Annotated in this window: 61 protein-coding genes, 1 tRNA gene and 1 pseudogene (2 of these 63 running past the window's edge); 18 read left to right on the top strand and 45 right to left on the bottom strand. The window is 36.0% G+C overall.

The window, feature by feature from the left end:
* From proC to J3U54_RS03160, 3 genes are all read right to left on the bottom strand, one after another.
* Window positions 1-573 carry the 5' portion of a pyrroline-5-carboxylate reductase gene (gene proC, locus J3U54_RS03170; RefSeq protein ID WP_220235026.1) on the bottom strand. The gene continues 195 nt to the left of window position 1, outside the view, so 573 of the gene's 768 nt are visible here — the first part of the coding sequence; it begins with the start codon at window positions 571-573; its stop codon lies off the left edge, out of view.
* Window positions 574-596: 23 nt separating this feature from the next.
* The gene (locus tag J3U54_RS03165; protein WP_103752694.1) at window positions 597-1,460 is read right to left on the bottom strand and encodes an aldo/keto reductase; all 864 of its coding nucleotides are present in this window, start codon (window positions 1,458-1,460) and stop codon (window positions 597-599) included.
* Between the two features lie 73 nt (window positions 1,461-1,533).
* A complete protein-coding gene (locus J3U54_RS03160; RefSeq protein WP_103752693.1) occupies window positions 1,534-2,235 on the bottom strand; it encodes a YjjG family noncanonical pyrimidine nucleotidase in 702 nt (233 codons plus the stop codon).
* 631 nt (window positions 2,236-2,866) lie between these two features.
* Between J3U54_RS03160 and nrdJ the strand changes: the two genes are divergently transcribed.
* From nrdJ to J3U54_RS03140, 4 genes are read left to right on the top strand one after another with little or no spacing between them, the layout of a single operon-like run.
* Complete coding sequence (nrdJ, locus tag J3U54_RS03155; protein WP_267385032.1) at window positions 2,867-5,101, top strand: ribonucleoside-triphosphate reductase, adenosylcobalamin-dependent; 2,235 nt, start codon at window positions 2,867-2,869, stop codon at window positions 5,099-5,101.
* A gap of 53 nt (window positions 5,102-5,154) precedes the next feature.
* Window positions 5,155-5,544: a DUF4430 domain-containing protein gene (locus tag J3U54_RS03150; protein WP_103752690.1), complete on the top strand. Its 390-nt coding sequence runs from the start codon at window positions 5,155-5,157 to the stop codon at window positions 5,542-5,544.
* A gap of 6 nt (window positions 5,545-5,550) precedes the next feature.
* Window positions 5,551-6,066: an ECF transporter S component gene (locus J3U54_RS03145; protein WP_103752689.1), complete on the top strand. Its 516-nt coding sequence runs from the start codon at window positions 5,551-5,553 to the stop codon at window positions 6,064-6,066.
* Window positions 6,063-6,602, top strand: a complete 540-nt coding sequence (locus tag J3U54_RS03140; protein WP_267385030.1) for a cob(I)yrinic acid a,c-diamide adenosyltransferase — start codon at window positions 6,063-6,065, stop codon at window positions 6,600-6,602. The genes J3U54_RS03145 and J3U54_RS03140 overlap by 4 nt, the downstream gene beginning before the upstream one ends.
* Before the next feature lie 85 nt (window positions 6,603-6,687).
* Here the strand turns inward: J3U54_RS03140 and J3U54_RS03135 are convergent, their stop codons facing one another.
* Both J3U54_RS03135 and J3U54_RS03130 read right to left on the bottom strand, forming a co-directional pair.
* Window positions 6,688-7,551, bottom strand: a complete 864-nt coding sequence (locus J3U54_RS03135) for an NAD(P)-dependent oxidoreductase (RefSeq protein WP_267385028.1) — start codon at window positions 7,549-7,551, stop codon at window positions 6,688-6,690.
* Window positions 7,552-7,657: 106 nt separating this feature from the next.
* Window positions 7,658-8,509, bottom strand: coding sequence for a helix-turn-helix domain-containing protein (locus J3U54_RS03130; protein WP_267385027.1), 852 nt, complete (start codon window positions 8,507-8,509; stop codon window positions 7,658-7,660).
* Window positions 8,510-8,762: 253 nt separating this feature from the next.
* Between J3U54_RS03130 and J3U54_RS03125 the strand changes: the two genes are divergently transcribed.
* Together J3U54_RS03125 and J3U54_RS03120 are read left to right on the top strand one after the other, a co-directional pair.
* Window positions 8,763-10,508, top strand: a complete 1,746-nt coding sequence (locus J3U54_RS03125) for a 1-deoxy-D-xylulose-5-phosphate synthase (protein ID WP_267385026.1) — start codon at window positions 8,763-8,765, stop codon at window positions 10,506-10,508.
* A gap of 27 nt (window positions 10,509-10,535) precedes the next feature.
* Window positions 10,536-11,408, top strand: a complete 873-nt coding sequence (locus tag J3U54_RS03120) for an alpha/beta hydrolase (RefSeq protein WP_267385025.1) — start codon at window positions 10,536-10,538, stop codon at window positions 11,406-11,408.
* A gap of 11 nt (window positions 11,409-11,419) precedes the next feature.
* Here the strand turns inward: J3U54_RS03120 and J3U54_RS03115 are convergent, their stop codons facing one another.
* The 3 genes from J3U54_RS03115 to J3U54_RS03105 form a co-directional block, all read right to left on the bottom strand.
* A complete protein-coding gene (locus tag J3U54_RS03115) occupies window positions 11,420-11,773 on the bottom strand; it encodes a MerR family transcriptional regulator (RefSeq protein ID WP_267385024.1) in 354 nt (117 codons plus the stop codon).
* A 188-nt stretch (window positions 11,774-11,961) separates the two neighbouring features.
* Entirely contained in the window at window positions 11,962-12,336 is a 375-nt protein-coding gene (locus tag J3U54_RS03110; protein ID WP_103752682.1) for a hypothetical protein, read from the bottom strand.
* Window positions 12,337-13,266: 930 nt separating this feature from the next.
* On the bottom strand, window positions 13,267-13,650 hold the full coding sequence (locus J3U54_RS03105) for a DUF2255 family protein (protein ID WP_103752680.1): 384 nt from the start codon (window positions 13,648-13,650) through the stop codon (window positions 13,267-13,269).
* 169 nt (window positions 13,651-13,819) lie between these two features.
* Here J3U54_RS03105 and J3U54_RS03100 point away from each other — a divergent pair, with 169 nt between their 5' ends.
* Both J3U54_RS03100 and J3U54_RS03095 read left to right on the top strand, forming a co-directional pair.
* Window positions 13,820-14,695: a LysR family transcriptional regulator gene (locus tag J3U54_RS03100; RefSeq protein WP_267385023.1), complete on the top strand. Its 876-nt coding sequence runs from the start codon at window positions 13,820-13,822 to the stop codon at window positions 14,693-14,695.
* A gap of 99 nt (window positions 14,696-14,794) precedes the next feature.
* Window positions 14,795-15,490 (top strand): carboxymuconolactone decarboxylase family protein, encoded by a 696-nt coding sequence (locus J3U54_RS03095; RefSeq protein ID WP_267385022.1) that lies wholly within the window; start codon window positions 14,795-14,797, stop codon window positions 15,488-15,490.
* Window positions 15,491-15,538: 48 nt separating this feature from the next.
* On the opposite strand, the gene J3U54_RS03090 is transcribed toward J3U54_RS03095, so the two are convergent.
* The 5 genes from J3U54_RS03090 to J3U54_RS03070 form a co-directional block, all read right to left on the bottom strand.
* Window positions 15,539-16,315, bottom strand: a complete 777-nt coding sequence (locus J3U54_RS03090) for an ABC transporter permease (protein ID WP_220235012.1) — start codon at window positions 16,313-16,315, stop codon at window positions 15,539-15,541.
* A gap of 2 nt (window positions 16,316-16,317) precedes the next feature.
* Window positions 16,318-17,088, bottom strand: a complete 771-nt coding sequence (locus J3U54_RS03085; protein WP_220220482.1) for an ABC transporter permease — start codon at window positions 17,086-17,088, stop codon at window positions 16,318-16,320.
* A complete protein-coding gene (locus J3U54_RS03080) occupies window positions 17,078-18,028 on the bottom strand; it encodes an ABC transporter ATP-binding protein (protein WP_267385020.1) in 951 nt (316 codons plus the stop codon). Before J3U54_RS03080 ends, J3U54_RS03085 begins: the two co-directional genes overlap by 11 nt.
* Before the next feature lie 318 nt (window positions 18,029-18,346).
* A complete protein-coding gene (locus tag J3U54_RS03075) occupies window positions 18,347-18,646 on the bottom strand; it encodes a MazG-like family protein (protein WP_103752673.1) in 300 nt (99 codons plus the stop codon).
* A 27-nt stretch (window positions 18,647-18,673) separates the two neighbouring features.
* Window positions 18,674-19,297: an NAD(P)H-binding protein gene (locus J3U54_RS03070; protein ID WP_267385061.1), complete on the bottom strand. Its 624-nt coding sequence runs from the start codon at window positions 19,295-19,297 to the stop codon at window positions 18,674-18,676.
* A gap of 392 nt (window positions 19,298-19,689) precedes the next feature.
* On the opposite strand from J3U54_RS03070, the gene J3U54_RS03065 reads away from it, so the two are divergent.
* A complete protein-coding gene (locus J3U54_RS03065; RefSeq protein WP_267385019.1) occupies window positions 19,690-19,797 on the top strand; it encodes a putative holin-like toxin in 108 nt (35 codons plus the stop codon).
* 399 nt (window positions 19,798-20,196) lie between these two features.
* Here J3U54_RS03065 and J3U54_RS03060 read toward each other — a convergent pair.
* The 7 genes and pseudogenes from J3U54_RS03060 to J3U54_RS03030 all read right to left on the bottom strand — a co-directional run.
* Window positions 20,197-20,710 (bottom strand): annotated as a pseudogene (locus J3U54_RS03060) (ATP-binding cassette domain-containing protein); the annotation flags it as partial.
* Window positions 20,711-20,762: 52 nt separating this feature from the next.
* A complete protein-coding gene (locus tag J3U54_RS03055; RefSeq protein WP_267385018.1) occupies window positions 20,763-20,891 on the bottom strand; it encodes a hypothetical protein in 129 nt (42 codons plus the stop codon).
* Window positions 20,892-21,103: 212 nt separating this feature from the next.
* Window positions 21,104-21,415, bottom strand: a complete 312-nt coding sequence (locus J3U54_RS03050; RefSeq protein ID WP_267385017.1) for a hypothetical protein — start codon at window positions 21,413-21,415, stop codon at window positions 21,104-21,106.
* 75 nt (window positions 21,416-21,490) lie between these two features.
* Entirely contained in the window at window positions 21,491-21,856 is a 366-nt protein-coding gene (locus J3U54_RS03045; protein ID WP_267385015.1) for a hypothetical protein, read from the bottom strand.
* A gap of 159 nt (window positions 21,857-22,015) precedes the next feature.
* Window positions 22,016-22,792, bottom strand: a complete 777-nt coding sequence (locus tag J3U54_RS03040) for an alpha/beta hydrolase (protein WP_267385013.1) — start codon at window positions 22,790-22,792, stop codon at window positions 22,016-22,018.
* 9 nt (window positions 22,793-22,801) lie between these two features.
* The gene (locus J3U54_RS03035) at window positions 22,802-23,017 is read right to left on the bottom strand and encodes a hypothetical protein (protein WP_220220454.1); all 216 of its coding nucleotides are present in this window, start codon (window positions 23,015-23,017) and stop codon (window positions 22,802-22,804) included.
* A 163-nt stretch (window positions 23,018-23,180) separates the two neighbouring features.
* Entirely contained in the window at window positions 23,181-24,989 is a 1,809-nt protein-coding gene (locus J3U54_RS03030; protein ID WP_267385059.1) for a M13-type metalloendopeptidase, read from the bottom strand.
* Window positions 24,990-25,682: 693 nt separating this feature from the next.
* Between J3U54_RS03030 and J3U54_RS03025 the strand changes: the two genes are divergently transcribed.
* Together J3U54_RS03025 and J3U54_RS03020 are read left to right on the top strand one after the other, a co-directional pair.
* Entirely contained in the window at window positions 25,683-26,531 is an 849-nt protein-coding gene (locus tag J3U54_RS03025) for an Rgg/GadR/MutR family transcriptional regulator (RefSeq protein ID WP_267385011.1), read from the top strand.
* Window positions 26,532-26,683: 152 nt separating this feature from the next.
* Entirely contained in the window at window positions 26,684-26,935 is a 252-nt protein-coding gene (locus tag J3U54_RS03020) for a hypothetical protein (protein WP_267385010.1), read from the top strand.
* Window positions 26,936-27,115: 180 nt separating this feature from the next.
* Here J3U54_RS03020 and J3U54_RS03015 read toward each other — a convergent pair whose 3' ends face one another.
* Window positions 27,116-28,699, bottom strand: a complete 1,584-nt coding sequence (locus J3U54_RS03015) for an ATP-binding cassette domain-containing protein (RefSeq protein WP_267385009.1) — start codon at window positions 28,697-28,699, stop codon at window positions 27,116-27,118.
* Window positions 28,700-29,191: 492 nt separating this feature from the next.
* Here J3U54_RS03015 and J3U54_RS03010 point away from each other — a divergent pair, with 492 nt between their 5' ends.
* On the top strand, window positions 29,192-29,749 hold the full coding sequence (locus J3U54_RS03010) for a hypothetical protein (protein WP_267385007.1): 558 nt from the start codon (window positions 29,192-29,194) through the stop codon (window positions 29,747-29,749).
* Between the two features lie 169 nt (window positions 29,750-29,918).
* Here J3U54_RS03010 and J3U54_RS03005 read toward each other — a convergent pair whose 3' ends face one another.
* The gene (locus J3U54_RS03005) at window positions 29,919-31,499 is read right to left on the bottom strand and encodes an ATP-binding cassette domain-containing protein (RefSeq protein WP_267385006.1); all 1,581 of its coding nucleotides are present in this window, start codon (window positions 31,497-31,499) and stop codon (window positions 29,919-29,921) included.
* A gap of 113 nt (window positions 31,500-31,612) precedes the next feature.
* Here J3U54_RS03005 and J3U54_RS03000 point away from each other — a divergent pair, with 113 nt between their 5' ends.
* A complete protein-coding gene (locus J3U54_RS03000) occupies window positions 31,613-32,455 on the top strand; it encodes an Rgg/GadR/MutR family transcriptional regulator (RefSeq protein ID WP_267385005.1) in 843 nt (280 codons plus the stop codon).
* A 314-nt stretch (window positions 32,456-32,769) separates the two neighbouring features.
* Here the strand turns inward: J3U54_RS03000 and J3U54_RS02995 are convergent, their stop codons facing one another.
* The 7 genes from J3U54_RS02995 to J3U54_RS02965 form a co-directional block, all read right to left on the bottom strand.
* Window positions 32,770-33,258: a hypothetical protein gene (locus tag J3U54_RS02995; protein ID WP_267385004.1), complete on the bottom strand. Its 489-nt coding sequence runs from the start codon at window positions 33,256-33,258 to the stop codon at window positions 32,770-32,772.
* 145 nt (window positions 33,259-33,403) lie between these two features.
* A complete protein-coding gene (locus tag J3U54_RS02990) occupies window positions 33,404-34,057 on the bottom strand; it encodes a hypothetical protein (RefSeq protein ID WP_267385003.1) in 654 nt (217 codons plus the stop codon).
* A 359-nt stretch (window positions 34,058-34,416) separates the two neighbouring features.
* On the bottom strand, window positions 34,417-35,073 hold the full coding sequence (locus J3U54_RS02985; RefSeq protein WP_267385002.1) for a hypothetical protein: 657 nt from the start codon (window positions 35,071-35,073) through the stop codon (window positions 34,417-34,419).
* Between the two features lie 19 nt (window positions 35,074-35,092).
* Entirely contained in the window at window positions 35,093-35,719 is a 627-nt protein-coding gene (locus J3U54_RS02980; RefSeq protein WP_267385001.1) for a matrixin family metalloprotease, read from the bottom strand.
* A 268-nt stretch (window positions 35,720-35,987) separates the two neighbouring features.
* Complete coding sequence (locus J3U54_RS02975; protein ID WP_267385000.1) at window positions 35,988-36,566, bottom strand: hypothetical protein; 579 nt, start codon at window positions 36,564-36,566, stop codon at window positions 35,988-35,990.
* Window positions 36,563-37,168, bottom strand: a complete 606-nt coding sequence (locus tag J3U54_RS02970) for a hypothetical protein (protein WP_103752657.1) — start codon at window positions 37,166-37,168, stop codon at window positions 36,563-36,565. Before J3U54_RS02970 ends, J3U54_RS02975 begins: the two co-directional genes overlap by 4 nt.
* Window positions 37,169-37,698: 530 nt before the next feature.
* The gene (locus J3U54_RS02965) at window positions 37,699-38,955 is read right to left on the bottom strand and encodes an MFS transporter (protein WP_267384998.1); all 1,257 of its coding nucleotides are present in this window, start codon (window positions 38,953-38,955) and stop codon (window positions 37,699-37,701) included.
* Window positions 38,956-39,081: 126 nt separating this feature from the next.
* Between J3U54_RS02965 and J3U54_RS02960 the strand changes: the two genes are divergently transcribed.
* Entirely contained in the window at window positions 39,082-39,936 is an 855-nt protein-coding gene (locus J3U54_RS02960; RefSeq protein WP_267384997.1) for a helix-turn-helix domain-containing protein, read from the top strand.
* 55 nt (window positions 39,937-39,991) lie between these two features.
* On the opposite strand, the gene J3U54_RS09130 is transcribed toward J3U54_RS02960, so the two are convergent.
* The 4 genes from J3U54_RS09130 to J3U54_RS02945 all read right to left on the bottom strand — a co-directional run bounded on the left by J3U54_RS09130 (window position 39,992) and on the right by J3U54_RS02945 (window position 41,979).
* Window positions 39,992-40,075 (bottom strand): IS3 family transposase, encoded by an 84-nt coding sequence (locus J3U54_RS09130; protein ID WP_416381971.1) that lies wholly within the window; start codon window positions 40,073-40,075, stop codon window positions 39,992-39,994.
* A 93-nt stretch (window positions 40,076-40,168) separates the two neighbouring features.
* Entirely contained in the window at window positions 40,169-40,765 is a 597-nt protein-coding gene (locus J3U54_RS02955) for a hypothetical protein (protein WP_127326214.1), read from the bottom strand.
* 790 nt (window positions 40,766-41,555) lie between these two features.
* A tRNA-Thr gene (locus J3U54_RS02950) sits at window positions 41,556-41,628 on the bottom strand.
* A gap of 153 nt (window positions 41,629-41,781) precedes the next feature.
* Complete coding sequence (locus J3U54_RS02945; protein ID WP_103752653.1) at window positions 41,782-41,979, bottom strand: hypothetical protein; 198 nt, start codon at window positions 41,977-41,979, stop codon at window positions 41,782-41,784.
* Between the two features lie 417 nt (window positions 41,980-42,396).
* Here J3U54_RS02945 and J3U54_RS02940 point away from each other — a divergent pair, with 417 nt between their 5' ends.
* Entirely contained in the window at window positions 42,397-43,098 is a 702-nt protein-coding gene (locus tag J3U54_RS02940) for an MgtC/SapB family protein (RefSeq protein ID WP_103752652.1), read from the top strand.
* Between the two features lie 118 nt (window positions 43,099-43,216).
* Window positions 43,217-44,416, top strand: coding sequence for a DUF2974 domain-containing protein (locus J3U54_RS02935; RefSeq protein WP_267384995.1), 1,200 nt, complete (start codon window positions 43,217-43,219; stop codon window positions 44,414-44,416).
* Window positions 44,417-44,484: 68 nt separating this feature from the next.
* Here the strand turns inward: J3U54_RS02935 and J3U54_RS02930 are convergent, their stop codons facing one another.
* The 4 genes from J3U54_RS02930 to J3U54_RS02915 form a co-directional block, all read right to left on the bottom strand.
* Entirely contained in the window at window positions 44,485-44,643 is a 159-nt protein-coding gene (locus tag J3U54_RS02930) for a YtxH domain-containing protein (protein ID WP_127326213.1), read from the bottom strand.
* A 168-nt stretch (window positions 44,644-44,811) separates the two neighbouring features.
* Window positions 44,812-46,197: a replicative DNA helicase gene (gene dnaB / locus J3U54_RS02925; RefSeq protein ID WP_220220421.1), complete on the bottom strand. Its 1,386-nt coding sequence runs from the start codon at window positions 46,195-46,197 to the stop codon at window positions 44,812-44,814.
* A 30-nt stretch (window positions 46,198-46,227) separates the two neighbouring features.
* A complete protein-coding gene (gene rplI, locus J3U54_RS02920) occupies window positions 46,228-46,683 on the bottom strand; it encodes a 50S ribosomal protein L9 (protein WP_103752649.1) in 456 nt (151 codons plus the stop codon).
* Window positions 46,684-46,694: 11 nt separating this feature from the next.
* Window positions 46,695-48,716 carry a DHH family phosphoesterase gene (locus J3U54_RS02915; RefSeq protein WP_267384994.1) on the bottom strand — a complete coding sequence of 674 codons (2,022 nt, stop codon included), beginning with the start codon at window positions 48,714-48,716 and terminating at the stop codon, window positions 46,695-46,697.
* 341 nt (window positions 48,717-49,057) lie between these two features.
* Here J3U54_RS02915 and J3U54_RS02910 point away from each other — a divergent pair, with 341 nt between their 5' ends.
* Both J3U54_RS02910 and J3U54_RS02905 read left to right on the top strand, forming a co-directional pair.
* Entirely contained in the window at window positions 49,058-49,456 is a 399-nt protein-coding gene (locus J3U54_RS02910; protein WP_267384993.1) for a MerR family transcriptional regulator, read from the top strand.
* A gap of 15 nt (window positions 49,457-49,471) precedes the next feature.
* Window positions 49,472-49,795, top strand: a complete 324-nt coding sequence (locus tag J3U54_RS02905; RefSeq protein WP_267384992.1) for a DUF4260 family protein — start codon at window positions 49,472-49,474, stop codon at window positions 49,793-49,795.
* A 112-nt stretch (window positions 49,796-49,907) separates the two neighbouring features.
* Here the strand turns inward: J3U54_RS02905 and rpsR are convergent, their stop codons facing one another.
* From rpsR to dnaN, 8 genes are all read right to left on the bottom strand, one after another.
* Window positions 49,908-50,144, bottom strand: coding sequence for a 30S ribosomal protein S18 (gene rpsR, locus J3U54_RS02900; protein ID WP_090093298.1), 237 nt, complete (start codon window positions 50,142-50,144; stop codon window positions 49,908-49,910).
* A 22-nt stretch (window positions 50,145-50,166) separates the two neighbouring features.
* Window positions 50,167-50,694, bottom strand: a complete 528-nt coding sequence (ssb, locus tag J3U54_RS02895; RefSeq protein WP_103752645.1) for a single-stranded DNA-binding protein — start codon at window positions 50,692-50,694, stop codon at window positions 50,167-50,169.
* Between the two features lie 50 nt (window positions 50,695-50,744).
* On the bottom strand, window positions 50,745-51,041 hold the full coding sequence (gene rpsF / locus J3U54_RS02890) for a 30S ribosomal protein S6 (protein WP_220220418.1): 297 nt from the start codon (window positions 51,039-51,041) through the stop codon (window positions 50,745-50,747).
* A 198-nt stretch (window positions 51,042-51,239) separates the two neighbouring features.
* Window positions 51,240-53,729 carry a DNA gyrase subunit A gene (gene gyrA / locus J3U54_RS02885; protein ID WP_267384990.1) on the bottom strand — a complete coding sequence of 830 codons (2,490 nt, stop codon included), beginning with the start codon at window positions 53,727-53,729 and terminating at the stop codon, window positions 51,240-51,242.
* A 9-nt stretch (window positions 53,730-53,738) separates the two neighbouring features.
* Window positions 53,739-55,703 (bottom strand): DNA topoisomerase (ATP-hydrolyzing) subunit B, encoded by a 1,965-nt coding sequence (gene gyrB, locus J3U54_RS02880; RefSeq protein WP_267384989.1) that lies wholly within the window; start codon window positions 55,701-55,703, stop codon window positions 53,739-53,741.
* Window positions 55,696-56,832 carry a DNA replication/repair protein RecF gene (recF, locus tag J3U54_RS02875; RefSeq protein WP_267384988.1) on the bottom strand — a complete coding sequence of 379 codons (1,137 nt, stop codon included), beginning with the start codon at window positions 56,830-56,832 and terminating at the stop codon, window positions 55,696-55,698. The genes gyrB and recF overlap by 8 nt, the downstream gene beginning before the upstream one ends.
* 5 nt (window positions 56,833-56,837) lie before the next feature.
* A complete protein-coding gene (gene yaaA, locus J3U54_RS02870) occupies window positions 56,838-57,059 on the bottom strand; it encodes a S4 domain-containing protein YaaA (RefSeq protein ID WP_103752640.1) in 222 nt (73 codons plus the stop codon).
* 217 nt (window positions 57,060-57,276) lie between these two features.
* Window positions 57,277-57,671: the 3' end of a DNA polymerase III subunit beta gene (gene dnaN / locus J3U54_RS02865; protein WP_267384987.1), read on the bottom strand. The gene runs 736 nt beyond the window's last position; the window shows 395 of its 1,131 coding nt (coding positions 737-1,131); its start codon lies beyond the right edge, outside the window; it ends in the stop codon at window positions 57,277-57,279.

Raw genomic sequence — 57,671 nt, 5'->3', positions numbered from 1 at the left:
CCGCTTAACGCCATTTTGGACAGCAGCGTCGCTTAAAGCCTCAATCATCATATTAACATATGCTGGTGTGCAACCTGCAACAGTTCCATAAATTCCTAATAAATCCGCAGGAACGACATAAACACTGCCCATTTGCTCAAACAGAGCTTTAACAGTGTTAATTACCTGCTTCTTTTCTCCGGGAACAAAGCTCATCGCTGTAATCCCCTCACCAATTTGAACTGGCGTATTAGGAACAATTTTGACAAAAGAAGAATCATCCGGTAATTCTTGGTTGATTGTAGTAAGATCACCACCACCAGTTGACAAAATGATACCATGATACTTTTGCCCAAGTTCATGAAAAATTGATGTTATAACTGAGCCACCGACAGCCACAATCACTGCCTGGCAGTCGTTAAAAGCAGCATAGTCATCTACTAGGTGCAAATTCAGTTCAGCTGCAACCTTTTGCGCTGACCGGTGACCACCGTCAAAAACATAAATATCTTGACTGGCCGTCTTACCTTGTAATAAGCCCAAAATAATTGCCTTACCAATTTTGCCAGTTCCAATAAATCCTACTTTCATCATTTATCACCTTAAAATTTATCTTATTAAAAATCAGTGTTATCTGGATCAGTAGCCATTTCTGCTACACCATGTAAATGATCTAAAGCTTGCATATCTTCTTCACTAATTGCGAAATCGAAAATAGCGGCGTTTTCTTTCATTCGGTCACGGTGGACAGACTTAGGCAAAGGTACAAATTGATGTTGCAATGACCAGCGCAACAAAATTTGCGCAGGAGTCTTATCATAATGCTTAGCAACTTCGACAACAGTCTCATTGTTAAATAAGCCACCTCGTCCTAAAGGACTATATGCTTCACTAAGAATTCCCAATTCTTCATTATATGAAGTTACATTTTCTTGCATATCGCTTGGATTAAGATAAATTTGATTAACCACTGGACGAACAGATGACGTTTTTAGTATTTCATCGAGGTGTTCTCGCCTAAAGTTTGATACACCAATCGCACGAATTTTCCCAGCAATTTGAGCTTCTTCCATCGCACGCCAGCTTCCAGCATTCATTTCTGCCCAGTGGTCGCGAATTCCGACAGGATTAGGCCAATGGATTAAATACAGATCAATATAATCTACATCTAACTTTTCTAAGCTTTTATCAATTGCTTCATTGGTCTTTTTGTAGCCATGCATATCATTCCACAGCTTAGTAGTAATAAATAAGTCATAACGGTTAACACCGCTTTCTCTAATTCCTTTACCAATACTTACTTCATTATCATAAGCTGCAGCTGTATCAATTAATCGGTAGCCCAAATTAATAGCGTCTTTGACAGCACTTTTTGCAATATCGCCATCTGGCGTTTGCCATGTACCTAATCCAATAGCTGGAATCTTAACTCCGTTATTTAATTGGTAGGTGTCAGACATAGAATGAATATCAACAGTCATTATTTTCACCTCTCGACTCGTTATATTTTAGTAAATTAAATATTGATATCATTAATACATTAACAGATTTCGACTACTTTTGGAAATTGTTTTTAAGAAGTTTTACAAATTGTGGATAAGTTGTTACTTCAAACAGCGGATGCAAATTCATGTTATTTTTCCGATGACGATGATTATACCAAATACTGCTAAAACCATAATTCTCCGCACCTAAGATATCAGACTGCAGTCCATCACCAAAGAAGACCGTATCTTCTGGGCCAAACTTGGTCCGAGCAAAGAAATAATCAAAAATGCGACTATCTGGTTTAGAATAGCCAGCCTCTTCAGAAGTAACGATTAAATCAAAATAATCTTTAATTCCAGCCAGTTCAAGGCGATGTCTCTGCATAAAAGTCTCGCCATTAGTCAAAATTGTTAATTCCAGATTTTGTTTCTGAGCAAAACGCAAAGTGTCCTCGACACCCGGTAAAAGCTTATACGCACGAGAAAAATAAGAACGATATTCATCCATGACAGCAAGACCATTAACTTCAATATTAAAAGTATCTTTCAGAAAATTATGAAAAACCATTTCACTTAATTCTTGATAAGTAAGAGCGCCATTTTCTAGCTGACGCCAAAGCCCCTGATTATACGCATGATATTGCCGCTGGATTTCATCCGTAAGTTCCCATTGATGTGCATTAAAAAGGCTATGAAGAGCAAAATTCTCCGTATCGGCAAAATCAATCAATGTATCATCAACATCAAATATAATCTGTTTGAAGTGCAAGTAATTTCATCCTTTCTAGTTATTTCCTAGGAAATAACACATACTAACATGGAAAATTATTATACCAGTATTTTATTTATTATAATGAGAAAATTATCTTTTTCTTAAATTTATGCAAAAGACTACTTTATCTTAATAATGACACATATAATTCCCTAAAACTATGACTTGGAGGAATAATTAAACATGCTTACTCTTCTATTGATTATTTTTCTAATATGGGCTTTTGTTAAGCTAGGGATCGGGACGCTCAAAATCCTATTTTTCTTGCTGGCTTGCGGTTTTGTATTTGTTTTTTTCATTCACCTGTTAGTTCCGTTAATCATACTAGGAGCTATAATTTTTATTGCCGTTGCACTATTAGGTTCTTAAATAAAAATCCACTAAAGATTAGCTAAGCACGATAAGTATAAGCAATTTCTTATACTTATCGTGCTTTTTATGTACAGGTATTCCTATATGATTTTTTTATTTTCGCCGAGTCTTACTCCCACTTTAGTTAGAGTTTTTTGTTCGTGTTTTAGTGTAGCATATCGACTATCAAATACAAGATATTGTGGTATAGTTCTTTCTGTAGCCATACATAATGTATGTGTGAAACAATTGTTAGTTTTTAGGAGCTATTTTACACATGAAAAACACAACGATAAGCTTAGATCAGGCTTATATTGATCAAGTGAAACAAAATATTTCACCTCATTGGGGCGAATTAGGCTGGGTCACCTACAAGCGGACTTATGCCCGGTGGCTTCCACAAGAAAACCGGTCCGAAGAGTGGGACGAAACCGTCAAACGTGTGGTTGAAGGAAACATTAACCTTGACCCACGGCTTGCTGACTCACCTTCTGAGGAAGTCATTACCGAATTAACCAATGAGGCCCGCGAATTGTACCGGCTAGTTTATGGGCTTGCCGCCACTCCATCTGGACGTAATCTCTGGGTGTCTGGAACTGATTACCAAAAGCGCAACGGTGACTCACTAAACAATTGCTGGTTTATCGCAATTCGACCGCAAAAATACGGTGACAGTCATATTGTTCCTTCGTACTTATCTAAGGATGAACAAACTGTTTCAATGCCTTTTTCTTTTGTTTTTGATCAGCTCATGAAAGGCGGCGGTGTTGGTTTTTCTGTCGTAAAAGAAAATATTGCCAAAATTCCACCAGTTGATCAAAAAGTTGATTTAACTGTTGTAATTGATAAGAAGAGTGCTTCTTACCAAGACTCAGTTAAATTAGGTGCAACTGACAAAGCAACTTGGGAAGAGCAAAACGACGGCGCTACCGATTATGTTTACTATAAGCTGCCCGATACTCGCGAAGGCTGGGTTTTAGCTAATGCACGCCTAATTGATATGCACTTTAACCAAACCAATCCTGAAAACAAGCAAAAGCTAGTTTTGGATATCAGTGATATTCGGCCTTATGGCGCCAAGATTCATGGTTTTGGCGGAACAGCTTCAGGACCAATGCCACTAGTAGAAATGGTTTTTGAAATTAACCAAATTATTAACGATCGCGTTGGCGGTCACCTAACTTCCGTTGATGGCACCGATATCTGCAATTTAATCGGTAAAACCGTTGTTGCTGGCAATGTCAGAAGATCAGCAGAATTGGCACTTGGTTCAAATGATGACCAAGACTTCATCACAATGAAACAGGATAAAGATAAGCTTTATCATCATCGCTGGGCTTCTAATAATAGTGTCGCAATCGACGCTGAATTTAATGATTATGAGCCTATCGCCAATGGTATTCGGGAAAACGGTGAGCCGGGAATTGTTAACCTTGATTTATCGCGTAATTACGGTCGTATAATTGATGGCTATCAAAAAGACATTGATGGCGAAGTCGAGGGAACCAATCCGTGTGGTGAGATCTCGCTTGGAAATGGCGAGCCATGCAACCTATTTGAAGTTTTCCCTTATATCGCTGAAAAACAAGGCTGGAATCTTCAAGATGTCTTCAAGCTGGCCGCACGCTACACCAAGCGCGTAACCTTTAGTGCCTACGACTGGGAGATTTCTCGCCAGATTATTTATAAAAACCGGCGTATCGGTGTTTCCATGTCAGGAATTCAAGATTGGCTCTTAAATGATTTAGGCCACCGGGTTGTCACCGGCTTTAAGGATGAGGTCGATCAAGAAACTGGTGAAAAAATCAAGGTGCCGATCTACGATCCTAAAGGAATCAAAATGGTTACTTCTGCATATCAAGCCGTTGTTGATGCAGACAATGAGTATAGCAAGGCGCTGCACTGCGAGCCATCAATTAAGCATACTACTGTTAAGCCATCAGGAACTGTAGCTAAACTTGCAGGTGCATCTGAAGGAATGCACTTCCACTATGCTGGCTATTTAATTCAGCGAATTCGTTTCCAAGCTTCCGATCCATTATTAAAAGCATTAGCAGCTTGCGGCTATTATTCTGAACCCGATATTTATTCACCAAACACTACTTGTGTTGAATTTCCATTACGGGCAGCCCATGCGGATAGTGAAAACTTTGCTTCTGCCGGAACGGTTTCAATCGAAGAGCAATTTGCCACCCAAGCGTTTTTACAAACATATTGGTCCGACAACGCTGTTAGTTGTACCGTCACCTTCCAAAAAGAGGAAGGCGATAAGATTAATTCGCTGTTTAAGCAATACCGTCATGTAATTAAGTCAACTTCTTTATTGCCTTATTATGGTGGTTCATTAGAACAAGCACCAAAAGAGCCAATTGATAAGGAAACTTATGAAAAACGCAAAGCCCAGATTTCAGGCGATGTTGCCAGTGTCTTTGCCAAACAACACGACGATCAAAAAGACTTAGAACTTGTTGATCAAGAAGATTGTGAAAACGGCGCTTGCCCAGTTAAATAGTCAAAATTACAAATTATTACGTTATCAGAAAAATATTACGAGGAGTTTTTATCATGAAAAAAAATAAATTAGCAGTCATTACCGGTTTAGCAACAATTTTCACTTTTACCTTTGCAGGTTATGAAACTACGCAAACACCTACTACGGTTAGTGCAGCAAGCAAAATTCACGTTACCTACACTCTTAAAGTAAATAACAAGAATTATAAAAAGCGGACTGTTAAATTAGCTAAGCATTCAACGGTTATGCAAGGACTCAGAAAATTATGGCACGTAAAGAGTACTAACGGCTTTATTACTTCGATTGCTGGTAAGAGTCAAAATAAGGCAAAACACGTTTACTGGACATATACCATTAACGGTAAATTCGCTAACAAAGGCGCAACTGAGCAAAGAGTGGGTAATAAAGACAAGGTTAAATTCACTTTAGCTAAGATGAACTAATTAATTATGCACAACTCAACCAAAAAAATAGCACTACTTGCGATCTTAACCGCAATGTGCGTGGCGCTTAGAATTTTTAAGATTATTCCTGTACCTAATGTTCAACCAGTTACTGCAATTTTAATGATCGTTACGCTAAATTTGGGCTTTACTTTTGGTTTTGCTTTGGCCATTTTAACGATGGTCGTTTCTAACATCTATCTGGGCTTTGGCATTTGGACCGTTTCGCAGGTTCTTGCCTATGGCGGCTGTGTTCTAACCGTGGCGTTATTTGCAAAATTTACGCCATTAAAAAAGCACTTTATTTTGCAACTGATACTTGTCACGTTCTTAGGCTGGGAATATGGTTGTTTTGTTGATTTCGGGATGTCCATTTTTGGCGGCTTCCAGGCCTTCCTAGCTTATTGGGCCGGCAGCCTGACCTTTGATACTTACCATGCCATTGGTAATTTAGTTTTTTATCCTATTTTATACAAACCCCTTAACATCGCACTTGATCATTACCAAAAGAGGCTATCATGACTATCAAAATTTATACCAAAGTTGGCGATCATGGTTTTACCAAACAAGTTACTGGCAAAATGGTACCCAAATATGACCTCCAAATTGTTGCCGTAGGTGACATTGATGAACTTGATTCGTATCTCGGCGTTGTAGCCGCAAGTTTATCCGTTAATTGCCAAAAGTTATTGGCACCAGTGCAAAATTTGCAGCGTGATCTATACGAGCTTGAAAGTGACATTGTTGTCAAACGGCATGAGCAGATTACTGGCGCTAAAGTTACCGCGCTTGAAAAGCAAATCGATGAGCTTAACCAGCAAATTCCAAAAACAACCCACTTTATTTTACCCGGCGGATCGCTAACAGCATCACACTTACATTATGCTCGCACAATTGCCAGACGAGCTGAGCGAGCAATGGTTAAATTGGACGCTGAAGAGCAAAAATTGGCTCCTGCTTGCTTAAAATACATTAACCGATTATCTGACTATCTTTTTATTTTGGCTCGTTACGCGAACGTTTTGGACGGCGTAGCAGAAGTTAAAAGCAAACTATAAGTTAGTAGTCATTAAAAAAAACGACTGATACTGATAAGAACCCCCATTAGTATCGGTCGTTTTTTAGTTTGCAATTTTAACGCAGCTAATTCCACCAAAGTTTAATTAAGCCCTGCGTTCCTAAATCGCCTAGTCCTTTTTCATCAACCAGTTTAGCGTAAAGCTCAGCCGCTTTCTCGGTTGCTGGCAATTCAAGTTTCATTTCCTTAGCCGTATCTAGCGCAATTCTGAGATCCTTTAAAAAGTGCTTGCTAAAAAAGCCCGGAGTGTAATCACCCTTTAAAACTCGGGGACCATAATTACTTAAACTCCAGTTTGCTGCACTACCAGCACCCACAGTTTCTAGCACGGCATTAAGATCAAGTCCAGCCTTCTTGGCATAAACCAGCATCTCTGTCATTCCAGTCATTGTACCTGCAATCATAATTTGATTAGCCATCTTTGTATTTTGTCCTGAACCAGCTGGGCCAAAATAATGAACTGACTTGCCAAAGTCTTTAAAAAGATCTGCCAAATCATCATAGGCTGCCTTATCACCACCGACCATAATCGTCAGCGTACCATTTTTAGCACCCAAATCACCACCAGATACAGGTGCATCTAAAACTTTAGCGCCAAGCTTTTCACCTTCAGTAAAAATGCGCTGAGCAAGTGCCGGTTTTGATGTGGTCATGTCAACCAAGTACTTATCCTTAACGGTTGCTGTCAAAATCCCATTTTCACCAAAGTAAACTTGCTCGACATCTTTAGGAAAACCGACGATTGAAAAGATCACTTCGGCTTGCTCAACTACCGCTTTTGGACTTTCACACCAAGTCGCACCCTTAGCAACCAAATTATCCGTTTTACTTTTTGTTCGGTTGTAAACCCAGAGCTCATGACCAGCTTGCAATAAATTGAGGCAAATCGCATTTCCCATTACCCCGGTTCCAATAAAACCAACTTTCATTAAGAATCACTCCTTTATAACTAATGGTTTTCATATATAAACCTATCATAGCACCAGTTTTTTTATTTGCTAGCAAGCCAATAGATTTTTATATTAGCCAGCGCTCCTAATCGCAGTATTGGCGGAAAAAAGAATCCACTTCATTGCCATACTCAGGCATCCCTATTAAGGTAAAGTTTTTAATTGCCCATTCACACTTTTTCAGATATTTATCTTGATGGTCAAAATGATACTTCACCATATTTTCAAGCAACACTAAAATATTTTTATAGAAAAACAGCTCTGGCCTTGTTGCCACCTTAGCTGCTGCTTCAATCAACCAGCCGGTATACTCATATCGCTTGGCTTTAATTAAATCAATCAACAAATTGCCAATTATGCCTAATAATTCTGTTTGATGCCGCGACTTATCCGACTTTTGCAATTTAGCAATAACTTTTTTGCTAAAGAGCAGGTTGCTGTCAAGGTCATAAAATGGCATCAAATTGATATAAACTCGTAATTTCGTTTCGTCAAAATCAGTAAAATCAAACAGCCATTCTTGTAATCGTGCACGTTTTTCTGCACTTAATTTTTCTGGCTGATTATTAATTTCCACCTCGACTGCATCAAGGTAAAGCAGCCATTTGTCTTGATTGGCCATTGTACTATCTTCAACATATTGCCTAATTTCTTTCAGCTTGGCCTGATCATTTTGATACCATGCTTGGTTAATTGCATGATCAACAAATTTAAATTCATCAAATTGTTGCTGTTCACTATCATCCAGCCTTTGAAAGAAATCCCACAAGCCAATTTGGTTTGTGCGCAAGACTGCAATCAAGTCTTCGGCGGTAATGCGATGCTTATTTTGTTCAACTTTTGAATAATACGAAGGGCTGACAATGCCAGCCGCCCATTCTTTTTGCGTCTTGCCGTTTTCAAGTCGGTACTGTTTTAATAAAGCGCCAATTGTCATTTTGCTATCCTATTATTTTAGTTCCAAACATTATTCTTAATAATGATTATAATACTAAAAACTGGTTAAAAAATTTGCAATTAATATTTGACTTAACCTTAGCTCTAAGTATTACAATTTTAATGATTAATCGCTTTATTGCGGGTATCCAGATCGTAAATTAACCTACGAACTTTCTTCATCCCAAATAAAGTATTTTATAATTAAAGCAGTCAACAATCATCTATTTAATTGTGCAGGGAGGCACTTTTTCATGAATAAGCATGAAGATTTTTTATTAAATAAAATTTCTGGTCCCCAAGACCTTAAAAAATTAAGTATCGCAGAAATGGAACAATTAGCCACAGAAATTAGGACACTAATTTTGGAAAAAGACGCATATGAAGGCGGACACCTCGGCCCTGACTTAGGAATTGTTGAAGCAACTATCGCCTATCACTACGTATTTAATGCGCCAAAAGACAAGATCGTCTGGGATGTTTCCCACCAAACTTATCCCCATAAAATGCTAACAGGACGAGCAAAAGCTTGGCTTGATCCTGATCATTATGAAGACGTTACGCCATATACTAATCCTGATGAAAGTCCCTATGATTATTACTCAATTGGCCACACCTCAACCTCAATTGCCCTGGCAACCGGAATGGCCAAGGCACGTGATTTACTAGGCGGACATGAAAATATCATGGCTTTAATTGGTGACGGGTCAATGACTGGCGGCTTAGCTTTTGAAGGTCTTAATAATGCCGCAATTGAGCAACATAACCTAGTTGTCGTCGTTAATGATAATCAGTGGTCAATTGATAAAAATGTTGGTGGACTAGTTACGGCACTGCAGAAATTGCGTGATTCTAATGGCGAAGCGGCAGAAAATCCTTTCAAGGCAATGGGCTTTGATTACCGTTACGTCGCAGATGGTAATGACCTTCAAGCAATGATTAACGCTTTTAAAGCGGTCAAAGATGTCGATCACCCAATCTTGCTGCATATCAACACGCTTAAGGGTAAAGGCTATAAGCCTGCCATTCAAGATGAAGAGGCCCACCATTGGGTTAGTCCCTTTAATTTAGCTACTGATCAACCGACAGCCGCGGCTTCATCTGCACCGACTCCTAATTCGATTGCACTAGATGTCATCAAGGAGCAAATCAAGGCTGGTCAAAACATCATGGCAATTAATGCTGCCATTCCTGGCGTCTTTGATCTTGACCACTTTAAGCAAGAGTACCCGGCAAACTATACCGATGTTGGCATTGCCGAGCAGGAATCAGTTGCATTTGCCGCTGGTTTTGCTAAAGAAGGCGGTATTCCAGTTTTAATGGAAAATTCTACTTTCTTACAGCGCGCTTTTGACCAGCTTTCTCATGACGTTGCAGCCAACGACCTGCCAGTAGTCATGCTTGTTGCTGGTGGCCGAATTTCAAATGGTTCTAAGACTCACCTTGGCATTTTTGATCAAGTAATGGTTGCCAACTTGCCCAACTGGCTTTACTTAGCCCCAACGACTTTAAAAGAAGAACAAGCAATGCTTGAATGGGCAATCAAGCAAAGAAAGCATCCAGTTGCCATTAAATTGCCCGCTAACGTTCCTGTCAGTGATGACCAAGAAGTTGCCACTGATTATAGCGAATTAAAATACCGCATCAATCCCGGGCAAAAGGTTGCAATTCTTGCCCTAGGAGACTTCTATAGCCTCGGAAAGCAAGTTGCTACCGCGCTAAATGCAACGTTAGTCAATCCTATTTCCGCCAATATTTTAGATCAGGCAGCTTTAGACGAACTAGCAGCTAACCACGAAGTCATTGTTACCTTGGAAGATAACACCTTAGACGGTGGTTTTGGTCAAAAAGTAGCTTCTTATCTTGGTCAAAAAGATGTCAAAGTCCTTAATTACGGGCAAAAGCGGGTGTATACCGATCAAACTCCTGTTGAGCAAATCTACCAGGATAATCATTTGACGGTTAAGCAAATTACAGCTGATATTAAAAATATACTTTAGACTCTCAAAGTCTACTAAGGATAAAAAATGACGAAAAAAAGCAAGATAGTTCTGAGCGGCTTGTTAGCAATTCTTGTGTTACTAGCTTGCTGGTGGCTCTTCTTTAATAAGGCAGAGCAAAAGCAAAATCCAGCTAAAACAATTGCTACTCCCACCATCTTTGTTCATGGTTGGGGCAGCAGCTATCATGCAGAAGAAAGCATGGCAAATTATGCCCGCGCTTGTAACGCGACTAACTCAATTATAAGAGCTGACGTTAGTCAAGACGGTAAAGTTACGTTTGATAAAACCATCAGTACTAATGCTAAAAATCCCATCATTGAGGTCAACTTACTTAATAATAAAAGTATTTTCCCAGATGAAACCGATCAGGCTCGTGCTTTAACTAAAAGTAGTAATTACATTAAAGACGTAGTAGTAGCGCTGCAGAAGAAATACCATTTTAATAAAATCAATTTAGTCGGGCACTCAATGGGCAACCTGCAAATTACCTATTATTTAAAAAATAATGCAGCTAATTCCAAAATGCCGCAATTGAATAAACAAGTTTCTATTGCAGGCCATTATAACGGCTATCTCGGCGAACTCGGCGCACCCAAGCATACTATTTTAACTAAAAATGGTAAGCCAGAAAAAATGGATACTGGCTACAAAGGACTACTGCCTTTAAGAAGGACTTTCCCGCAAAATGCCCGCGTACTAAATATCTACGGTAATACTGGTAACGGAACAGATGGTTCAGTTGACAATAACTCTTCCCGCTCTTACCGTTACTTAGTTAGTAAACGCGCACGTTCTTACCAAGAACATGAATTTCACGGGCAAAATGCTCAACACAGCAAGCTGCATGAAAATAAGCAGGTAGCTCAATTACTGGTTAAATTTTTATGGGCAAAATAAAAAATAACACTTTACTTAATTTTGCCCTGATCGTACAAAGTGATTTTAGTTTTTAAGCGCGTAATTGTTTGCTGGATGTTGTGATTTTCTTGTTCAAGCTTTTCTAATTCTTTAACTAAGATTGCGCGCCGGGTTTTTCTAGTATCCGTGCCCTTTTGAACTAATTTAGTATATTCAAGTAAGTCATTAACGGGAATTCTCACTTGACGCATGCATCTGATAAAGCCAATCCAGTTTATATCAGCTTCGCTATAATTTCTAATGCCGTCCTTGCGCTCTATTGGCGGAATTAAGCCAACTTTTTCATAATAGCGCAGGGTAACTGGAGTTACATTAGTTTTTTGTGCTGCTTCTGCTATTTTCATCCTGTTAATCTCCCAATTTTTTACTTTAAACAAAGTATAATTTGACTTAACAATAAGTCTTTTACGCAGCCTAAAAGATAAAAGTATCTATCCAGTTTATATCAGCTTCGTTATACTTCTAATGCCGTCTTTGCGCTTTATTGGCGGAATTAAGCTAGCCTTTTTATAGAGTATGCCTCTAAAATTAATTATTTTCTTTTACTTTTTAATAAGTCTAAAACAATTATTATTACCTGTTGAACAAGCCAAAGTAATAATGAATAAATAGATATAACACCCAGTAAGATATTTTTCCCATCTAAGTAGTATAAAACTATAAAGACGAAGAACATTGCTAAATAAATACGCTCTGAATAAACTACAACTTTGTGATCAACTAAGTAATCCGTTTCAGAAGAAGTTGATTTTTGGTTTTTACTTGTGGGCCATAATGCTACTGCTAATGTTAGTAGTGCTATTATTATTTCCCTTGGACTACGCCAAGGAGAAAAATCTTTTATCGCAATTATTAACAATATAATGCATATTGAAATAGGAAAAATTTTACTAAGTTTTATCTTCATAATTTACACCTTATAAAATCTAATTATTTTTGCCTAAACTTTATAAGTAATCCGTCTAAACTTATTGCACATCTGTCAACATCATTAATTTCCAAAATGCGATTTCATTCACTGAAAAAAATAATAATTGGTGTGCCACGTAACGAATCATTCATAATATTGCTTCTTAATTTAGATGTATATACCTATTCGTTTATGTCTTAAGTATATAATTAAAATGAAGTAACGCAAGTAGATCTTCTACAAATATATGATGAATATTTTTCCACCTTGGCATAAAATGATGGACTAATTACATTGCTAGCCCATTCTTTTTGTGTTTTCATCTTCTCGATTCGATATTTTTTAAGTAATTCCCCTACTGACAAAAAAAGTTCCCTTTTTTAACAATAATATTTTGTTATTAACTTCAAATTAACAACCTACCATAATCTATTCAATACTGCTTTAAAATCGTCCTATTGTTTTTTTCTATTCTTCAATCCATATTGATTATACCCATGTTATATCTTATATATTGACAAGCACTTAAATTTCTTATTGATCAGGAGGTATAAAACTATGGATATTTTGTAAAAAAGCTAGCAAAAACTTACAATCGCTAGGTTCTTAGCCAGCATTTGCTTTAGACCATATATCATTGTTAGTTTTCTTTTTAGACGTGGCTTCACTAGTAGTAATTTAGTTTTAATTGTTATCGGAATTAATCTAATGTCAGATATTGCCGGCTTTTATTCCGGTAGGCTCGAAATGCCTCTAATTGTTGATACCGAAGAACTTGCTGAAGCCGAAGGCTTTGAAAAATAGCATTAATGGTATCATTTATTTGGTTGCACAGTTGATCGGATCCGGCTTACTACTATTCCAATTTAGCACTTTAAACTTCCTAGTAGTTGGAGCTTTTCGCTTACTAATATCTTCTAGACTAGCTTAATCTTGCTTTGGCGTAATACATATTGCTGCTTTAATTGCCGCCGGAGAAGTCATCCCTTCTAATGGGCTCTGACCCTCATACTTTTGATGATATGCCTGATTTATTCGCTGATCAATTTCAGTATTGTTGCTAACAGCGGTAAAGTTAACTTGATAAGTTTGATTGCTAGCTGTAATTTGACCTGCACCTTGCTTTACGGCTGCTTGATACCACTTAGAATCGTGTCCGTGATATGCCCTAATATAAATTCTACCTGCAATAATCACAAACCAAATCGTTACCGGTGTGGCGTGAGTCTTGCCATCTTCATAAAAAGGCTCAATTTTAATCGCCTCGTCATGAGTAAAATTATCTAGGACCGCTTTTGACCATTCATTCATTTGAAAGACTCCTTTCAATACTAGTTAAAAGATGATGATATCTTAATTGTAGATACTTACTTTACCAATGTGAAATACTCATTAATGATTACTAAACATAACCAGTTTGCATTAAAAAATAGCCAAAAATCACTAACTAAAAACAGATAAACATATAAAGAGAAAGAAAATGGAATTACGAGTTTTAAATTACTTCGTTGCGGTTGCACAAGAAGGCAATATGACACACGCAGCACAAAAACTGTTAATCTCCCAGCCCGCATTGTCTAGACAAATTGCGGATCTAGAAGAAGAATTAGGCGTTAAGTTATTTAGCCGCAAGTCACGGCGATTGACGCTTACTCCTGCTGGACAATACCTACTAGAGCAAGCTAAAGAAATCTTGGCTTTAACTGCCAAGACTAAAAGCAATCTAGAATCATCTTCTTTTATTAGTGGCGACTTAACCATTGCTGCTGGCGAAAGTATTGGCATGCAGCGCATCATGAATGTTGTGAGTGCGATTATTAAAGAGCACCCAACCGTTAAAATTCACCTTTTAAGCGGCGACTATAGTTATGCCGAACGTAAGCTAACTAACGGCACAGTTGATTTTGCGGTTATTATTGGGGATGCACCCACACCAAATTACGCCTCTTTAACTTTGCCTGAAAAAGACACTTGGGGCGTATTAATGAATACTAGCGACGCGCTAGTCAAACAAGAAATGATTACGCCGCAGGACTTAGCTGGTCGGTCAGTTTTAAATTCACAGCGGGCGGTCAATTTTCATACTTTTCAAAATTGGCTGGGCAATTACAAAGAAAAGGTCAACTTTATTGGTACTTATAACCTAAACTTCAATGGCACTTTGCTGGTCAAAAATAATGCTGCACTGATGCTAACCCTGGATAACCTAGTTAACACTTCACCCGGCTCTGGCGTCACTTTTAGAAAGCTTGCGCCCCAGTTGCAATACCCAATTAAAGTCGTCTGGAAACGCGAGGTCAGTCTATCACCTGTAGCGGAACTATTTTTAAAATTGCTAAAGGAATCAATCTTTTAACCGTTATAATTACTTAAAATTATCTTTGATCATGCACGATAAGCATTTTACACTACAAATAATTCACACTAGAATTTAGTTGATAAAGGAGAGAATACTGTGAATAAAGCACTTATCGAAGAATTTAACCAATTAGTTGCCCCTTTTGTTAGTGATGTTAACAATCATTGTACAAAGCATTTACAAAAAGATCGCTTTTTAATTCCAATAATTGCTAGTATTACCCAGGGAATAATTAAGCAGCTACCTGATCAAGTTGAGCAAGCACTAAATAAGCAGGTTGAGCCTGAAACAATTGCCGAAGTAATTTACCAATTAGTGCCTGTTATCGGCACATTAAAAGTTGAGCAGGCATTGCCTTCTATTCAAAAAGTTTTTGCTCAGCATCAAGTTCAGCTATTTCTAACTGAAACCGCCACCGATCAGGATTTTGGCGCTAGAGTGCAAAGTAGGCTTTACAGTACAGAAATCAAAAACTTACTAAAAGATTTGCCCGATGAAGCAGGTCAATTTATTCCACATGCGTTAACGCAGCACTTTTTTAATGATTTTTATAGCCGGAAGACTTTGCCGGTTCGCGACCGTGAACGCTATGAATTACTAGCTCTTATTACATTAAATGTTGAATTTCAAATCAAGGCTCATGCACGCGGAAGCTTAAGGGCTGGCAATACCGAAAGTGAATTAATTTGGTCAGTAATCCAGCTTTTGCCTTATGTTGGTTTTCCTTTTGTTATCAATAGTGTGCAAGTAATTCATCAGGCTGCAGATCAATTAGCCGAAGAAAACTCCTAAGAAAAAAAGCCTTTGACTGAAAAATCAAAGGCTTTTTACTTACTTAAATTAGCTACCAGTACTTTGGTATCTCTGCAAAAAGAGTCGCCACAATTGGTAAATAAGTAAAAAGAATAAAATACAAACTGCCGGAATAATTCCCAGCCAAATCCATTCATGCTCTTGAGCAATTTTTTCTTGCGGAATTGAGGCTACCCAGCCTAGTGGCAACACAAAAGTTAAAACCAATCTAAATCCTTCCGCATAGATTGATAACGGGTACTTGCTCATCTCAAAAAAGTCAAACGTGGTTTCAGCCAAGTCGGCTAAGCCATTAGACCAAAGTGAGACAATATTGCCCAGAATTGCTAAGCTTAAGAAAATTAAAGAAGTAAACAGTGAAATAAAAATAAACATCACCGTTATGTACCAGGGATTATGTAGCCGAATATCAACTAGCACTAACAATAAAAGTGCAACCAGCAAATCGCCCCACGCGTCTTCATCTACACGCTCATTGACTAGCTGGAAAAGCGGGCTAACCGGTTTAATTAGAATCGTATCAAGCTTACCCTGATGAAGATAGTCCGAAATATTAAGCGCATTAATAAAAAAGCAGCGAAAGATTGCAAATGCTAGTGTCGCCAAGGCATAAGTAAGCAGTAATTGCTCAAAACTATAGCCCTTGATTCGTGGTACTAAATTGAAAATAAACCTCAGAGCAACAATATTAAGTACATTCTGAATAATCATGCCAGCAATCGCAAAGTAAAAATCAAGATCATAAACAGCAAGAGATTTTAAATTAACTTTTAAATAGGCAAAAAACAATTTTAGATATCTCATTTTTAGCCTCCTTGAACTACTGTTTTAGTAACTGCATGTTTAAAAAGGTACTTATACACGAAGCTAAATAGTAATAAATATAAAATTTGGATCAGCACTACTTGGCTAAAAAATGACCAAGATGGTGTTTCGGCCAACATTCCGACCGCACCAAACGAATACTGAAACGGCAAATAAGAAGACAGCGTTTTTAAAGCATCTGGATAGAAGTTAGCTGGAAAAACATTTCCGGCAAGAACAAGCAAAACTGCTTCCTTAAAGGTAGAAATTCCCCAAATACTATATGTATAAAAAGAGAATGTTCCCAGAATTAGTTCTAACTCAAAATATAAAAAGTACGCTAAGAAACCAGCTACTATGACCATTAATATCGCTGATAAAGAGACTTGGAAGTTTAGGAGCCAAAAATAAAGTACTAAAATGACTAAGCCAATTACTAAAAACTTAGCAATAGAATAACCTAAACTTTCCCAGAGTAACTGAGTTCGAACAGCCAGTGGCTTTAGCAAATCAAGCGCAATATCACCCGAACGTACCTTATCGTTAAGCGTATAGCTAGATTTAGGAAACAAAATCGTTAATAACTGCATTAATAACAGATAACTAACTGTCTGCCGAAAAACTGCGTTTGGCCGTCCTATTAAAACAGCTTTCCACAAAAAATACTGGACAATAAATGAAATTAGCGCTGAAAAAAGCCAAAAAACTAAGGCAGATTTCGATGCAAAACCATTTTTAATACCTATTTTCATTAAGGTCAATCTATATTTCATGGGCATTACCCCCTGCAATATGACTGAGCAAGTATTCAAGCTTATTATTTTTAACTTCAATATTCTCAATTGGAACACTGGCAGTTAATTGGCTCAGAATTTCTTTAATATTTTTTTGTTCAATGTCAGCTAGTTGAAAGTCACCGTTTGTAAGCTGCATTAATTGGGGCCACGTTTGGCGTAAATCAGCATAGTTACTGCTGCTACTAGTAAAAGTAATCGTCGCTGGTACTGCTAAATTGGCAATTTTTGCGCTGTCAAGATTGAGCACCAAATTACCCGCATTCATAATCATGATTCGGGAGCATGTCTGCTCCACTTCAATTAGATCATGCGAGGTAAAAATAATTGTTTTATTTGTTAGCCTTTTTAAAAAAGCAATCAGACTATTTTTAGTTAAAATATCAAGACCGATTGTTGGTTCATCAAGAATAATTAGTTCAGGATCATGAATTAAGGCCGCAATAAATTCTGCTTTCATTCGTTGACCTAAACTAAGCGTACGCACTGGCTGACTTAGAAAGTCCTCAGCACCAAGCGTTTTAGTTAATTGGTTCAGCCTGCTATGAAAGTCTTTGTTATCTACTTGGTAAAGTTCCCGGTTTAATAGCAAGGTATCCATTACCGGCAAGTCCCAGCGTAACTGACTTCTTTGCCCAAACACTACACCAATTTTGCGGGCATTTATTTGTCGATTATCAACTGGATTCACACCAAAAGTTGTAATTTTACCTCCATTAGGCTGCAAAATTCCTAAGATCATTTTGATCAAGGTGGATTTGCCTGAACCATTGAGGCCGACAAGGCCCACATGATCGCCTTGGTTAATTTGCAAAGAAACATTTTTAACCGCAGCAATAGTTTGTTTTGTTCGGTGAAAAAAGTTGACGGAAGTTACTTTCTGATATTGTTTTGTTAAATTTTCCGTTTTAATTATCATTATGTCTCCACTCAATAAGATTAAACTGTCAATTTCATCCCCACAACGAAATTGACACAACCTATAATGAGCCAGTCATAAAAGTCTTAATTAATTATATCATTTATTTTTAATATTAGCATTCTTATTTAGGCTAACAGAATTAATGCAACGTCAAAAGACAAAAGAATATGAAAAAATATTGGTAAAGGAGTGGTCCTAATAGTCAACTTTAGCGGGCAGAAAGAAGCAAAAAGCAGCTAAAACACTGTTTCGATGTTTTGGCTGCTTCTTTTTTGCTTAAAGAGCTAGTTTCTTCCCATACTCTTTGTTTTCGGATTATTTTTTACTTACTTTTACTCCGTTTTTATAAATCCTGTTTTTATTTATTTCAATTTTATCAACTATGTCTTTTCCCAAGTCGCTTCCCAACATTTCGGATATACCCAGCAAAAAAATACCAACATCTGCTAATTCTTCATTGATATTATCATCATCTTGCTTAAGCCATCCTTTAAACAGCTCATTTACTTCGCCATACAATAGCAGCAATTCAAATTTGATATCTGTCGTATTAAAATTATGTCTTCTTTTATTATCAAGAACTTCCTTCTGGAGTTTTTTGGTATCGATTATCATTTTTATTCACCTAAATTAATAACTTGTTTAGTTGAATTGCTCAATTGCCTGCGCAATTGGTGTATCACCGTTAGCTAAATCAAATTGCTGCTTATGCAATCTAGAACTTTCAATAATTGTAGCAACCGTTTCGGCAACATCTGCCCTAGTAATGCTTATATCATCTATTGATTGCGTTAATTGTGAAGCTATCTGAATTTTTCCAGTAGCAGGTTGATTAATTAATCTTGCTGGCCGCAGAATCGTGTAATCCAAAGAACTGTGTAAAAGCCACTCGTCAGCATAGTACTTAGCTGCATAATAATAGCTTTCTGGAGCTCTAGGTGGAACATTATCTGACCAAAAGCCTCGGTCATTGGCCTTAATTGAACTAATCATGATGAACCGACTAACATTTGTCTTTTCGGCAGCATTAATTGCCTTAACCGCACCATCAAGGTCAATCATCATCGTTGCATCCGCACCAGTTTTTCCACCTGAGCCAGCAGCAAATACGACCACGTCAACTCCTTGCATCACTTGTTCAAGTTGTGCTTGCGCTTTTGTCAAATCAACATACGCAGTCATAATATTTTGTTGTTGATATTCTTCTTGCTGGCTAGCTGAGCGCAAGCCCGCGATTACTTGACAGTTTTCCTTTGCTTGTAAAATTTGTACTAACTACCGGCCAATCTGACCGTGTGCTCCAATTACCAAAATTTTCATGGTTTATCTCCCGTTCAATACTAATCTATATTTTCTTTATTTAATCACGGTGACAACTTTTAGGCAATTTAGGCCTGCAAATAAAACAGGCAAGTCTCTAATCACCAGTCCTCTTTATTGCTCGCATACAATTAATTTCATACTTAATTTTGGTCACTTCATTCAAACTTGTTACGAATATTTTATTTTGTTCAATTGAAGTAAAAACCTCGTAATTAAGCTTTTTTACTCAAAACAATTGATTTGCTAAAATGTAATATTTGTTATAATTAAGTTTGAATTGATGGCAAATTGTTTTGAGGACGGTTGGCTGTTTCACTTGAAAGGAGAGGGTGCCGATGGTACAAGGTGTACAGTCAATGAGCGTATACCATGCACTAGAATTAGCGCTGGCATTTGCCACGTTTATTATTATCTTGTTGACGGATATCGACAAATACAGATAAACAAAAAGACCGTCCCCACAATAACTTTGGCGAGTTATGGGACAGGTCTTTTTGATTAACCTATAACTTTTAGTCAACCGCCTTTAAAGCAGCTACTTGAAAGTCAGATAAGAGGTCTTGCTTTTGCAAGACTTCTTTTTCTTTAAGACTATATTTTAGCATGGGTAAATCAATTTTGCACAAGAAGTTAATCAAGTTCTTGACTAATTTATCTGAGTTAGTCTTATTTTTTCCATATGGTTTATCAAATTAATTAAGTTTTTTTACTTAAAATAATTGCTTATAGATCAGCTAAATTTTTCTTTTTCGGTGTCTGTTTTGGACTAGTTGCATCGCCTTCTTGGTAACCAAAGAAGTAGATTAGTAAAAAAGAGACATTAGTCACATACTGCACAGCATTTATACATAGTCGTCAAAATCAATTACCACATCATAGCGCTTAAGTTCTTCTAGTTCATAATAATGAATCACTTCAATAAACGTGAAGTCAGAGTTAAACAAGTAGTCATTAATCTTTTTTGAAGTTGGCTTATTAAGTGAAGCATTGACCTCGTCCAATAGCATAGCTAAAATGGCCCCATGCAAGTTCAATTCGTGATAATTGCCAGCCCGATAGTTGATCGGCATTATCACTCAATTGGTAGTCAAAGCATTTTTCTTCAACCGGTTGACCTAAACCCAGATTTTGGCAAACCTGCTCAACTTATTTTTGACTAAAACTTTCCCCAAGAGTTAAGTTAAACCAAAGTGTATCGGCAAAGATAACGGCATTTTGGCTAGAAAATGAAAACAGCTTAGTGAAGCTGCCCGCCTGAACGATTTTTTCATTAAGCAACACTTTTTGAGCTTAACCTTAATTGCCGTACATCAAATACTGAAGCATTATTGATCTACCAGAGCCCGATGGACCAATAGACCAATTACTGCAATCTTCTTGATTATTTAGCAACATTCCTTTTAATACTTTATGACGTTGACTTGCATGATCGCTTAAGGTAATTAAACATTAAGCCAGAAACTAACGCGATCACCAATGCAACAATGATTTGGCCGATCAGCGATGGTAAGGCAACGAATTGTCTTTTAGCAGCCATATTAGTCAAACCACCGACAATATACACCATAATAAGCGGATCAACGATCTGCCTGGAATTCTGCTAAAACTAGTGCGTAATATAGCATAAAAAATGATAAGCCGATTTATCAAGGCGACAAATTATTCAACTCTAAACCATTTGATTGCCGTGCCTCATCACGGTAAAGAAACGGTGTTAACAAATAGTGGTAGTTATTTTCAATATTATCTCTATTTTTCAAAGTACATATTGCCTGAAGCCCAGATAATATAAACAAGAAAAATAGAACAAACTATTAGAGTCAAAATTGCTCCTAAAAACAAGCTTATAAAGAAATTAATATGGTGACGCTGAAAGAATTCTGTCAACAAATCCATTAAAGTCAGCGAATGACAGCCTAAAGCACCGATGCTTAAATCCATTAGCTTAAACCACGGTAAGATTAAAACTATTACGAATTCGCATAGCGCAATCCACCGTATAATTTTATAAGCATGTGGTGTTAACAGATGCTCAGCGATAGTAGTTTTATATTTAATCATTATATTACTAAACTCCATCCTTTATCTCGTCACAATCTAATTTTAAGTATTCCTTCCTGCTTTAACAGCACTACTTTACCTTTTCGTAAAATATAGTTTGTCCACTTTCCAGTAGATGTTATTTTCCTTTTTCATATCAACTCCTATTGCTTTTTTCTTGATTTCTGTTCCATACCAATAAATATTCTGAGTTCCGCCCTGGTAATCAGAGGTATTTTGGCAAGAATCATTCTTATTAAGATGAACTAAGAAAGTATAAATCTTTTTGTCTTTAGATACCGCTTTCATCTTTTTAATATCATGATTTTGGATCATCGCGTTAACTTGATAGTCTAACTCATAGGAAATATATAATTCCGAGTGAAAAAAATACCAGAGATAGCTTACTAGTAAAGCAATTAATACCAATAAAATATAAGTGAATTTATACCCTTTATTCATATGGATCACCACCAATTTAGCAAAAAAGTTTCAAAGTCTAAACAACTTTGAAACTCATTATACTATTCGATTGCGCTTCCCCAAAGTTTAGCTAAAAGCTTACACAATGAGGAGCGTTTTAAACTTTTTTGGTTTAAAACCATGCCAGTTCACTATTGATTAATCAGCACTTGCCGAAATAATCTCTTGAGCAATTTCTTCAGGATACTCCCACTGAATATAATGAAATGTACCTAACGGGATAATTTTAGCTTTGCGATTATTGTATTCTGAACGTTCGTATTCTTTTTGGCGGTATGCCTCCGTAAAAATAAATACCGGAATGTCATCGTTCATTCGCATAGTTGACTGCCAGAAATGGTCGTTTTTCATCGCACTAATGGCATTTTGGCTTGCTTGGTCATCAAACTGATCTGCATTCTTTTCTGTAGTTTGCCAAAAAGCCGTTGCCTCTTGTTCAGAAAATAAGCTAAAAATTTTGTCATGAATAAACTGTTCTGCATTGCGTTCTTGTTTTTCCTGGTCAAGATAGCCCTGCTCTCTTGGCGGATTTAATATTATTTCCCTCGTCGTTGGTTCAATCAAAATGAGGGCACGCAGATTTTTTACTTTTGCTTGCATTTGAAAAGCATAAACGCCGCCAATACTGTGCGCCACGATGATTACTTTTGCGGCATTAAAACTATTAATCATTTTGGCTAGTTCATCTGCTTCTGCTGTAATTGTGTAAGACACAGTTGATTTGCCGCTAAAGCCGGTATTCAAATAATCAGGTGCAAATATGCCATCTTCTGCGGGCAGCTCGTCGATTACTTTGCTAAAACTCTGCGCAGTATCAAAGCTGCCAAAACTATTGAGAAAAACAATTAGTGGCTTGCCTGCTCTACCGGAATATGCAATTTGACCCAGTTTCGTAGTGTAATACTTTTTATCCATTTATAATATTTACTTTCCTTGCACCAATTTTAAAACCGCACTGACTGCTGTTGAAGCAATTGCACCAACAATCATCCAGCCAAGAAAGTTACGCGGCCGATTATACGTTATTATTGGTCCCATGCTCCATAATTGATGTTTAACAATTGCCACAGCAAATGTACCAATTACTAAAATCCATAAAACAATTGCCAGTATTTCCATTATTTTTTGCACTAATCTCATAACTTTCTCCTATCAAAATTTCAAAAATAAATTAACATAAATATATTCTAACAATGAGATTTATTGAATTATAGTTAGATTATTAACTTTTTAAAATTATTTTAAATAGTTTTAGCAATCCTCTGTTAATTTTACTTTCTATAAGATTAGCTATCTGTCAGCTTTACCAGATCTGTACTCGTTTAGCGGGTTCAAGCCACATACCATCAGTTGGGTTAACATCATAAGCCCGGTAGAATTCGTCTTGGCACTGCACTTGAACATTTACCCTAGCTTGAGGCAAAGCATGAACATCAATTGAAGTAAGCAGCTGTAAAAATTCAGTAGTTGAATTGGTCTCCCAAATCCGAGCATAGCTATTAAACAAAGTGGCTGCATCGCCACCATCCTTCTTATTGGCCTCAAGTGCGACAGTCAACCCACCTTGATCGCCAATATTTTCAGACACACACAATTTGCCGTTTAATTTTACTGAACCAACTTCTACCCCATCAAACAAAGCAATTTCTGCTTTAACCCGTTGATTAAATTCAGCGAAGTCCTTATCTGTCCACCAATTTTTCATATTGCCCAGTTCATCAAACTGAGCTCCATTATTGTCAAAAGCATGGGAAATTTCATGACCAATCACCGTGCCGAAACCGCCATAATTAGCAGCGCGGTCCTGATCTAAACTATAAAAAGGCTTTTGCAAAATGATTGCCGGTAAAGTGACATCGTTATTTTGCGGATCGTAACAAGCATTGGCATCAATTGCCGACATGATCCAGATAGAATGATCAACTGGCTGATTTATCTCGCTAAAATTAGCTGCAATTTTAACGCGCTGGTTATCCCTGACATTCGAGTAAAAAGTACCACCGGCTTGCGTAGGAACCACCTTAAATTGATCATAAAATTTCTGGATGTGCTCTGGATAACCAATTTTCAGTTTTAAAGTAGCCAGCTTCTTGATTGCCTTTTCTTTAGTCACAGATGACAACCAGGAATTATTATGCAGCCTTTCTTGATAGACTTCGACCATATTTTCAACCATTTCGGTTGCATCAGCCTTAGCCTTTTCGCCTAAGTATTTCTGGCCATAATATTGCCCAATCACATCTCCAAATAATTTAGTCGTTTGATCGTAAACAAATTGTTTATCTACGGGCAATTCATTAATGCCCCACATTGCTTTTCTAAGCGGTAACGTGGCAGCTCTAAAGGCATGTGACAAATAGGCAGCACTATAATTAATAAACTGTGAAATCAGCCACCCCTTTAGCTCGGCAAAATGTTTGTCATTGAACAGATCATCAAAACTGTCCAGGTATTTTGGTTCACTTACAATCACGAATTTAGTCTGTTCAAGCCCCATCTCTTCTAACAGTCCGGCTAAATTAAGGTTCTGACTCTTTTTTGTAAATTCTGCAACACTCATTGGATGATAAGTGTTTTCAATCTGGGCGTTATCTTGGGCAGACTGGTAGACCTTTGCAAGCCGCCGATCTAGTTTTATGCTATCACTTGCATATTGTTGTGCCTTATTTTCTTCGATCCCCGCCATTGTCAGCAAATTTGTAGTCTGTTTTTGCCAAGTTGCAAGCAATTCATCCGTCCGTTTTCCATCATAATAACTGGTATCACTTAAAATTAGAGTATGTCGATTAAACGTGACAACATTTAATTGCGCGTCCTTAAAATCAGGCATAACTTCAAAACCAAAAGGCAAATTACCATCTAGTAGTAGTCGCGACAGGTTTTGATTAATATCATCAATACTAGTTAAACCTTCCAAAAAAGCTAGATCAGCTTTAATTGGAGCTGCACCATCTTCTTCTCTTTTGGCAAAGTCTTTAACAATGCGATAAAACTCAATGGCTTTGTCAAAGTTCTTAACTGCTGGAATTGTTTTTTGGCCATCGGCAAATTCTTCAAAATCTTGCATTAACCTCTCACGCGTCTTTTTAGCAATTTCATCAAAACTATTTATCCACTTCGCTAACTTCTAAATATGCTTTTAAGTATATAAGCAATTTAGCAAATTCTCGTAAAAAGTCGTATTTGACTTTTTTTGAGGGAAAACTACGCTCTGGTTAGTAGAGAAAAATGATGAAGATGATTAAAAATTGTCATGTTCGCCATTTTTTATTTAAATTTATTTTTTCTGCTATACTAAATATTTACAAGCATATAAGGAATACCCAATTTCATTAAAATAAAAATTAGCGGGTATCATTGCTATTGTCAAAACTGTTATCTTTTTCTTTTAAGGTATAAAAACATGATAAATTGGATAAGATCGCATAGAAATAACCTATTTTATGGTTACGTTGTAATAGAATTATTAGGATATATCTTTTTTGCAACCAATATTATTAATTGTAATATTCAACAATACTTTTTCCGCCATTTACCAATTTGGTTAAATTTGGTATTAATTATTATTCAAATTTTGATTTTAATTTATGGCCCAAAAAAGCAGAATAATTTTGACCACCAAAATCATTGGTGGTTTTTTCTTTTTAAGTGCATTGTCACGTGTAAGTACTCTAACCATCAATTATTAGTCATTTAAGCTGACTTCTTGAATTAATTTATTCTTCTTTTCTATGACTTAACTATATTTTCGTTATAATAAAGAAAATATGGCTCATTTAGCAAGCAAAAGTTAGAAGGAATAATCATGACAACAGGAGAATTATTAAAAGACTACCGGATTAGTCAACGTAAAACACAAAAGCAATGGGCTGGTGACGTGATCAGTGCTTCTTTTTATGCGAAAGTTGAAAAAAATCTAAGCCGAATTTCTGCCGATGACTTAATTGAATTACTACATTTCAATCAAATTCCCCTAATCGATTTTTTTAGCAAGTTACGTCCAAAAGATAAATTGATTCATCAACAAGAATTGGAAATAGATCGGCTCATAAATGAAGCTTATTACCAAAATTCTAAAAAAGAATTACAACAAATACGAAATGTAGTTGCAGAAAGTAAATTGCCAACTAAGAATGATAAGCTTTTGTTAATTGATGCTTATATAGCATTAATTAGCAATAATTTAAATGAACTAGATAAAAATACTTTGTCAAAAATGAAAGAAAAAGTTTTTAGTATTACCAATTTTGATATAGATGGATTAAGTTTATACTGTAATTTTATGAGTTTTTATGATTTAGATAGTAATTTATTTATTTCTAAAAGAGCTGTAAAGCAAAATAGTGGTAGTAGTAATATTAAAATTCAAAAGACTGTTTTAAGCATAATTGTTAATATTGCTGTTTTAAGCATTCAAAGTAAGCGACCCGAAGAAACTGGTTTCTTTTTTGAGGTTGCAAATCAAATTAAATCAAAACCAGAAATATTTTTTTATAAAACAGTAATAGCAGCTCTCGAAAATATAGTTGAATATCAAAATACACACGATAAAAACTACCTAGATGATTTAGAAGCAATAATTAAAAATATTAGATTTGCAGGAATGGAAAAATACAGTGAGGAACTAAAAGACTTCGTCAGTCTAAATAAATAAGTAATGTCATATTTGGTTTTCAAGAATCAAATATGACATTTTCTTGTTTTGTCTTAAAGGAAAACGATAATAGTAATACAGGTGTCGTAATTAGCTTGATTTATCAATAAACGTAACTTTTATATATTATTTAAAAGAAGGGAATATTATCAATGAAAGATAAAAAACAATTCAAAAAAATTAAGCGTTTAATGTTTATCATATATTTCTTTTGGCTTATATTGATTATGTTTTTGCTAGGTGAGTTTAAAACTCAAATACTAAATTTTATTCATAGTATAGGTATCTTTAGCAAACTTCCAGATGATCTGATATGTTTCGCATATCTTTTCGTATTTACTTTCCCTGCACCAATGATTTATCAAAAAAGTATTGACCATTTTTCGAAAAAATATCATGCATAAAATAGTTAAAGTGTTATTTTTAGAATAATTTTGTCCACCAGAAAATCTGGTGGTTTTTTTATGGCGTCCTCAGGTCGATCCCATTTCATTCTTTTTAAATTAATACACTTACTTTGCAAAAAATTATCCATCTTTTGTTTTAAGCTCAGGCCAATTTTCACTCATCCACTTGTCTAATTTTTATTTTAATTTGTCTATGTAGTTGTCAAAATCAATCACCACATCATAACGCCTTAGTTCTTCAGGCTCATAATGGTGAATTACCTCAATAAAAGTAAAGTCAGTGTTAAATAAATAATCATGAATCATTTTTGAAGTTGGCTTATCAAGCGATGCATTGACCTCATCCAGCAGCATAACTGGCCGGCCAGCTAAAATGGCACGTGCAAGTTCAATTCGTGACAGCTGTCCACCCGATAGTTGGTCCGCATTATCTCCTAACTGATAGTCAAAACCTTTTTCCTTAATTAGCTGTCCTAGACCAAGATTTTGACAAACCTGTTTAACCTCGTCGCGAGCAAAATTTTCTCCGAGAGTCAGATTAAACCAAAGCGTATCAGCAAAAATCACAGCACTTTGGCTAGAATATGAAAATAACTTTGTAAAATTGCCGGCCGCAGCGGCTTTCTCATTAAGCAGTACTTTCTCAGCTTTACCATAGTCGCCGTACATCAAGTATTGCAGCATCGTTGACTTGCCTGAACCTGAAGGACCAATTACTGCAATCTTTTGACCTTTTTTCACCGTGAGATTGATGTGGTCTGCCAGTTTTTTACCCTGACGTACGAGTGCAAGCTCCTGCACCTTTAGCTCAGCAAAGTTTTTAGGGAGGTTTTCACTATTTTCCTTCTGCTCACTTTTAGCAATATATTGCTTAATTTTCTTAACTATTCCCTTTGTTGTCGATAAGTTATTTCGTTCATTTAAAATCTGTAAAATAGGATTCACAAATGAGTTAGACAGCTGCGTTATTGCAAAAAGAGCTCCTAACGTAATCTGGCCTTTAATTACTAGTCCTGTACCAATTGCAAATGGAAGTAAAAACGTGCCACCAATTGCAATAATATTTAAATAAGTATTGGTATTCTCATTAAGTAAGTTCATTTTGGCCAGTTTTTCTTCTAGCCGTTCAACCACACGCTTATTTTGTTTGACAGCATTATCTTGTTTGCCATATAAGTTAAAAGTACCAGTTCCAGCCAAGGTATTTTTGGTTTGACTTACATACTTGTCACTAGCCGCGGTCCAGTCATCCGAAGCTTTTTGAATCGATTTTTGGAAAAAGCTTGAAGCAATAGTTGGCAAGAGTGATCCTACCAAGTAAATCAAGGTAACAAACCAATTTAAGTAAAGTGCATAGCCCAGTGCCAAAACAACCGTGTAAGTATAAATCAAAATTTGAATTTCAGCCTCATAACGATTGGTTTCAAGCAACTTAAAGTCATTAGTTAAAAAGCCCAGATCACTGCTATCTTCTCGATTATTTAGCAACATTCCTTTTAATACTTTAGTACGCAATTTGACGTTGACTTGCTTAATCGCATCAGTCTTAAGGTAATTAAACATTAAGCCAGAAGCTAACACGATCACCAATGCAACAATGATTTGGCCGATCAGCGATGGTAAGGCAACGAATTGTCTTTTAGCAGCCATATTAGTCAAACTGCCGACAATATACGCCATAATAATGTTTTCAGTACTATAAATCAGGCCAAAAATATTTAACCAAAAGAATCTAAAATGTGAGTAATTGTGGTAAATCATTGCTGTTCTCCGCGATTTTAATATTGTTATTATTTTTATTTAAAGATATTGCTATTATTAAACCTGATAAAAATAAAATTTACAATGCTTTTCGCGTAATTGGTAATGAATTTGAGGATAAGCGGTCTTTTTTGGGCAGTAAAACAGCCTGTCAATATTTTTAGCTATTAGCAATTTTAAATAGCATAAAATTACAAAGCTCTGAAAACCAATTTATTAACGTAAAAGCATCCCATAATGAGCAATTGTAATAGTGGGGCCAAATTAACTTTTCTATATAAAAATTAGTTTCAATATCACTACTCATGAACATGCTTATCAACAGAATATTTAAGCGCAAGTTCCGTCATAAAGATACACTTCCTGCACAATTTTCGTTTAAATATAAAGCAAATAAAAATATTATATTCCACTGTAAGTAAGGCATATTATGTGATATAGTGTTATAAGACTTTTCAAAATTTTGATTAATATTTGGTGGGAGGAACAATTATGCCAGAAGTAAATAGGGAAACAGGAGAAACCAAAGTAGAAATGAATAAATCACGTGATAGAACGTGGTTTAAAAAAGAATTTTCTGCTAGTGCATTGCTTTTTTGGATTAAGGGATCCGTATCTGTTGATTACAGATTTGTAAAAGTAGTTGAACAAAACACTGTTTTGGGCTTAATTCCTGCTGGTTCACATAAGCAAAATATTCCCTTAAAAAATATATCTGATGCTTCAGTTGATACATCATATTCAGTAAAGGACTTTATTTTTGGAATCATTATAGCTTTTATTGGGCTTGCAATGTTTGGTTCTAGCACACTATTTGGCGTTATTTTGTTATTAATTGGTGTCGGTATATTTTTAAATGGGATTATGACAAAATTATCGATTGAAAAAGCTGGTTCTGCTTATGAAATCCAAGTTCTATTTTATGATAAGCAGAGTGCTCTTGATATACAAAAAGCCATTGAAGAAGCTTTATCGACAGATATTGATAAAACTGATCAAAGTTTATATAACAAGAGATTATCCGAAGATGATATGGATAATGTACAATAAAAATTAAGCTAGACGTTAACCAGTTCATTAAATTGAACTGGTTTTTTGTTTTCCTTTTTGCTGTTCCCTTAAATAGCTCGTATCACTTTGGATAATCTCATTATTTTTATTTAATAGATAATCGCCCCCACTCATTCAACCCGTTATCATAAACCGCCTTGTTTGCCTACTAACTCCCTAGTTTAATAATGCGATTAAACATTGCTTCTTCTTGTTCAGAAATTTTATGTGCAACTTCAATTACAGCAACTTTAGGATTATTGAGTAAGGTTTGATGAATTTGTAAGGAAAGTTTGGCATCTAATGCACTAGTTGCTTCATCTGCTAACAGAATTGGCCGCTTGGCAAGCAGCGCACGAGCAATTTCTATTCTTTGAATTTGACCGCCAGATAAGTTACTGCCATTTTGTCCCACAGCATAATTTAGTCCTTTTTCCTTCACCAGTTTAGCCAGGCCAGCTTCTTCGATAGCATCTTCAAGTTGCCGGCCACTGACATCCTTGCCTAAAGTAATGTTGAATTTCAAATCGCGGTCAAAAATAAATGGTTTCTGATTAATGTAGCCAAAGTAATCGTGAGCTTTAGCCCAATTACCGTTAATCGACTCTTGATCAATTTTGATTGTCCCTTTACTTGGAGAAATTTGCCCTACCAATAAACGTAGTAAAGTCGTTTTACCCCAGCCGCTAGGAGCCATCAGCAGTATTTTCTCACCAGACTCAAGCGAAAAATTGACGTTATCAAAAAGCAATTTACTATTTTGCTCATAGGTAAGATTCTCAACGTCCAATTGAGTAAAAGATTGTGCGGTCACATTTTCCGAACTGATTGCTTTAATTGCCAGTGCTTTTTCAACTTTGTCCCACATTGGCTTAGTAGATCGAATTTGATTAATCTGATCAAAAATCATCGTAACAGGATTAATGAAGTCATTAGACAATTGGACAATCATGACTAAAGTACCAGCACCAATTTGCCCATTAAACATCAGAATAGCTCCAACCAAAAATGGAATGATAAAACTGAAAATATCCGCAACAGTTATAATGATGGTTGAAACCGCCCCTTGAGCATAATTCAACGAACGCAAGGCATCTTCCATTTGCTTGGCTTGCTTAACCACATAGGAAACAACTGGAATTTGCACATCATAAAGCATCGCGGTTTTTGAGCCATTAATAGCATCTGATACAGCTTGAGTGTATTCTGCATTTTGTTTTTCCCATTCGGCAGATTTTTCCTGAATACTCTTAATGAAAAATTTTTGGATAAAGCCAGGAATAGCCGTTGCGATGACGAAAATTAAAGTTAGAACCCAAGAATTAAGTAAGCCAACAATAATTGAAATCGCGAAAGCAAGCGCCTCAGAAATAATCATTAATTCATTAGTGATCTTCAAGGTTTCGATTTGCTTTAAATCATTGGTCATTAAGCTCAAACCATCTTTTTGCGAATCGGATTGCTGCTGAATGATGTAGCTAATGGTTTTGTCCTTAAGCTCAACATTGATGTCACGCACAATATCACAGCGAAGGTAGCGATAAGCGAAATTAGTAAACATAATTACAATTAAGATCCCGGCTCCAATAAGAGCAATTAAAACTAACTGCTTAAGCGTCCCATGATGATATTGCGCACTATTCAACATAATTTTGGTAATATAAGCAATAACAACATTGCCACAAGCACTAATTGTTGCTAGCAGAACATACAGTACCAATTTCCCTTTATTTGCGATTTTTAACGACATAATTTTTTCCTCTTGATTTAAGTTGATCATATTAAATCACCAATATCTCAGTTGTATTTGCGATTTTTTCATATATGATAAATTTAGTCAGATTTTATAAAAGAAAGATGTTCATGATGAATTTTAAAGAACTAAGAAAAGCTCAACATATTACTCTAACTGATCTATCTAAAGGAATATGTTCTGTTCCAATGTTATCTCGCTGGGAAAACGGCCAAGGGAATATGGACCTTCATAAAGCGATTAAATTATTTGAACGAATTAATGTCACCACTTCGGAATATATCGCTTTAAACAAGCTGGATATGCCTGACAATGAAGCACAAGAATTAGAATCCGCATGGCATAGCCAAAATGAGCAGGAATTAAAAATCATCGCCCAAAAAAGTCTCACTAAGTTTCACCAAGACAATAAATTAATTAGTCTTGATTATGCCGCTCTTTCCTGCGCATTATATCAGCGCATCAGCAAAATTAATATTTTTCCAGTGGCTGATCAAAATAAACTGAATAAGCAACTTTCTAAACTTGCAATCTGGTCGCAAGAAAATTTGTCGTTATTCCAAAATGTTACAAACATTCTTAGTCCATCAATTATCTTTCAGATTAGTTCGCAGGTTATTGCCAATTTTGATTTCATCAATAAAGCCGGGAAAAACACTTTACACTTTGCAATTACTACTTTGTTTGAAGCAATTATTAGTTTATTAAAAGCTTCCGAGTTTAAATACGCTCAAAGTATTTTGAATAAGATTAACCTTGTTATATTGCCAGAAAATGAAATGCAACTAATCATGGGCAGATATTTTTTAAACTCTCTTATGACTTATTTAGAAAATCAAAATGACCAAGAAATCTTACAAATCATCACCTTGCTAACAAAACTAAATATGAAACACATGGCGTCTTATTTTTTAGAAATTTTCAATTCACTGAAAGCAAATTTGAGAGCCTAAGGCCTATTTACTGTTTTGAATAATAAAATCTAAAGTAAAAGACATCTTCTTATTTGTGAACTCGACTGATCGTTACGCAAAAAATAAGCTTAACTTATCTCTGTAAAACATTGATAAATTAAGCTTAATTATTTCAAATCAACTTCTATAGTGCGAATATAAGCTTCGTATGAACTTTATTGCTATATCCAGTCACTGACGTCGAAACAGCGTGGCAATAATATGATTACTTTTCAAGATACTTTTGATAAAGATAAGTTTCTTTTGTAGTAATATCTACAGTCAAAATATCAGAAATACTAATAGGAGCATCTTCAGCTTCTTGCTCTATTCCAAAAATCATTCCGATACCTTTTTCGATCCAAAGACACTTCTTTTTCATTAAGTGAAATAATTTTTCCAGTTGGACAAATTTCGCTTTCAGCCTGCGATATTGTTATTACAAGATCTTTTTTGTAGCAATATTGCAGAATGCTATCAATGCTATTTTTTGGAACTTTTTCATAGACGGCACTTAAGTTCAACACGTCAAAAGCTTTTCGCTCTTTTAAATAGTTAATGTAAAAATCAAATACTGCAGTATAATCGTTATCACGTTCTATTTTAAGAATAGCGTCTTTTTTATATAAAATGTAGCCGTCTAGCCCACCATATTCATCAATCGACTCAAAAATATAGTAGCTATCTATATCATTGACCATATATCCCAACAAAAATTCATCAGATTCACCATCCACAGAATAAACTTTTAATAAAACATCTTTATTTAAATACGTATTCCAATCATTTTTATTAATTTTCATCTTATTACCCTTATTTATACTTTTTTCGACTGATAAACTCAAAATCTCACGAATAATGTAGTATTCAAATATAAAATAGCCAGTTTTTAGATTGGCGAATGATGTTACAAAACTAAACTTGCTACTCTCAAATTTTCAAATGATATTATTTCACTCTGCGATAAACATCGCCTACTTCAAGCTTAGGCAGTGCTACCATTTTACTGGTTTTCTTTCCCCGCTTGTGCTGAGTTATTCTCAAGTCATTATAATTATTAAATTTATTATTATCCAAAGAGATATTATCTTTCTGTATGTCAGTTATTGTTGTGTAGATAGGTTGGCCCTTTTCCCAGATTTTAATAATATTTCCTGGGGTAGTATAAAAGTCGATGTAAACCGAATCTTTGTTTCTTTTAACAATATTTAAAGTAGGCCCACTTGTGGCATATTTTTTTGCAGAAATAGTCTTAAGTAATTGATTACCGCCATAAATCTTAAAAGTTTTATAACCTTTAAACGGTATTGTTGTTTTAAAATGTTTATCAGCTTTCTTAAGTTTAAATTCTTTGACTATCTTTCCATCATACTTAATAACTAAATCTCGGAATCCCGATGCCGTTCCGCTAAAAGTAATCTTATGTGTTTTGCCTGAATAACTAGTGTGAAAATTGGTTACACCACAAACGGGAGTACGAAAAACGTGCTTTTCATAAATTGGTTTATTCTTAGCAACTACTACTGAAGAAATTCCCCCAAGTGATAATAAGGTTGCTGTTAATATTCCAATATTTAATTTTATAAATTTTCTCTTATTCATAATCTCTTACCTTACTTTATTAATTAACTTTATTTTTATGTTGTGAGTCTATCTTTATATGAAAAACAGTTTTTACAAGTTTCTTATTAATTATTATATATTACTATATTAGTATATAAAATAAGCTTATAGAAATCAATAACAAATTTATTCAACGTTCCAAACTGGTATTATTTCATATCAGCTCTGACATTTCTGCAGTCCTAACTTAACATAAAGCGTTCAAAAGCAACAAAATAGTCTGTTATTTAAAGCTTTTTAAACTTGAATAACAGACTTAAAAATCAAAAGCTTGTTAATTTATGCGATTAGAGTCATACGGCCTTATTGCTAAAACAATTTTTATTGATTTATTTCTATCATTTGTCAATTGAGATGCTGTTATCCTTTGATCTGTTTAGCTCTACACCTTTACTAGTTTTCTTTCCAATAGTATGCCTGGTAACAGTAATCTTAGAATTATCTTCAAACAAAGCATTTGGCACTGTTATTGTTGTACCAAATTTATCCGTTATACGCTTGCGTTTAACTGCCTTGCCATTTTTCCAAATCGTTACAATATCACCCTTTTTGCCTGACAATTCTATTTTTAAATGTTCATTTGTTTGGTAATACGAATTAATTCTTGGCCTTTTAGTTGCATATTGCGCAGCAGAGACTTTTTTTAGTACGTGACCATTGTCATCGCAAATTTTAAAAGACTTATAACCTTTAAATGGTATTGTTGCTTTAAAATGTTTGTCAGCTTTCTTAAGTTTAAGTTCTTTGACTATCTTTCCATCATACTTAATAACTAAATCTCGGAATCCCGATGCCGTTCCGCTAAAGGTAATCTTATGTGTTTTGCCTGAATAACTAGTGTGAAAATTGGTTACACCACAAACGGGAGTACGAAAAACGTGCTTTTCATAAATTGGTTTATTCTTAGCAACTACTACTGAAGAAATTCCCCCAAGTAATAATAAGGTTGCTGTTAATATTCCAATATTTAATTTTATAAATTTTCTCTTATTCATAATCTCTTACCTTACTTTATTAATTAACTTTATTTTTATGTTGTAAGTCTACATTTATACGAAAAACTTCCATTACTATTTTAGACTTCGTACTTCTAATAGCTGAAGCACGATCAACATCTTTTGAATATATTCTTTTCATTCCTTTAATATCTACTTTTTGGATAGGATATTTTCTATTTGTCGAATTCATAACGGATTTCTTAGCTTTGTTATTATGACCTAACCCTAATGCATGGCCTAATTCATGTTCTGCAACATTAGTAGCTTCTTTTTTTGTATAATTGTATTTTTTTAATGCATCCTTATTTAAAACGACATACGCTTTAGTTGTAATATTAGTTGCTACATCACGGTATCTAATACATATACCCGTTGTATTCATATCTAGTAAAGAACGTTTATCTTTCTCAAATTTAGGATTGCTATTATGCGTTTTAATCGTTGATGCCTGTAAATGAGTTTTTGAACTACTAGATTGATGCCATTTAAATCCAGTCTTTTTCCAAGCAGTTATTGCGTTTTTCCAAACTGATTTATAATATTTCGGTTGTTTATCTATTACATATGTTGCACTTGCCGAGGAATATCTACCACCATTTGCTGGAGTTATGTAGCTCTTTGCTAATACTGGAGTTACAGACAACACACCAATAGTAAATACTGATGCAATATATGCTAATAAATATTTTTCATAAGATTTCCTTTACCCTACTTTCTTTTCCATTATATAACAGTTGTAATTATATAAAATTAATATTTTAAAGTCAAAAGTGAATTTATTTATATGTTAATTTAAATAAATAGAAAAATAAAACTCTTATCTTTCATTTATGATTCATTTCTCTATATAAATATTGATGTGCCATACTCAGGATAGATAAGCTGTCCTTCCAACTTTCACAATGCTTAATTTATTTTTGTCTGAGATACTGCTGGTAAAGATAAGTCTTTTGCGTCACTAAATCAAAACCGCAAATATTATTTAGTTTGATGGTTACTATTTTTTCATCATTATTCACGTCGTAATCTTTGCAGTATTCTTCTTGATCTAAGACTAATTCTTGCCGATTAAATGATTTGATCGTCCCAGTCAACAAACAGTCGCAATAAAAATCATCAATCGTCACCACTAGGTTATGATCATAACAATATCTAACAATACTATTAATACTGCCAGTTGGAATTTTATTATAAAGATTTTCAAGATCTAAGTTATCAAAATGATTATCATTTTGTAGTAAATTAATATAATTATTAAATACCTTCGTATAATTATCAGCTGTTTTAATTTTTTCAATGCCGTATTTTCTATATAAAACATAGCCGTCAAGATCACCATATTCAGTAATTGTTTTAAAAATATAAAACTTACCTATTTTGGCAATCATGTAACCCAAAGAAAAAAAGCTAGAATTTCGGCTTTTCAAATAAATTTCTAACAAAACATTTTTGTGTAAACATGAATCCCAATCTTTTCTTTTTAATTTCACTGCATGAACCTCTTATTTTTTCGCTCAAGATATCGCTGATACAAATATGTCTCTTTTGTAATTATTTTTATGGACAAAATATTGTCAATTTTAATTGCTTTATTTCTTACTTTTGCCAAATTCTCTGATTCTTCCAAGTCTTCAGTATATGTTCTTTGATCTAATACTATTTCTTGATTAGTAACAGAAATAACTTTTCCAGTTTCATAGTATTCACCATCCACCTGCGTTATTGTTATTACCATGCCATGATCAAAACAATACTGCAAAATACCGTTAATACTATCCTTAGGTACCTTATCGTAAGCAGTTTTTAAATCCAAATTGTCAAAACAATCTTTTTCTTTCAAATAATTAATATAAAAAGTAAACATTTTACAATAATTAGTATCTTTTTTTATCTTATTGATTGAATCTTTTTGATATAATTCATAGCCATCAAGATAGCCAGTTTCATCGATCGTTTTAAAAATATAATATTTATCAATGTTTGCAATCATATAACCTAAAGAAAAAGTATTAGGATACTTATCATTACAAAAAATTTCCAATAGAGTTTCTTTATTCAAGTATGAATTCCAGTTTGCTTTATCAATTATCACTTTTAGGTCCCTTATTTATTATTATGCCACCCTTTTTTGGCTTAACTTAATGAAACATATTGTAGTATTCTTTATCTTCTTTTTATCGCAGAAAAATCAAAAAATAAAATATGTATTGTTCACATACTTTATTTAACCTTGATTCAGTTTACTATAGCTTTCATGATGTCCTCTTTCAAGCAATTTTCTTACGCTTAAGTGTGCAATCTCAATCATGCCGATTAGAAAGACAAGGGTTCCAGTCATTATTACTTTAAATATTAATATTTATAACCTGCGCTCTATTCACATAGTTCAGACAAAGTAAAAATATAGCAATTGGTCTAATTGTGAAATTAATAGGTAACAAAAAGGGAAGACTGATTTAACAGTCTTCTCTTTTGCTATACAACTTTAAATTCACAAAAAATTATTTGCTGCAGTTTTTAGCCTAGTAGCACTGGGTTTCGTAGCAACTTCGCTTAATACACGTTACATAAGTTGCTTTGGTATAAATTATTGACAGGTAAATGTAATAAATCTGTTTCTAGCTATGCTTCATTAATAGCTACATTTTTATTGGTAGAATAGACTACCCCAACTATTGTTGCTAAAATAATTAAACAAGTTACACATAATAGTGTTAATGCGATAGTAATACCGAACGAAGCAGTAATTGTAGTAAAAATAGTTGTCATAACTGGCGCGGTTACTACTAAAATCGTGTTAAGCATTCCCATAGTTGATGACAAAATGTTTTGGTCGACTGCTTCAACAAGCCACTGTGTTAATTTAGGGCTAGCCGTACCAATAAATATTGCAAGGCTTGCCATGATTGGCAGAAAAATGAAAATATTTTTAATAAGCATTGTACCAATAACTGCGATACTTAAAGCCGTTGAAATAATTGCGATAGTGAATAATGACATCTTCTTGAATAATTTTGTGCCTACAATACTACCAAGTGCCATACCAGCAGTCATTACACCTCCTATTAGGGCAATCGTAAAACTGTATGTTCCAATGACCATAGAAGACTTATTACCGGCGATTACGATTGAAATTAAAGGTTCAATTGTTCCTAAAACTCCATTTAATAAAGCAATTACTAGAACGACTGATAACAACCCCTTTGCCTTTTTTACTTGTTTAAATGATAAAGCAATTGTTTTAAAGAACCCCTCTTCATTAACTGAAGTAGTTCCTTCTTGAGGATGGGTCTTGTAATAATTACGGCCGACACTGGCAAAAAGGACACCTGCCGCTAAAAATGTTAAGGCATTGAAGATTGCCAGACTGGAATAAGACATGAAAAGTAATAAACCAGAACCAATGAATTGTGCAATCATATTGATAATACCGTTGATCCCACTAACAAATCCTTCAGCTTCGGCAACTTCATCATCTCCAACAATGTTAACAACTAGAGGCATTTGAAGGCCGCCAGAGTATGAGCCAGCAATATCCGATACTAGGTTAATGCCAATAACAGTTAAAACTAGGTTCCAGCCAGCAAATCCACTAGCGAAAAGTAATCCGACGATTAGATAAAGTCCAAAGCGTATAGCGGCTAACCAAACCATTAGCTTGAATTTGTTTTTTGTACGATCAGCTAAATATCCACTAAAAACTTGAAAAATTTGAGGTACTGATTCTGAAATTGAAATCAATGAAATAGCCAAGGCGTAATTTCTTAATTTACTTGCATAAGTAATAAGTGCTAAGTAAAACAAAATATTGCCTGCACCAGATAAGAAACTGGCGATTGTAAATTTTCTATAATCCTTGTTCTTTATAAAAATGTCCATAATTTGATAACTCCTAAATTAAATATTTTATATCTTAAGTTATAACGTGGTTATAATAAGGAATAGCAAAAATGTCGTATTTGAATGTTAAACGCCAAATCTGAATGAAAATAAGGGAGATCACTAATGACAATAGGACAATTGCTAAAGCAATATCGAATTGAGAGCTTGAAAACTCAAAAAGAATGGGCTGGTAATACGATTAGCACATCATATTATTCAAAAGTTGAAAAAGATCAGCACAGAATTACAGCCGAGGATCTAATTGCATTATTGCATGCTAATAACATTAAGTTGTGGGAATTTTTTGGCAAACTCAGTCAAGAAGATAAAGTAAAATATGATGAAAATAGCGATATCGGCGAAGCAATTAATGAAGCGTTTTATCATAATGATAAGGAACAGCTTAAGGATATTAAAAATGTCATTGCAAATAGCGAAATAGTTGATAAGGAAGATCAGTTGCTATTTATAGATGCACTGATAGCATTAGTTGGTAATCACGTAGAAGATCTTGATGAAAAAGAACGAATTAAGTTGAAAGAAAAGATTTTTAATATTTCTAATTTTGACGAAAATAAATTAGATTTGTATTGTAACTTGATGCCATTTTATGATCTTGATAGCAACTTATTAATAAGTCGGCGAGTAATCACGCAATTTTGCCATTCTGGGAGTTCGAATGTTCAAGAAACAATATTAGGAATAGAGATAAACATGTTAATTATGTGTATTCAGAAAAGTAGATATAAAGAAACAGAATTCTTTATTCGGTCAGCTGATCAAATTAGTACTAAACCGAACTTGTTTTTTTATAAAAACTGCATTTTTATACTTAAAAATATAGTGAATTATCACTATGAAAGAAAGGATGAGTATTTAACTAAAGCTCGAATGGCAATTGATCACATTAGTTCGTTAGGCATGCCGGAGTACAGCAAAGACATGAAAGACATTCTAGATAAGTATGGGAAAAATTAAAAAAGTCGTATTTGATATTGATGTGAACCCCAAGATTAGGACAATTTAATAAATTTTAACTAAGGACTAAAGCCCGATATTCAATCGGACTTAGTCTCTTTAGTTTTACTTTGATTCTTTGCTTATTATAGTAACTGATACATTTTGATCATTATTCTGCTACTTTTTGTACAGTCCTTTTAAAGCTTTAATAATAAAACTGTATGGTTTCCTTTGCGGTCACTAAACTTAATTATTTGGATATTAGCGCTAATACAAATATACAAATAATCAGCAGCACATCAGAAACATGAATTTTTTCCTTTAATGCAAAGCTACCAAAAATAACACTATATAAATTGGTCATGTTGAGAAAAATCCACGCAATTCCCGAATTAGGTGATGAAGTTGCTAACGTATACGTCGCTTGTGCTAGTATTGTCAAAACTGCACGGGCACCATAAATCCAAAAGATCTGTTTGTTAATTTTTACACCCTTAATTCGCAAACCATGATGCTTAACCCAAAAAGTAATAATTGTAATGATACAACGAATATAAATCGTAGCAATCGTGAAATATACCAGATCAACCAGCCTTATAACACCTTTAGTTAATAGTGGCGATAGTGCTGCTTGTACAATCAACAGGGGACCAATAACCATAAATGTTTTTAACAAAGTGGTCACATTCATCTGACTGTGTCTTTGCTTAAAAATAATGTAACAAACTACAATGATCGTTGATATAATTGAGATCAAATATGATGACTTGTTAAAATAACCCATGGTTAAACAGATAGCTAAGGGAATGAACAAGTCTGTTAGTTTGCTTAAGACAATTGATTGCATTATCGTTACTTTTTTAAAAACATAACTGTACCCATACGCAACTAGCTGTGCTAGCAAACCATAAATAATAATTTTGCTAACGTAGTTTCCCGTTATTTTAGGCGTGGGAAACTTAGTTAATAAGCCTATTAAAAATATGGTTATTAATGCAGTACTACAAAGATTATTCAAAAAATTCACATTAATTGAGCTTTGATGGCGGTATCCCATCTGATAGCGATCAATTACTGAGATTATTCCTCTGGATAAAGATGACACTATTGCAAATATAATTAATAAAAAGTTACTTATTACCATGTTAATATTATACCAACTTATCACTTGAAATTAATTGTTCCCAATTTAGATATTTATTATAATCCGCACGTTCAGGTTTTCTAAAAACGTCTGCTAATAATGTCCTTAAATATTGCCTTGGCACAGGTCTAGAAATTGGGAAATCAAAGTTTAATAATTTTGCTAATATCTTAAATTATATCCACTTTTTCGACAGGCGCATAGAATTTCATAAACTCTTTAGTTATTATGAACCATACGACTCGCTGCCCACTGAAAGACATTTCTAGAGTATTATCTGGCAGAGTTGCTACTGTGTGCCGACAAGTGTACAAGTCATGCTCAAAGAGAATCTTTGTTTAAACTTCTCTAATAGCTACAAAAATGCTCAGGGGGGGAGGCAAAGCTAGCCAAAATCTCCCTTTGCATAACCATCAACTAAAATAAAAAAACAAAAAGCCTATTATCAAGGTATTTATGAAACCTCAATAATAGACTTCTTAAAGCTTATTTATGCTGACTAGAGGATTCGAACCTCCGACCTCATCATTACTAGTGACGTGCTCTGCCAACTGAGCTAAGTCAGCATTGTCAAACTCGACAACGATATTTATTAAACCATATCAGTTAGCTTTACGCAAGTACTTTTCACCAGTAAATTTATTTTTTTGTTGCAAAAAAGCGCTTTTGTTGCCAGCTAAACTTAAAAATCGCTATTTCAATCTAATTTACAAATAATTTTACTCGCTTACTGCTGCTTGTTTTGGCTCTTCGATTTTCATGAAGAGCTGAACAACAAAAGTTACGATTGCAGCAATTGCTGCTAAAATTACTGTTGCACATAGTTCCTCAAAATTGATTTCTGCTGCATCATTGGAAATAATCTTGCGCTGTGTTACACAGTGCAAGGATTTTTCAACTTTATCTTGACTACCCACTATTCAAAAACTTTTTGGACAAAAAGTCTATCATCCATTCGCTTAATCCCTAAACATTAACATTAATTTTCCTGCATCAAATTTTGCTATTCGTAAAAGCTGTCCTTAAATATTTACGTTTACAATCACCTATTGTTCTATTTTTTCAATGATTTATTAACTAACGAAGTCGTCAAACATCCAAAGCCAATTAAATATTAGTTAATTAATTATTTACTGCGACCATAGTAAGTAATTTCTCAAGATTACTTAAAAAACAAATTCACTTTACTAATCTATTGAGGCTTAGGACTTCAATGATTTCATTGATCCTTTCCGTCTAATTTTCATAAACATTTAAAAAACTATATTCTAATACTATTTATTTTAGAGTATAATATAACGTGATTTATTTAGAAATGGAGTGATATTGATATAATGGCAAATATAGCACCGATTAATGCCCAATTGCCTTGGTTATTAAGGTTGTTGGTAGCCTCTTTATGCGGGGCCTTAATCGGCTATGAGCGAGCAATACAGAGAAAAAGCGCTGGTGTCAGAACCCACATCGTTGTCGCATTTTCATCTGCGCTATTTATGATCGTTTCCAAGTACGGATTCTATGATGTGATAAAAACTTCCGGCATAGAATTTGATGCCTCACGTATAGCGGCGCAAATTGTATCTGGTATTTCATTTATTGGTGCCGGAACAATCTTGATCAAAAAAGATCAGGTTTCTGGATTGACTACAGCTGCAGGCATCTGGGCAACAGCCGCAATTGGTATGGCTATTGGTTCTGGATTATACTTCTTAGGCGTTTTGGCTACAGCCCTGTTATTTGTTATTCAGATGCTATTTCATGATGACAATATTATTGATAAAATCATCATGCATATCCGGTTTAATGTTCAAATTGAGGCAGTTAATCGCCCCCATATTTTGGAAACAATTCAACATGAATTAGCCGCAAATCACGTTGAAAATGCCTCTGTCAAAATTTTATTTGTTAGTGATGAAAAGATTATTTTCTTTGCCGATGGTATTATTAATAATAATATTGATGAAAATGATATTATTATGGCCTTGCGGAAATATCCTGACATTAAACGAATCAGTTACGATAGTCTCGGTAAATAACTGATTGTTTTACAATAAGCAATAGAAATTAACTATTGCTTATTTTTTGTTCGCAAAAATCAAATTAGCTACAATGGCTGCTGAAAAGTGGTAATTTTAATAAAAAGGAGTAATTTTTATGGCTGGTCCACTTGATTATTTACGTTGGCGCGGTGATCTTACTTTCGCAGAAAAGCCTTTTAACAGTATCGATGCCGCTTTATTATCTTCATTAGTTTATCTTCCCGCAGACGATTCTAGCGTTGGACACACATTAGCTGAATTAGCAGAAAAATTGCGTAATTTGGCATCTTTTCAGCACCAAATGCATTCTGAAACTGCTGCAGAAATTATCTTACTTGCCGAGAGTCCTAGAATCGGCAATATAAAAATTCTTGACTGGACTGACAGGCTAGAAGACGACCCGTATCCACTACAATTCAGTGCTGCAACATTTTCAATTACAAAAGATACCATTGCTATCGCCTTTCGTGGTACTGATGGTACCATGATTGGTTGGAAAGAAGATATGCGCATGAACTATTTGCCGGAAATTTACGGTCAAAGCGTAGCGGCAAAATATTTGGAAGAAATCGCAACCAAGTTTCCTGAAAAGCAAATTTATCTCTTGGGTCATTCAAAAGGTGGGAATTTTGCCCAATATGCCCTAAGTGCTGCTAAGCCCGAAACACAAGAAAGAGTGATTAAAGCGCTTAGTTTTGATGGTCCGGGATTTTTCCATAAGGTTTATACTAGTCCCGGTTTTGTCCAGGCAATGCCTAAAATGAAAACCTACATTCCACAGAGTTCAATTTTTGGTGCAATGCTTGACCATCCTGAGCAAACAATTGTTGTCAAAAGTACGGCGGCAATGCGCAACCAGCATGACCCGCGACGCTGGTCAGTTGGTCGTGACAGTTTTACCCTGGCAAAAGGATTGTCTTCTGGCAGTCGTGTACTCCGTCATGCTCTAATTAACTTTAATCATTCCATTCCCAAAGAAGAACGCGGTGAAGCATTTTCTGATTTATTCGAAGCCTTTGAAAATGCCGATATTGAGGAAGCACATCAGCTGACAAATAATAAACTGGTTGGAACTTACCGTTTCAGTCGGGTCTTTTTATCACTTGAGCCCCAAGAGCGTAAGTTAATTGCCCAAATTTTAGGTAAGATTTGGGATTCCTATAAAAATAATATGACATTGCCGTTAATGGCTAATAATTATGAGCTCTATCCTAAGAGTAATGATTCAAATAAGGCTCCTGTCTTTTACGAATTTTATGATCCGGAGCATCCTAATTTGGAGTTGCCCCCAGAAGTTAAAAACAAATTACGTTAGCAATTAGTTTCACGTGTAACACAAAAAAGAGTTGAGGAAATATTCCTCAACTCTTTTTTTACCAAGTATTATTTTTTCATATTGTCCTTGGCGTCATCGACTTTATCTTTGACATTGTCAGCAGCATCTTGGGCTTTGTCTTTCATATCACCTGCAGCTTGCTGTACCTTACCCTTTAATTCTTTAGCTTTTCCTGCTACTTTATCTTTAAATCCTTTATCAGCCATAATTCTAGGTCCTTTCCTAAAAAATAAGCAAAATAATCTATTTACACCTTAATAGTACAATCTTAAATTAACTAAGTCATTAAATATGCTTTATTTTTGGATTAGTATTCAGAATAACAGCTGTAATAATAGGATTTTATATTTTAAGCACAAATTATATAGTATTGTTTACTGATCAGGTTGATCGTGACTATAATCGAGATTAGAAAAGCGGTTATACGGCTTAGAGAACATTAATTTAACCGTCCCCCGGCTACCGGACCGGTTCTTTTCAATAATGACTTCTACTTCACCATTGTCATCCTCTGCACCAACTTCTTGTTGGTCATCACCATCTTCCTCATTTTCTTCGCGGTAATAATCATCCCGGTACAAAAAAGAGACAATATCGGCATCCTGTTCAATAGAACCAGATTCACGTATATCAGACAAAACAGGCCGCTTGTCCTGGCGCTGCTCGACTGAACGCGATAACTGAGACAGAGCAATAACCGGCACATGTAGTTCTTTAGCCAATTTTTTCAATTGCCGCGAAATTGCCGAGACTTCTTGTTGGCGTGATTCGCTGCGTGGCCCTTCAATCAGCTGCAGATAATCGATCACAATTAAGCCTAAGTTGCCTTTTTCCTTGGCAAGTCGGCGAGCCTGTGCTCTAATCTCACTCATTTTAATTCCTGGCGTATCATCAATATAGATGCTGGCATTAGCTAAAGAGCCAGACGCTACGATTAATTTGCGCCACTCCTCTTCGTCCAATTGGCCAGTCCTTAGATGCTGCGAATTAATTAGGCCTTCAGAGGCTAGCATTCTTTGTACCAGCTGCTCGCCACTCATTTCCAAAGAAAACATGGCAACCGTTTTGTCAGTATGCAACCCAACATACTGAGCAACATTCAGTGCAAAAGAAGTTTTACCAACACCTGGACGAGCAGCAATAATAATTAATTCATCATCGTGGAAACCCGTAGTCATTTTATCTAGTTCGACAAAGCCTGTGGGCAGACCAGTAACCATGTTGCCGTCTTCAGGAATACTATTGATTTCTTCAATTGCGGCATTAACAATATCCTTGATTCCCCGAAAGCCATTTGCATTGTTTTCCGAAGAAACATTCATGATCTCACTTTCGGCATCATCTAGAATTGCAGTAACATCGTCTGAATCCTGCATTGCGTTCGAAATGATTTTTTGACTGGCAGAAATAAGCCGCCGCAATAATGCCTTACGGTGAACAATCTTGGCATAATAAACGATATGAGCAGCCGTAGGGGTGGCAATGGCAAGTTCCGAAACATAAGCAATTCCGCCAATATCATCCAGCTGATTCTTTTTGGTTAATTCATCTTGTAAAGTTAGCGGATCAATTGCATCTTCGCGATCCGATAAATCAAGCATTGCTTGAAAGATTAATTGATTAGCTTTTTTATAAAAGTCACCCGGCTCAACCTCCGCGCTGGCGTCGGCAATTGCCTCTGGATCAATAAAAATTGCACCTAAAACGGCTTTTTCCGCTTCATCATCGTGCGGTATTTGTTGCGAAACGATATTATCCATTAATCATGACCACTTTTTATTAAATTAAAGTTATTCCTGTTCAGTAACGTGGACACGAATTTTGCCCTCTATGCCCTTAAATAACTTAACAGGTACATTTGTATAGCCTAAGGTTTTAATTGGCTCAGGCAGGTTTAATTTGCGCTTGTCGAGCTTAATTCCGAACTGATCCTCTAAGCCCTCAACAATTTTCTTGCCGGAAATTGAACCAAAAAGACGTGAATCTGAACCAGCCTTTGACTTAAAGTTGACTACAGTTTCATCTTGGTCAAGCTGAGCCTTAATTTTTTCAGCTTCTGCCTTTTCACTTTCGTAAGCAGCCTTTTCATTGGCTTCTACGCGCTCTAAAGTGTGCATGTTGGCCTTATTAGCCTCTTTAGCTAAACCGCGTTTTAATAAAAAGTTTTGGGCGTAGCCATCTGGAACGTTCTTAACTTCACCACGTTTGCCGCGGCCTTTAACATCTTTAGTAAAAATAACTTTCATTTTGCTTACCTCTATTCATTTTCTTTTTCATAAGTATCAACTGCATTAAGCAGTTTGGCAAGTGCCTCTTGAACTGTAACACCCTTAATTTGCGTTGCAGCATTAGATAAATGGCCGCCACCGCCTAATTTTTCCATAATTACCTGGACATTGATTTCGCCCATCGAACGAGCAGAAATGCTAATGGTGTCTTTACTGCGCCGAGTAATTGCAAAACTAGCTTCAACATTTTCCAAATCAAGTGCCGTATCCGCGGCTTGAGCAGTAATTATTGGATCAATAATCTGGTCATCATCACCGCACAAAACAGCCATTTTTGGTCTGATCATTTTTAGGCTGCTGACTAGGCGTGTGCGCTCAAGGAAACTATCGATATCCTCCTTAAGCAGCTCGCTTACGCCAACAGAGCTAGCACCAATTGAGCGCAGATAGCTCGCCGCATCAAATGTCCGCGTTCCCGTTCTTAGCGAGAATTCACGTGAATCAACCGTAATACCAGCTAGCATAGCTGTCGCTTCCAAATCGGTCAAGACCCGCTGACCTGAACTTGGTTGTTGGTATTCTACCATTTCAGTGACAAGTTCACATGCGGACGAGGCATAGGGCTCAACGTATGTCAGCATAGGATTTTCAGGGAATTCTTCACCGCGGCGGTGGTGATCAATTACAATAATGCGATTCTTCAACCGGTCGTATAAATCTTTTGAATAAGTAATCGAATATTTTGAATGATCAACCATAACTAGCATTGACTTATCAGTTAAACTTTCCAAAGCATCGTCTGGCGAGATAAACATATCGGTGTCTTCTTTAACTTTTTGCATCTTGGCAACTAACCGGCCAACATCATAGTTTGTCTTATTGACGTCTAGCACAAAGTTCGCCTTAACATTATGCAATCTGGCAATCTTAACAACACCAATTCCACTGCCCACTGAATCCATATCAGGATTAGCATGACCAACAACAAAAACCCGGTCAGCTTCTTTAAACAATTCACTAATTGCTTGGGAAACCATTCGTGCACGCACACGTGTCCGTTTTTCCATTGGATTAGATTTACCGCCATAAAAACGCGCGGCCTTTCCAGGTTGACTTAAAACAACCTGGTCACCGCCTCGTCCTAAAGCCAAGTCAAGGTTAGACTGGGCTTGGTCAGCCAATTCGGTAATTAAACTACTGCCAAAAGCAATTCCAATCGATAAGGTCAATGGCGTATTATTACGGCTGGTTTCTAGCCGCATTTTATCCAAAACGGAGAACTTATCTTTTTCCATTTTAGCTAAATCCTGCATATGTAATAGTAGCAAGAAATGATCCTCATCAATCCGCTTAAGGTAGGCATTGTAATTTTTGGCGTAATCACTCAGAGTATTTTGCACATAAGAACTCGTAGTCGTAAGTTCCTGATCATGCATCGTTTCGCTTAGTTCATCGTAATTATCAATAAATACTTGGCCAATTGCTAACAACTCATTATTATATTTCTGTTCAATTTTCGCATAACGCGTAATATCAAGTAAATAGATCACACCCAAATTATTCTGGATGACCATTTCAAATTGGTGACCATCCCAATTCACAACGTGATTTTCAGCAGTCTTAGCCTTTAACAAATCATCAATTAACTTATCTAAATCTGAATCAACTGATTTAATCGTGTGTCCAATCAGGTCTTCATCTTTTAAATAAAGCTGTAAATATGGATTTACCCACTGAATTTGTCTGTCCTTGTCATACAGCAAGATGCCAAGAGGCATTTTAATCATCGCTTCTTGTTCGCTGCGCTTAATCCGATAAGACAAACTAACAGCAAAGTTATTCGCGTTACCAGCAAGTATATAAGCACCATAAACGGTACAAGCAACGGTCAAAATAAAAATTAGTACCATTGCCAAACCGAATAATGGATTCATGATCATCGCAACAATACTGCCTAAAAGTGACAGTGCCAAGATGATAATGACAGAAGCTGTCAAACGTGAATCCTTGATAAAAGCAGGAAATTCAAGCTTACGTAAAAAATCTTTCATGTAAGATCCTTCCTAAATTAATGTATAGTACATCATTATTATTATACCTTGTAATCACTTGATAAGAAACTCCTGAATATTAAGCTTTTATTGCTGCTAACAAGTAGCAGGTACCGGGTTATCTTTAAATTAAGCTAAAGTCGACTATTATCGCAGGCTGGAGCAGGCTGCTTGCTTTCCTTGCATCATTCTAATAAAAATTGGTGCTTAAAAATTAAAGTCGGCAAAATAGTGGATAAAAAGACACCTAGCTGGTGGTACTAGGCGCTATTTTTATATTATTAATTCTTGACTTTGGAGTATACTCCAATGTGATACTGAATTCATGGAGGCTTTGGATAATGAAAATTGCTGCATTCGCTAAACTAGTAAATATTAGTACTGATACCCTGCGTTACTATGAAAAAATTGGGCTATTGCATCCCCAACGTAACAAAAACGGCTACAGAGACTACACTGATGCCGATGCTGCATTAATGAAGTTTATTACCAATCTGCGTCACGCACAGCTCAAGTTACCAGAAGTTAAACAAGCTGTTGCCTTATATCAAAGCCCTAAAAGCAATTACTGCGACAAAGAGACCTTAAAACTAGTAACGAAAAAAGCACAGGATTGTCAGCAACAAGCCATTTTTTATACCAAAATGACAAAAATTCTAGCTGAACTTAAAAACAAAATTGAAGAAGAAGCCTCCATTGACGAAATCGAAAATAGCTTAAAACAGTTAGGCGAATTATAAACTGGAAGGAAAAATATGATTGCTTATCTTTATAAATTGGACTATCTTGCCGCACTAATTTTTCTATTAGTAGCATACTGGAAAAACGATAGTTCATTACTATTTTTTATTGCCTGGTACCTAGTTTTTGATCTTGGGGCAGCTGGCTATGCAATATCGCCTCAGGTGGGAAATGTTCTTTATAATCTCGGCCATTTACTTGTATTTCCGTTAATCTTTTTGACCATTTTGGCTTTGTTCCCCCATTTAAGAACAACCCAGTTAATCAACTTTAACCTAATATGGCTGGCACATATCTGCTTAGACCGGACATTTGGCTGGGGCTTAATGCCGCGATAAAGAATAATTTTAGTTTTGGGCGGAATTAACTGCCGCTTTACAAAAAAATATTTAATAAACCACAAAAAAGGCGGAAAATTAACTTTTCCGCCTTTTATTTTATTTGACTTAATTAGTCTTCAGTAACGAATGGCAACAAGCCCATAATGCGAGCTCTTTCGATTGCCTTAGCTACTTTACGTTGATTCTTAGCGCTAGTGCCAGTGACACGACGTGGTAAGATTTTACCTCTTTCGGAGATAAAACGTTTCAACAGATCAACGTCCTTGTAGTCAACGTAATCAATGTGGTTGGCTGCGATAAAGTCAACCTTACGACGACGATGGCCGCCTCTTCTTTGTTGAGCCATATCCTAGGTCCTTTCTTTAAAATTAGAATGGAAGATCATCATCAGAAATATCAATCGTGTCACCCGAACCAGCAAATGGATCTTGGGTATTATCAGATTGATTACTGCTATTTAGCGGATTATTCTGATTAGATGGTCCCATGTTTGGCGAATTATTGGTATTTTGATTACCAAAATTGCCGTTATCAGTTGGTGTAAAGCCACCATTTTGACCACGGGCTTCACGATCTTTACGTGATTCAAGCAATGCAAAGTTATCAACGACAACTTCGGTCACATATACTCTTTGCCCATCTTTATTATCGTAACTTCTGGTTTGAATTCGGCCGTCAATACCAACAAGTGATCCTTTAGACGTAAAGTTACAGAAATTTTCTGCTGCTTTTCGCCAAATTACACAGCTAATAAAATCCGCACCTCTCTCGCCTTGAGCGTTAGTATACTGACGATCAACGGCAAGAGTAAACGTAGCAACCGAGATTCCACTCCCAGTAGTACGTAATTCAGGATCACGTGTTAAACGGCCAACAAGTACAACTCGATTAATCATACTTTAGGTCCTTCCTTTCCTAAATCACGAAAACGATAAGTTACTATTTTTTATTCGCCAACTTTGACAGTCATTGAACGCAAAACAGCAGTGTCAATCTTAGATAAACGGTCAAATTCGTTAACTGCGTCAGCGTTGTCTGCAGTGAAAGTCATAACGTGATAAGTTCCCTCACGGTATTTGTTAATTTCATATGCGAAATGACGCTTTTCCCAGTCTTTTGACTCAACCATCGTACCACCATTATCGGCAATAACCTTATCATAGTTTTCAACTAGCGCCTTTTTTGATTCTTCATCAATATCAGGCTTAATAATATAAGTTATTTCATACTTAGTAGTTGTCATTACTAGTGCACCTCCTTTTGGACTAAATGGTTCTTGCTAAAAATTCAAGAACAAGGAGTAATTTAGTTTTATTACTCGCAAGCACTAATTTTAGCACAGAAACAAAAAATTACCAAACTATCTTCACGTGATCCTACAAGGAATTTTTTCATCCCTCACAATTAAATACGCAAAAAAGTCTGATAATTTTTTTCTTAATTATTCTTCTGATTCAGCAGTTGTTTCTTCGTCATTTGCAACTTCTTGGTCTTCTTCAGCAGGTACAACAGCAAGACTTGCAACCTTACTACCATCACCAACTTTAATCAAGCGAACACCAATTGTGCTTCGACCAGTTTGAGAAACATCCGTAATCTTAAAGCGGATCATAATTCCGTCATCCGTAATGACCATAATATCCTGTGAACCATCTACTACAGTAACGCCAGACAATGGTCCATTCTTTTCTGTGACATTGGCAGTCTTAATTCCCTTACCGCCACGGCCTTTAACCGGATACTCACTAGCGCTGGTCCGTTTGCCGTAGCCTTTTTCAGAAATGACTAAAACTTCATCGCTATCCTTAACGACACCGGAACCGACTACATAGTCATGGTCACGAAGATTAATTCCCCGGACACCAGCAGCAGTTCGTCCCATAGAGCGGACAGTTGTTTCGTTAAAGCGAACAGCATAGCCCAAATGAGTACCAATCAAGATATCTTGTTTACCATCGGTTGGTAAGACATTACTTAATTCATCCCCATCGCGCAGCGTTAGAGCAATTAAACCACTATTTCTAATATTGGCAAATTCACTAACGTGGGTCCGTTTGACAGTTCCCATCTTGGTAATGAAGAAGAGGTACTTATCATCTGCATCTTCAGGAATATTAATGATTGTCTGGATTTTTTCGCCCTTCTCAAACTGAAGGAGATTGACAATCGGCAAACCCTTAGCTGTCCGACCAAATTCAGGAATTTCGTAAGCTTTCTTAGAGTATACTTTTCCCTTATTTGTAAAGAATAACAATAAATCATGCGTGCTTGAATACATTAAGTTTTCGATGAAGTCACCATCTTTAATGCCCATGCCTTTAATTCCTTTACCACCACGGTTTTGGGTCTTAAATTCATTAATCAGCATCCGCTTAATGTAGCCACTGTGAGTCAAAGTTAACAAGACATCTTGTTTTTCGATCAAATCTTCATCTTCAATCGAAACAACTTCTCCTTCGCCAATCTTGGTTCGGCGATCATCACCAAAGCGCTTTTGAATATCAAGCAGTTCGTCATAGATAATCTCGTTAATTCGCTCTGGTCGTGCAAGAATATCTTGGTAGTCCGCAATTTTAGCTTTTAATTCTTTATATTCAGCTTCAACTTTATCGCGTTCCAGTCCAGTCAGGCGAACTAACCGCATATCCAGGATCGCTTGCGACTGCTTGTCATCTAATCCAAACCGACTGATTAACGCAGCTTTGGCAATATCACTTGATTCACTTTGACGAATAATATGAACAATTTCATCAATGTGATCTAGTGCAATCTTCAAACCTTCAAGAATATGAGCTCTAGCTTCAGCTTTAGCAAGATCGAACTTGGTTCTTCTAGTAACAACATCTTCTTGGTGTTGCAAGTAGTATTGCAGCATTTCCTTTAAGCTTAGGAAATGTGGGGCGCCATCAACAATTGCCACCATATTCATGCCGAAGTTAGCCTGCATCTGTGTCTGCTTGAACAAATTATTCAAAATAACACTTGCGCTGGCATCACGCCGAACATCTATGGTAATTCGCATCCCAGATTGGTCGGATTCATCACGAACACCGGTAATTCCGTCAATTGTCTTAGAACGAGCTAAATCAGCAATCTTCTTTACTAATTCAGCCTTATTGACCAAGTACGGAATCTCAGTAACTACAATTCGCTCACGACCACTTTTTTCGGTTTCGATATTAGTGTTAGCCCGAACAACAATGTTGCCCCGACCAGTTTCATAAGCGTGGTAAATACCGCCTCGGCCCATAATTGTTCCGCCAGTTGGAAAATCTGGTCCCGGAATTGCCTTCATCAACTCTTTAGTAGTTATTTCTGGATTGTCCATCAACATATGCAATCCTTGAATCACTTCAGAAAGGTTATGTGGTGGAATATTCGTGGTCATACCAACGGCAATTCCACTTGTCCCGTTGACAAGCAGGTTAGGAATCCTAGCTGGTAAAACAACTGGTTCATTTTCAGAGTCATCGTAGTTACGTTGCCAATCAATAGTATTTTTATTGATATCACGCAGCATTTCAACCGCGATTTTACTCATTCGTGCCTCGGTATAACGCATTGCGGCTGGTTCATCACCATCGACCGAACCAAAGTTACCGTGACCGTCCACCAGCATATACCGGTAGCTAAAATCTTGTGCCATGTGCGCCATCGCCAAATAAATTGAGGAATCACCGTGGGGGTGAAACTTACCCATAACTTCCCCAACTATTCTGGCCGATTTCTTATATGGTTTATCAGGTGTAACGCCTAATTCGCTCATTCCGTAAAGAATACGACGCTGGACTGGTTTCAAACCATCGCGAACATCAGGCAAAGCCCGTGCTACGATAACTGACATCGCATAATCCAAAAATGAACTATTCATCACGTTGGTCAAGTCAACGTTTCTTATTCTGTGATCTTGACTTTGGTTGTCGTTATCCATTTAAACCTCCTAAGCATCCAAGTTTTCAACGTACTTAGCGTTGCTTTCAATGAAACTACGTCTCGGTGCGACTTCGTTACCCATGAGTAATTCAAACACCTCATTGACATTTTTGGCATATTCCGGACTAACCCGATCTAGCCGCCTATTTTCAGGATTCATGGTTGTTTCCCATAATTGTTCTGGGTCCATTTCACCCAATCCCTTATACCGCTGAACCGTTGGCTTTGGACTTGGCTGCAAGCTGCCTAGGTAGTCATGCAATTCCTCATCAGTATCTAAATATCTGATTACCTTGCCTTGACGAACTTGGTATAGAGGCGGACGAGCGATATAGACATATCCTTTGTCGATCATTGGACGCATATAGTTGTAAAAGAGTGTTAACAGCAGCGTTCTAATATGGGCCCCGTCGACATCGGCATCAGTCATAATAATCAGCTTATGGTAACGGGCCTTAGAAACATCGAAATCAGCTCCAAAACCAGTTCCTAATGCCGTAAATAATGACCGAATTTCTTCATTGGCCAAAATACGATCCATCGAAGCTTTTTCAACATTCAGAATTTTACCACGAATCGGTAAAATTGCTTGTGTTAATCTTGAACGACCTTGCTTAGCAGAACCGCCGGCTGAATTACCCTCGACAATGAATAATTCTGAAATACTTGGATCATTACTTGTATTATCTGCCAATTTCCCTGGCAAATTAGCAATTTCTAAGCCTGATTTCTTTCGGGTAACTTCACGAGCACGCTTAGCAGCAGTTCTAGCACGTTCAGCTAACTGTGCTTTTTCAACAATCTTTCGGCCAACTTGCGGATTTTCCATTAAGAAAGCATTGAAAGTTTCAGAAAATGCCCGGTCAACTGCCGTTCTAGCATCGGAATTACCTAATTTGGTCTTAGTCTGACCTTCGAATTGTGGGTTTGGGTGCTTAACAGAAACGATTGCTGTCATACCCTCACGAATATCTTCACCAGACAAATTATCATCATTATCTTTCAGTAATTTAGTCTTATGAGCATAATCGTTAACTACACGCGTTAAGGCTGTCTTGAACCCTGCTTCATGCATTCCGCCTTCATAGGTATGAATGTTATTAGCAAAAGTCATCAAGGTTGTTTTATAACCCTTAGTATATTGCAAAGAAACTTCGACATTAATGTCGCTGAAAGTCCCCTCTACATAAATTGGTTTATCAAATAAAACTTCATTATCACGATTTAGGAACGAAACGTATTCTTGAATACCACCCTCATAGTGATAAACATCCGTCTCGGCGCTATCTTTTCGCTTATCCGTAAACGTCAGCTTTAAGCCTTTATTCAAAAAGGCTAATTCACGTATTCTATTTTTTAAGATTTTATCATCAAATGAAGTAGTTTCAGTGAAGATATCAGGATCTGGGAAGAAGTGAACAATTGTACCATGATCAGTCAACGGCACAGTACCAGTCATTTTCATTTCATGATCAACACGACCGTGATCAAAGTCAATAAAGTACTTTTTGCCATCACGCATTGTTGTAACATCCAGCTTGGTTGATAATGCATTAACTACTGAAGCACCAACACCGTGCAATCCACCAGATACTTTATAGCCGCCACCGCCAAACTTACCACCGGCGTGAAGAACAGTAAAGACAGTTTCAAGCGCTGGACGACCAGTCTTTTTCTCAATGTCAACTGGAATTCCCCGTCCATCATCTTGAACAGTTACGCTACCATCTTCATTGATGGTAACTTCGATCTTAGTTGCAAAGCCTGCCAAGCTCTCATCAATACCATTATCAATTATTTCCCAAACTAGGTGGTGCAAGCCTTGAGAACTTGTGGAGCCAATATACATACCCGGCCGTTTACGAACAGCTTCAAGCCCGCCTAAAACTTGAATTTGGCTGGCATTATATTTATCAGCTTCTTTTTCATATTGCTTGATTTGGTCGAGGTTGTCTTTCTTCTGATCAGCCATTCAATTTCCCCTCTTCTAAATAAATCTTCCCTGATTTAATCCGGTATACCTTAGGCTTTTTAATTATTTCCCAGGAAATACCTTCGAGATCTGTTGTTGTAATAAAAGTTTGTGTCTTACCATGAATGTAGTTGAGCAGAGCACTTTGACGGTCATGATCAAGCTCACTCATTACATCATCGAGTAAAAGTAATGGATATTCGGCAGTTAAATGATGTACTAATTGGATTTCCGCAAGTTTAACACTAAGCGCAATTGTTCGCTGTTGGCCTTGCGAGCCATATAAATGTGCATCCTTGCCATCTAATTCAAATTCAATATCATCACGATGAGGTCCACTAAGAGTTGTTTTTTTCAGTAATTCGACCTTTTGATTTTTTTGGTAATTAGCAAGTAGTTTGCGATATACCTCTTCGACACTATCAGATTCAGTTACTTCCTTGACTGATGGTCGATAATGAAGTGTCAATTTTTCATTGCTGGAACTTATGTGTTCATATGCGTTTTGAGCATAACGATCTAAGTACTTTAAAAATTTAAAACGCCGAACAATCACTTCAGCCGCAACCCCAGCCAATTGATCGGACAAAACATCTAGAAACATCATGTCCCGTGCTTGTCCTTTTGCCAGTAATTTCAGATAGTTATTTTTTTGTTGCAATACCTGTCTGTATTTACCGGTAAAATAAAGATATTCTGAATTAATCTGGCCAAATTCTTGATCCATAAAGCGCCGCCTTTGTGTCGGTGCTCCTTTAATCAAATCTAAATCTTCTGGAGAAAACAAAATTGCATTTAACTGTCCAACATACTTTGACAGTTTGGCTTGTTCGATCCGATTAACCCAGACTTTTTTACCCTTTTTGGTAATTAATACCCTTAAGGATAAATCAATTTGGCTTTTATATACATGACCAGAAATATTTGCATAATCCTGGTCAAAAGCAATTAATTCTTTATCACTACTTGTCCGATGTGATCTCGTTAATGCCAAAAAGTAAATCGCCTCAAGCAGATTAGTCTTGCCCTGCGCATTTTGCCCGATAAAAATATTGACATTGGGATCAAAAACTACGTCTAATTGCTGTAAATTACGATAATTTTGTGCAATAAAGTGCTTGAGATACATTCAGGTTACCGAAATTCATATCTTTCTTGGGCAACTTCAATCTGATCGCCAGGTCTAATCTTTTTCCCACGGCGATTTTCCTTAATCCCATTCAAGATAACGGGATTTTCTTGCAGATACCACTTAGCTTGACCACCAGAAGAAATGATACTTTCTTCTTTTAAAAATTGACTGAGAGTGACATACTCACCCTTTACCTTAAACTCTTTGATAATATCCACCTTCATCACTTTAATTACCTATAGTTAAGTATATGCGTTTCACAGGTAAAATACAACTTTAAGCGCAATATAAAGCCCTATAAACGATTTTTTTATAAATAAACGTATCACAGTGAATGACAGTAAAAATAGAATAAGACGCCTTTTTTGTCTATTTTGAGAAAATTGCCAAAGAAAAAGCCATCATTTCGATGGCCTTTTTCATTATTACCTAAAAGTTTGTTTAAAAAGTTCTAACTGGTGTGATTAATTGCACAAAGTCGATATCATCTTTATCTGGATTTACAGTGAAAGGCCGCAGTGGCTGGGTAAATTCCATTACAACCGAATCAGTTACCGAAGCACGCAAAGCATCACGCAAATAATCAGGGTTAAAGGAAATCTTCAAGTTCTTGCCTTCCAATTTCTTAAAGGCAACATCTTCTTCTACGTTACCAATTTCTGCCGATTCACCCGATAATTTAGCTGTTTGGTTTTCAGTATCTAGGGTTAAATCAACAACATTGTTGCGGCCAGCGTGAGTTAACAGACTTGCACGGTCAAGCGCGCTAGAAAGCTCAGCTAAATCAAATTCAATACTTGTTGTGCTTTCGCTTGGAATCAAGCGTTCAGTATCCG

This window comes from Lactobacillus sp. B4007 (assembly GCF_026535895.1).
Lineage (GTDB): Bacteria > Bacillota > Bacilli > Lactobacillales > Lactobacillaceae > Lactobacillus > Lactobacillus panisapium.
The sequence above is the reverse complement of the archived record's forward strand: the minus strand, read 5'-3'. Positions and strand labels throughout refer to the sequence as shown.

Coding starts and splice junctions, on each gene's coding strand:
- J3U54_RS03100 (WP_267385023.1), top strand. CDS start 13,820: ATGGAATTACGAGTTTTAAATTACTTCGTTGCGGTTGCACAAGAAGGC.
- J3U54_RS03025 (WP_267385011.1), top strand. CDS start 25,683: ATGACAACAGGAGAATTATTAAAAGACTACCGGATTAGTCAACGTAAA.
- J3U54_RS03000 (WP_267385005.1), top strand. CDS start 31,613: ATGATGAATTTTAAAGAACTAAGAAAAGCTCAACATATTACTCTAACT.
- J3U54_RS02955 (WP_127326214.1), bottom strand. CDS start 40,765: ATGCAATCAATTGTCTTAAGCAAACTAACAGACTTGTTCATTCCCTTA.
- J3U54_RS03015 (WP_267385009.1), bottom strand. CDS start 28,699: ATGATTTACCACAATTACTCACATTTTAGATTCTTTTGGTTAAATATT.
- J3U54_RS03045 (WP_267385015.1), bottom strand. CDS start 21,856: ATGAATAAAGGGTATAAATTCACTTATATTTTATTGGTATTAATTGCT.
- J3U54_RS03135 (WP_267385028.1), bottom strand. CDS start 7,551: ATGAAAGTTGGTTTTATTGGAACCGGGGTAATGGGAAATGCGATTTGC.
- J3U54_RS03130 (WP_267385027.1), bottom strand. CDS start 8,509: ATGACAATTGGCGCTTTATTAAAACAGTACCGACTTGAAAACGGCAAG.
- J3U54_RS03105 (WP_103752680.1), bottom strand. CDS start 13,650: ATGAATGAATGGTCAAAAGCGGTCCTAGATAATTTTACTCATGACGAG.
- J3U54_RS03020 (WP_267385010.1), top strand. CDS start 26,684: ATGAAAGATAAAAAACAATTCAAAAAAATTAAGCGTTTAATGTTTATC.
- J3U54_RS03055 (WP_267385018.1), bottom strand. CDS start 20,891: ATGGCTGCTAAAAGACAATTCGTTGCCTTACCATCGCTGATCGGCCAA.
- yaaA (WP_103752640.1), bottom strand. CDS start 57,059: ATGAAGGTGGATATTATCAAAGAGTTTAAGGTAAAGGGTGAGTATGTC.
- J3U54_RS03140 (WP_267385030.1), top strand. CDS start 6,063: ATGACTATCAAAATTTATACCAAAGTTGGCGATCATGGTTTTACCAAA.
- J3U54_RS02990 (WP_267385003.1), bottom strand. CDS start 34,057: ATGAATAAGAGAAAATTTATAAAATTAAATATTGGAATATTAACAGCA.
- J3U54_RS03050 (WP_267385017.1), bottom strand. CDS start 21,415: ATGATTAAATATAAAACTACTATCGCTGAGCATCTGTTAACACCACAT.
- J3U54_RS03145 (WP_103752689.1), top strand. CDS start 5,551: ATGCACAACTCAACCAAAAAAATAGCACTACTTGCGATCTTAACCGCA.
- nrdJ (WP_267385032.1), top strand. CDS start 2,867: ATGAAAAACACAACGATAAGCTTAGATCAGGCTTATATTGATCAAGTG.
- J3U54_RS02905 (WP_267384992.1), top strand. CDS start 49,472: ATGATTGCTTATCTTTATAAATTGGACTATCTTGCCGCACTAATTTTT.
- gyrB (WP_267384989.1), bottom strand. CDS start 55,703: ATGGCTGATCAGAAGAAAGACAACCTCGACCAAATCAAGCAATATGAA.
- J3U54_RS03165 (WP_103752694.1), bottom strand. CDS start 1,460: ATGACTGTTGATATTCATTCTATGTCTGACACCTACCAATTAAATAAC.
- J3U54_RS02940 (WP_103752652.1), top strand. CDS start 42,397: ATGGCAAATATAGCACCGATTAATGCCCAATTGCCTTGGTTATTAAGG.
- J3U54_RS03150 (WP_103752690.1), top strand. CDS start 5,155: ATGAAAAAAAATAAATTAGCAGTCATTACCGGTTTAGCAACAATTTTC.
- J3U54_RS03035 (WP_220220454.1), bottom strand. CDS start 23,017: ATGAGATTAGTGCAAAAAATAATGGAAATACTGGCAATTGTTTTATGG.
- J3U54_RS03075 (WP_103752673.1), bottom strand. CDS start 18,646: ATGATAATCGATACCAAAAAACTCCAGAAGGAAGTTCTTGATAATAAA.
- J3U54_RS02915 (WP_267384994.1), bottom strand. CDS start 48,716: ATGAAAGATTTTTTACGTAAGCTTGAATTTCCTGCTTTTATCAAGGAT.
- rpsR (WP_090093298.1), bottom strand. CDS start 50,144: ATGGCTCAACAAAGAAGAGGCGGCCATCGTCGTCGTAAGGTTGACTTT.
- recF (WP_267384988.1), bottom strand. CDS start 56,832: ATGTATCTCAAGCACTTTATTGCACAAAATTATCGTAATTTACAGCAA.
- J3U54_RS03115 (WP_267385024.1), bottom strand. CDS start 11,773: ATGAAAATAGCAGAAGCAGCACAAAAAACTAATGTAACTCCAGTTACC.
- J3U54_RS03085 (WP_220220482.1), bottom strand. CDS start 17,088: ATGAAATATAGATTGACCTTAATGAAAATAGGTATTAAAAATGGTTTT.
- J3U54_RS02995 (WP_267385004.1), bottom strand. CDS start 33,258: ATGAAAATTAATAAAAATGATTGGAATACGTATTTAAATAAAGATGTT.
- J3U54_RS03090 (WP_220235012.1), bottom strand. CDS start 16,315: ATGAGATATCTAAAATTGTTTTTTGCCTATTTAAAAGTTAATTTAAAA.
- J3U54_RS02935 (WP_267384995.1), top strand. CDS start 43,217: ATGGCTGGTCCACTTGATTATTTACGTTGGCGCGGTGATCTTACTTTC.
- J3U54_RS03005 (WP_267385006.1), bottom strand. CDS start 31,499: ATGTCGTTAAAAATCGCAAATAAAGGGAAATTGGTACTGTATGTTCTG.
- J3U54_RS03080 (WP_267385020.1), bottom strand. CDS start 18,028: ATGATAATTAAAACGGAAAATTTAACAAAACAATATCAGAAAGTAACT.
- J3U54_RS03065 (WP_267385019.1), top strand. CDS start 19,690: ATGGTACAAGGTGTACAGTCAATGAGCGTATACCATGCACTAGAATTA.
- rpsF (WP_220220418.1), bottom strand. CDS start 51,041: ATGACAACTACTAAGTATGAAATAACTTATATTATTAAGCCTGATATT.
- J3U54_RS03010 (WP_267385007.1), top strand. CDS start 29,192: ATGCCAGAAGTAAATAGGGAAACAGGAGAAACCAAAGTAGAAATGAAT.
- J3U54_RS03125 (WP_267385026.1), top strand. CDS start 8,763: ATGAATAAGCATGAAGATTTTTTATTAAATAAAATTTCTGGTCCCCAA.
- dnaB (WP_220220421.1), bottom strand. CDS start 46,197: ATGGATAATATCGTTTCGCAACAAATACCGCACGATGATGAAGCGGAA.
- rplI (WP_103752649.1), bottom strand. CDS start 46,683: ATGAAAGTTATTTTTACTAAAGATGTTAAAGGCCGCGGCAAACGTGGT.
- J3U54_RS02985 (WP_267385002.1), bottom strand. CDS start 35,073: ATGAATAAGAGAAAATTTATAAAATTAAATATTGGAATATTAACAGCA.
- J3U54_RS03110 (WP_103752682.1), bottom strand. CDS start 12,336: ATGAAGATAAAACTTAGTAAAATTTTTCCTATTTCAATATGCATTATA.
- J3U54_RS03120 (WP_267385025.1), top strand. CDS start 10,536: ATGACGAAAAAAAGCAAGATAGTTCTGAGCGGCTTGTTAGCAATTCTT.
- J3U54_RS02960 (WP_267384997.1), top strand. CDS start 39,082: ATGACAATAGGACAATTGCTAAAGCAATATCGAATTGAGAGCTTGAAA.
- ssb (WP_103752645.1), bottom strand. CDS start 50,694: ATGATTAATCGAGTTGTACTTGTTGGCCGTTTAACACGTGATCCTGAA.
- J3U54_RS03040 (WP_267385013.1), bottom strand. CDS start 22,792: ATGGATAAAAAGTATTACACTACGAAACTGGGTCAAATTGCATATTCC.
- J3U54_RS02965 (WP_267384998.1), bottom strand. CDS start 38,955: ATGGACATTTTTATAAAGAACAAGGATTATAGAAAATTTACAATCGCC.
- gyrA (WP_267384990.1), bottom strand. CDS start 53,729: ATGGATAACGACAACCAAAGTCAAGATCACAGAATAAGAAACGTTGAC.
- J3U54_RS02930 (WP_127326213.1), bottom strand. CDS start 44,643: ATGGCTGATAAAGGATTTAAAGATAAAGTAGCAGGAAAAGCTAAAGAA.
- J3U54_RS02910 (WP_267384993.1), top strand. CDS start 49,058: ATGAAAATTGCTGCATTCGCTAAACTAGTAAATATTAGTACTGATACC.